This is a genomic window from Phaeobacter sp. QD34_24, from assembly GCF_028890115.1.
Lineage (GTDB): Bacteria > Pseudomonadota > Alphaproteobacteria > Rhodobacterales > Rhodobacteraceae > Phycobacter.
On the sequence record NZ_JARCJD010000010.1, the window covers coordinates 1 to 54,894 of the forward strand.

Annotated in this window: 58 protein-coding genes (1 of these 58 only partly in view); 11 read left to right on the top strand and 47 right to left on the bottom strand. The window is 63.1% G+C overall.

Annotated elements, in window-relative coordinates:
* Positions 1–136: 136 nt before the first annotated feature.
* From PXK07_RS09535 to PXK07_RS09580, 10 genes are all read right to left on the bottom strand, one after another.
* Entirely contained in the window at positions 137–955 is an 819-nt protein-coding gene (locus PXK07_RS09535; protein ID WP_274848001.1) for a DUF2189 domain-containing protein, read from the bottom strand.
* Positions 956–1,294: 339 nt separating this feature from the next.
* Positions 1,295–2,080, bottom strand: a complete 786-nt coding sequence (locus PXK07_RS09540) for a creatininase family protein (protein WP_274848002.1) — start codon at positions 2,078–2,080, stop codon at positions 1,295–1,297.
* Positions 2,081–2,995, bottom strand: a complete 915-nt coding sequence (locus PXK07_RS09545) for an isopenicillin N synthase family dioxygenase (protein WP_274848003.1) — start codon at positions 2,993–2,995, stop codon at positions 2,081–2,083.
* An 18-nt stretch (positions 2,996–3,013) separates the two neighbouring features.
* Positions 3,014–3,613, bottom strand: a complete 600-nt coding sequence (locus tag PXK07_RS09550) for an NAD(P)H-dependent oxidoreductase (protein ID WP_274848004.1) — start codon at positions 3,611–3,613, stop codon at positions 3,014–3,016.
* Positions 3,613–4,191, bottom strand: coding sequence for an NAD(P)H-dependent oxidoreductase (locus PXK07_RS09555; protein WP_274848005.1), 579 nt, complete (start codon positions 4,189–4,191; stop codon positions 3,613–3,615). The genes PXK07_RS09550 and PXK07_RS09555 overlap by 1 nt, the downstream gene beginning before the upstream one ends.
* Positions 4,191–5,615, bottom strand: a complete 1,425-nt coding sequence (locus tag PXK07_RS09560; protein WP_274848006.1) for an FAD-binding oxidoreductase — start codon at positions 5,613–5,615, stop codon at positions 4,191–4,193. Before PXK07_RS09560 ends, PXK07_RS09555 begins: the two co-directional genes overlap by 1 nt.
* Before the next feature lies 1 nt (position 5,616).
* Positions 5,617–6,891 (bottom strand): cytosine deaminase, encoded by a 1,275-nt coding sequence (locus PXK07_RS09565; RefSeq protein WP_274848007.1) that lies wholly within the window; start codon positions 6,889–6,891, stop codon positions 5,617–5,619.
* Between the two features lie 3 nt (positions 6,892–6,894).
* Complete coding sequence (locus PXK07_RS09570) at positions 6,895–7,773, bottom strand: ABC transporter permease (RefSeq protein ID WP_274848008.1); 879 nt, start codon at positions 7,771–7,773, stop codon at positions 6,895–6,897.
* Entirely contained in the window at positions 7,770–8,555 is a 786-nt protein-coding gene (locus PXK07_RS09575; RefSeq protein ID WP_274848009.1) for an ABC transporter ATP-binding protein, read from the bottom strand. Before PXK07_RS09575 ends, PXK07_RS09570 begins: the two co-directional genes overlap by 4 nt.
* 55 nt (positions 8,556–8,610) lie before the next feature.
* On the bottom strand, positions 8,611–9,606 hold the full coding sequence (locus tag PXK07_RS09580; protein ID WP_274848010.1) for an ABC transporter substrate-binding protein: 996 nt from the start codon (positions 9,604–9,606) through the stop codon (positions 8,611–8,613).
* Positions 9,607–9,706: 100 nt separating this feature from the next.
* Here PXK07_RS09580 and PXK07_RS09585 point away from each other — a divergent pair, with 100 nt between their 5' ends.
* Entirely contained in the window at positions 9,707–10,096 is a 390-nt protein-coding gene (locus PXK07_RS09585; protein WP_274848011.1) for a RidA family protein, read from the top strand.
* A gap of 35 nt (positions 10,097–10,131) precedes the next feature.
* Here the strand turns inward: PXK07_RS09585 and PXK07_RS09590 are convergent, their stop codons facing one another.
* The 11 genes from PXK07_RS09590 to PXK07_RS09640 form a co-directional block, all read right to left on the bottom strand.
* Positions 10,132–11,121: an isopenicillin N synthase family dioxygenase gene (locus PXK07_RS09590; protein WP_274848012.1), complete on the bottom strand. Its 990-nt coding sequence runs from the start codon at positions 11,119–11,121 to the stop codon at positions 10,132–10,134.
* 1,393 nt (positions 11,122–12,514) lie between these two features.
* Positions 12,515–13,036, bottom strand: a complete 522-nt coding sequence (locus PXK07_RS09595) for a DUF2478 domain-containing protein (RefSeq protein WP_274848013.1) — start codon at positions 13,034–13,036, stop codon at positions 12,515–12,517.
* 12 nt (positions 13,037–13,048) lie between these two features.
* Positions 13,049–14,326, bottom strand: coding sequence for a molybdopterin molybdotransferase MoeA (locus PXK07_RS09600; protein ID WP_274848014.1), 1,278 nt, complete (start codon positions 14,324–14,326; stop codon positions 13,049–13,051).
* Entirely contained in the window at positions 14,323–14,955 is a 633-nt protein-coding gene (locus tag PXK07_RS09605) for a carbonic anhydrase (protein ID WP_274848015.1), read from the bottom strand. The genes PXK07_RS09600 and PXK07_RS09605 overlap by 4 nt, the downstream gene beginning before the upstream one ends.
* Positions 14,945–15,514: a hemerythrin domain-containing protein gene (locus PXK07_RS09610; RefSeq protein WP_274848016.1), complete on the bottom strand. Its 570-nt coding sequence runs from the start codon at positions 15,512–15,514 to the stop codon at positions 14,945–14,947. The genes PXK07_RS09605 and PXK07_RS09610 overlap by 11 nt, the downstream gene beginning before the upstream one ends.
* Positions 15,515–15,534: 20 nt before the next feature.
* The gene (locus PXK07_RS09615) at positions 15,535–16,329 is read right to left on the bottom strand and encodes a peptidylprolyl isomerase (RefSeq protein ID WP_274848144.1); all 795 of its coding nucleotides are present in this window, start codon (positions 16,327–16,329) and stop codon (positions 15,535–15,537) included.
* Between the two features lie 5 nt (positions 16,330–16,334).
* Positions 16,335–17,120, bottom strand: a complete 786-nt coding sequence (narI, locus tag PXK07_RS09620) for a respiratory nitrate reductase subunit gamma (RefSeq protein WP_109565322.1) — start codon at positions 17,118–17,120, stop codon at positions 16,335–16,337.
* A 1-nt stretch (position 17,121) separates the two neighbouring features.
* Positions 17,122–17,826, bottom strand: coding sequence for a nitrate reductase molybdenum cofactor assembly chaperone (narJ, locus tag PXK07_RS09625; protein ID WP_274848017.1), 705 nt, complete (start codon positions 17,824–17,826; stop codon positions 17,122–17,124).
* Positions 17,826–19,352 carry a nitrate reductase subunit beta gene (gene narH, locus PXK07_RS09630; RefSeq protein ID WP_274848018.1) on the bottom strand — a complete coding sequence of 509 codons (1,527 nt, stop codon included), beginning with the start codon at positions 19,350–19,352 and terminating at the stop codon, positions 17,826–17,828. The genes narJ and narH overlap by 1 nt, the downstream gene beginning before the upstream one ends.
* On the bottom strand, positions 19,349–23,107 hold the full coding sequence (locus tag PXK07_RS09635; RefSeq protein ID WP_274848019.1) for a nitrate reductase subunit alpha: 3,759 nt from the start codon (positions 23,105–23,107) through the stop codon (positions 19,349–19,351). The genes narH and PXK07_RS09635 overlap by 4 nt, the downstream gene beginning before the upstream one ends.
* A gap of 64 nt (positions 23,108–23,171) precedes the next feature.
* Positions 23,172–25,895, bottom strand: coding sequence for a nitrate/nitrite transporter (locus PXK07_RS09640; RefSeq protein ID WP_274848020.1), 2,724 nt, complete (start codon positions 25,893–25,895; stop codon positions 23,172–23,174).
* A 256-nt stretch (positions 25,896–26,151) separates the two neighbouring features.
* Here PXK07_RS09640 and PXK07_RS09645 point away from each other — a divergent pair, with 256 nt between their 5' ends.
* Together PXK07_RS09645 and PXK07_RS09650 are read left to right on the top strand one after the other, a co-directional pair.
* A complete protein-coding gene (locus PXK07_RS09645; RefSeq protein ID WP_274848021.1) occupies positions 26,152–26,850 on the top strand; it encodes a cyclic nucleotide-binding domain-containing protein in 699 nt (232 codons plus the stop codon).
* 11 nt (positions 26,851–26,861) lie between these two features.
* Entirely contained in the window at positions 26,862–27,173 is a 312-nt protein-coding gene (locus tag PXK07_RS09650) for a carboxymuconolactone decarboxylase family protein (RefSeq protein ID WP_274848022.1), read from the top strand.
* 3 nt (positions 27,174–27,176) lie between these two features.
* On the opposite strand, the gene PXK07_RS09655 is transcribed toward PXK07_RS09650, so the two are convergent.
* From PXK07_RS09655 to PXK07_RS09690, 8 genes are read right to left on the bottom strand one after another with little or no spacing between them, the layout of a single operon-like run.
* Positions 27,177–27,842: an NnrU family protein gene (locus PXK07_RS09655; RefSeq protein WP_274848023.1), complete on the bottom strand. Its 666-nt coding sequence runs from the start codon at positions 27,840–27,842 to the stop codon at positions 27,177–27,179.
* An 11-nt stretch (positions 27,843–27,853) separates the two neighbouring features.
* Entirely contained in the window at positions 27,854–29,059 is a 1,206-nt protein-coding gene (locus PXK07_RS09660) for an NnrS family protein (RefSeq protein ID WP_274848024.1), read from the bottom strand.
* Positions 29,060–29,079: 20 nt separating this feature from the next.
* Complete coding sequence (ubiV, locus tag PXK07_RS09665; RefSeq protein WP_274848025.1) at positions 29,080–29,991, bottom strand: ubiquinone anaerobic biosynthesis protein UbiV; 912 nt, start codon at positions 29,989–29,991, stop codon at positions 29,080–29,082.
* Between the two features lie 5 nt (positions 29,992–29,996).
* Positions 29,997–30,995 carry a ubiquinone anaerobic biosynthesis protein UbiU gene (gene ubiU, locus PXK07_RS09670; RefSeq protein WP_274848026.1) on the bottom strand — a complete coding sequence of 333 codons (999 nt, stop codon included), beginning with the start codon at positions 30,993–30,995 and terminating at the stop codon, positions 29,997–29,999.
* Positions 30,992–31,519 carry a ubiquinone anaerobic biosynthesis accessory factor UbiT gene (gene ubiT, locus PXK07_RS09675; RefSeq protein WP_274848027.1) on the bottom strand — a complete coding sequence of 176 codons (528 nt, stop codon included), beginning with the start codon at positions 31,517–31,519 and terminating at the stop codon, positions 30,992–30,994. The genes ubiU and ubiT overlap by 4 nt, the downstream gene beginning before the upstream one ends.
* On the bottom strand, positions 31,516–32,202 hold the full coding sequence (locus PXK07_RS09680; RefSeq protein WP_274848028.1) for a 5-formyltetrahydrofolate cyclo-ligase: 687 nt from the start codon (positions 32,200–32,202) through the stop codon (positions 31,516–31,518). The genes ubiT and PXK07_RS09680 overlap by 4 nt, the downstream gene beginning before the upstream one ends.
* Complete coding sequence (locus PXK07_RS09685) at positions 32,199–32,732, bottom strand: DUF2478 domain-containing protein (protein ID WP_274848029.1); 534 nt, start codon at positions 32,730–32,732, stop codon at positions 32,199–32,201. The genes PXK07_RS09680 and PXK07_RS09685 overlap by 4 nt, the downstream gene beginning before the upstream one ends.
* Positions 32,733–32,739: 7 nt before the next feature.
* A complete protein-coding gene (locus PXK07_RS09690) occupies positions 32,740–33,222 on the bottom strand; it encodes a hemerythrin domain-containing protein (protein WP_274848030.1) in 483 nt (160 codons plus the stop codon).
* A gap of 118 nt (positions 33,223–33,340) precedes the next feature.
* Here PXK07_RS09690 and PXK07_RS09695 point away from each other — a divergent pair, with 118 nt between their 5' ends.
* A complete protein-coding gene (locus PXK07_RS09695; protein ID WP_274848031.1) occupies positions 33,341–33,754 on the top strand; it encodes an RrF2 family transcriptional regulator in 414 nt (137 codons plus the stop codon).
* Here the strand turns inward: PXK07_RS09695 and PXK07_RS09700 are convergent.
* Together PXK07_RS09700 and PXK07_RS09705 are read right to left on the bottom strand one after the other, a co-directional pair.
* On the bottom strand, positions 33,733–34,092 hold the full coding sequence (locus PXK07_RS09700; protein ID WP_274848032.1) for a hypothetical protein: 360 nt from the start codon (positions 34,090–34,092) through the stop codon (positions 33,733–33,735). The genes PXK07_RS09695 and PXK07_RS09700 overlap by 22 nt on opposite strands.
* A 10-nt stretch (positions 34,093–34,102) precedes the next feature.
* Positions 34,103–34,717, bottom strand: a complete 615-nt coding sequence (locus PXK07_RS09705; RefSeq protein ID WP_274848033.1) for a TetR/AcrR family transcriptional regulator — start codon at positions 34,715–34,717, stop codon at positions 34,103–34,105.
* A 96-nt stretch (positions 34,718–34,813) separates the two neighbouring features.
* Between PXK07_RS09705 and PXK07_RS09710 the strand changes: the two genes are divergently transcribed.
* The 6 genes from PXK07_RS09710 (at position 34,814) to PXK07_RS09735 (ending at position 41,192) form a co-directional block, all read left to right on the top strand.
* A complete protein-coding gene (locus tag PXK07_RS09710; protein WP_274848034.1) occupies positions 34,814–35,311 on the top strand; it encodes a cytochrome b in 498 nt (165 codons plus the stop codon).
* Positions 35,312–35,315: 4 nt separating this feature from the next.
* The gene (locus PXK07_RS09715; RefSeq protein WP_274848035.1) at positions 35,316–36,614 is read left to right on the top strand and encodes an efflux RND transporter periplasmic adaptor subunit; all 1,299 of its coding nucleotides are present in this window, start codon (positions 35,316–35,318) and stop codon (positions 36,612–36,614) included.
* A complete protein-coding gene (locus PXK07_RS09720) occupies positions 36,611–39,688 on the top strand; it encodes an efflux RND transporter permease subunit (protein WP_274848036.1) in 3,078 nt (1,025 codons plus the stop codon). Before PXK07_RS09715 ends, PXK07_RS09720 begins: the two co-directional genes overlap by 4 nt.
* Positions 39,689–39,943: 255 nt before the next feature.
* Positions 39,944–40,213, top strand: coding sequence for a hypothetical protein (locus tag PXK07_RS09725; protein ID WP_274848037.1), 270 nt, complete (start codon positions 39,944–39,946; stop codon positions 40,211–40,213).
* 14 nt (positions 40,214–40,227) lie between these two features.
* Positions 40,228–40,446 (top strand): hypothetical protein, encoded by a 219-nt coding sequence (locus tag PXK07_RS09730; protein WP_274848038.1) that lies wholly within the window; start codon positions 40,228–40,230, stop codon positions 40,444–40,446.
* Positions 40,447–40,541: 95 nt separating this feature from the next.
* Entirely contained in the window at positions 40,542–41,192 is a 651-nt protein-coding gene (locus tag PXK07_RS09735; RefSeq protein ID WP_342455867.1) for a DUF3489 domain-containing protein, read from the top strand.
* On the opposite strand, the gene PXK07_RS09740 is transcribed toward PXK07_RS09735, so the two are convergent.
* A complete protein-coding gene (locus PXK07_RS09740; protein ID WP_274848039.1) occupies positions 41,116–41,340 on the bottom strand; it encodes a DUF7220 family protein in 225 nt (74 codons plus the stop codon). The genes PXK07_RS09735 and PXK07_RS09740 overlap by 77 nt on opposite strands.
* Before the next feature lie 269 nt (positions 41,341–41,609).
* Here PXK07_RS09740 and PXK07_RS09745 point away from each other — a divergent pair, with 269 nt between their 5' ends.
* Positions 41,610–42,491 carry a GIY-YIG nuclease family protein gene (locus PXK07_RS09745; protein ID WP_274848040.1) on the top strand — a complete coding sequence of 294 codons (882 nt, stop codon included), beginning with the start codon at positions 41,610–41,612 and terminating at the stop codon, positions 42,489–42,491.
* Between the two features lie 75 nt (positions 42,492–42,566).
* Here PXK07_RS09745 and PXK07_RS09750 read toward each other — a convergent pair whose 3' ends face one another.
* The 15 genes from PXK07_RS09750 to PXK07_RS09820 all read right to left on the bottom strand — a co-directional run.
* The gene (locus PXK07_RS09750) at positions 42,567–43,793 is read right to left on the bottom strand and encodes a DNA modification methylase (protein WP_274848041.1); all 1,227 of its coding nucleotides are present in this window, start codon (positions 43,791–43,793) and stop codon (positions 42,567–42,569) included.
* A gap of 583 nt (positions 43,794–44,376) precedes the next feature.
* The gene (locus tag PXK07_RS09755; RefSeq protein ID WP_274848042.1) at positions 44,377–44,958 is read right to left on the bottom strand and encodes a GIY-YIG nuclease family protein; all 582 of its coding nucleotides are present in this window, start codon (positions 44,956–44,958) and stop codon (positions 44,377–44,379) included.
* A gap of 116 nt (positions 44,959–45,074) precedes the next feature.
* Positions 45,075–45,500 (bottom strand): DUF6362 family protein, encoded by a 426-nt coding sequence (locus PXK07_RS09760; RefSeq protein ID WP_274848043.1) that lies wholly within the window; start codon positions 45,498–45,500, stop codon positions 45,075–45,077.
* On the bottom strand, positions 45,493–45,693 hold the full coding sequence (locus tag PXK07_RS09765) for a hypothetical protein (protein WP_274848044.1): 201 nt from the start codon (positions 45,691–45,693) through the stop codon (positions 45,493–45,495). Before PXK07_RS09765 ends, PXK07_RS09760 begins: the two co-directional genes overlap by 8 nt.
* Positions 45,690–46,178 carry a crossover junction endodeoxyribonuclease RuvC gene (locus PXK07_RS09770; protein ID WP_274848045.1) on the bottom strand — a complete coding sequence of 163 codons (489 nt, stop codon included), beginning with the start codon at positions 46,176–46,178 and terminating at the stop codon, positions 45,690–45,692. The genes PXK07_RS09765 and PXK07_RS09770 overlap by 4 nt, the downstream gene beginning before the upstream one ends.
* A gap of 348 nt (positions 46,179–46,526) precedes the next feature.
* Positions 46,527–48,851: a PriCT-2 domain-containing protein gene (locus PXK07_RS09775; RefSeq protein WP_274848046.1), complete on the bottom strand. Its 2,325-nt coding sequence runs from the start codon at positions 48,849–48,851 to the stop codon at positions 46,527–46,529.
* The gene (locus PXK07_RS09780) at positions 48,851–49,075 is read right to left on the bottom strand and encodes a DUF6511 domain-containing protein (RefSeq protein WP_274848047.1); all 225 of its coding nucleotides are present in this window, start codon (positions 49,073–49,075) and stop codon (positions 48,851–48,853) included. Before PXK07_RS09780 ends, PXK07_RS09775 begins: the two co-directional genes overlap by 1 nt.
* Positions 49,072–50,811 carry a DEAD/DEAH box helicase gene (locus PXK07_RS09785; RefSeq protein ID WP_274848048.1) on the bottom strand — a complete coding sequence of 580 codons (1,740 nt, stop codon included), beginning with the start codon at positions 50,809–50,811 and terminating at the stop codon, positions 49,072–49,074. The genes PXK07_RS09780 and PXK07_RS09785 overlap by 4 nt, the downstream gene beginning before the upstream one ends.
* A complete protein-coding gene (locus PXK07_RS09790; protein WP_274848049.1) occupies positions 50,805–51,047 on the bottom strand; it encodes an HNH endonuclease in 243 nt (80 codons plus the stop codon). The genes PXK07_RS09785 and PXK07_RS09790 overlap by 7 nt, the downstream gene beginning before the upstream one ends.
* Before the next feature lie 359 nt (positions 51,048–51,406).
* Positions 51,407–52,348 (bottom strand): hypothetical protein, encoded by a 942-nt coding sequence (locus PXK07_RS09795; protein WP_274848050.1) that lies wholly within the window; start codon positions 52,346–52,348, stop codon positions 51,407–51,409.
* Positions 52,348–52,710 (bottom strand): hypothetical protein, encoded by a 363-nt coding sequence (locus PXK07_RS09800; protein WP_274848051.1) that lies wholly within the window; start codon positions 52,708–52,710, stop codon positions 52,348–52,350. Before PXK07_RS09800 ends, PXK07_RS09795 begins: the two co-directional genes overlap by 1 nt.
* A 64-nt stretch (positions 52,711–52,774) precedes the next feature.
* Complete coding sequence (locus PXK07_RS09805; RefSeq protein WP_274848052.1) at positions 52,775–53,275, bottom strand: DUF669 domain-containing protein; 501 nt, start codon at positions 53,273–53,275, stop codon at positions 52,775–52,777.
* A gap of 21 nt (positions 53,276–53,296) precedes the next feature.
* Complete coding sequence (locus tag PXK07_RS09810) at positions 53,297–54,043, bottom strand: ATP-binding protein (RefSeq protein WP_274848053.1); 747 nt, start codon at positions 54,041–54,043, stop codon at positions 53,297–53,299.
* Positions 54,043–54,531: a hypothetical protein gene (locus PXK07_RS09815; protein WP_274848054.1), complete on the bottom strand. Its 489-nt coding sequence runs from the start codon at positions 54,529–54,531 to the stop codon at positions 54,043–54,045. Before PXK07_RS09815 ends, PXK07_RS09810 begins: the two co-directional genes overlap by 1 nt.
* A gap of 22 nt (positions 54,532–54,553) precedes the next feature.
* Positions 54,554–54,894 carry the 3' portion of a hypothetical protein gene (locus PXK07_RS09820; protein WP_274848055.1) on the bottom strand. 25 nt of this gene lie beyond the right edge of the window, so the window shows 341 of its 366 coding nt (coding positions 26–366); its start codon lies beyond the right edge, outside the window — the gene reads right to left on this strand; its stop codon occupies positions 54,554–54,556.

Below are 54,894 nucleotides of genomic sequence, written 5' to 3' on the forward strand. Positions count from 1 at the left end.
CAAAATGCGCGCCCTTAGGATCGGCTCAACACTGCAGCCACAAGCGCCATTGCCGCGAAAGCGGCTTCGTCCAAGGGTCGAAAGCGATGCGTTGTCATCACGAACACGCGTTCGCTTCACAGCGTGATTGGACAGATCACCCCTTCGTTGTCCGCACAGCCCGCTGATAAAGATGCCATGTCGTGTGGCCCAGGATTGGCAGGGTAAAGATCAGCCCCAAAAACGCCGGAACCAGCGACAGCAGCATGGTGACCGCGATGATCGCCGCCCAGGTGAGCATGACCATCGGACTCTCCTTGACGACACGAATGGAGGTGAGCATCGCGGAAATGAAATCCATTTCCCGGTCGAGCAACATAGGCATGGCGACGACGGTCACCGAGAACAGCACTGCAGACAGAAAGGCACCGACGCAGGTGCCAATGGCAAGGAAGGTCCAGCCCTCCGGCGTGAAGAATATGGTGTTCAGGAAACCGTCCAGATCCGAGAAGGACGAATCTTGCAGCACGATCACAAGCACTGTCCGAAATTGGTAGAACCACACCCAGAAAATGAACAGGGTGACAAAGGCCATCCAGCCCATCTCGCGCTTGCGCTGGCGGGCCATGACGGTGAGGATGTCAGACCAGCCGAAGCTCACATCGTTCTGCAGTCTGCGGGACATCTCATAAAGCCCGGCGGCGGCGAAAGGCGCGATCAGCGGAAAACCCACGGAAACGGGAATGATCATCCATACCTTTCCGAGCCAGACCAGGCTCCAAACAACCAGAATCCCGAAGACCCCGTAGAACAGACCAAAGAAACCACTCATGACGGGGCGTGCCAGAAAGTCGGAAAGCCCGGCCTGAAGCGACGCCTTGATATCATGCGCCGTTACCCTGTTGACCTCAGGCATGGTCGATTGCTGCGGCGCCCGATTGTCCGGTTGCGGGGAACCTGTGGTCTTGGATGTCATCTGCACGCCTCCCAAGTCAGGCCAGCACGCTGCTCCGTTGGCCATCGAAGAGGCAATGAAAAAGGCATCCCTCTTCCACCTGTAACTTTGCATGAAGTCCGTCAGGCGGGCAAGGAGCGGACATCGCAGTAAGGCCCTGCATGCCCGGAATGATGGGTCGCACCATGGTAGACTGAAGGCATGGCACAGATTCTGAGCGGGCAGTTCGTTTAGGCGCCGCGATGCCGTTGAACTCTCTTCCCATGCGATGGCAATCGCACGGACTTCTGTCGATGGCCGGAGTGAAGACTGCCAGATCGCGGTGGCACTCGGTCTGGTGCTGGACCATGCGCCAGTGGTTTAGGACAGCGCGGCGGGGGCCGTTGGGACGGGCATTTCTCTCACCTGGCGCAACAGGTCGATAAAGCCCGCCACTTGGTGATCGCGGGTGCTGTAGCCCTTGTCGGCGGTGGCAGCGGAGGCATCACCCACGGTTCCGTCCGGGTTCAGGTCAGAGGCGATCCAGCCGCGGCTGATCGCGCCGGTGGGGGCGATGGGATCGCTTTCGGCCTGGGATTTGAAATCCCGTGCCTTGGACATGTCCACGCGGTCGCCCCACATTGCCAGCATCAAAGAGGTCTCGATATCGCCGCCATGGATGCCGAAGGCGCGTTCCGAGGGGCCATAGAGGCCTTCTGGATAGCCGAAGCTGCCCCACTGGCACTTGACGGCCAGCATCCCCGCTTGCACGCGCAATTCGCGCGACAGGATGGAGATCAGGTCAAGATTGCCGCCGTGGCTGTTGATGATGACGATCTTCTTGAAGCCCGCGCGAGCGACGGAGAGACCGATCTCGGTCCAGGCGGCCAGCGCCGTGGCTGCGGTCAGGGTCAGGGTGCCCTGCGCCCAGAGGTGTTCGTTGGACTTACCGACCGCCTGAATGGGCAGGATCCATGGGTCAAGATCCTCGGGGCAGGTGGCGCGAAAGGCGTCGAGCATGCCGCTCATGATCATCGTGTCGGTGCCCACGGGAAGGTGCGGCCCGTGCTGTTCAATGGCCGCAGTGGGCAGGATCGCAATGTCCGTCTCGGGATTGATGGCTTTGAAGTCGGGGGCGCGGCGATCGGCCCAGTCCAGCTGTCTCATTCAGGCTCCAAGGGGTTTGTAGGTCGCATCAAGGCGTGAGCGCAGGTAGTCGGCGGCGGTGATGGCGGGGTAGCGCGCCTCCCCGGTGCCGGGCAGGGCTTCGATCACGCTGTCGGGGTTGGGATCAAGGAAGAAGGCAATCGAGCGCCGCGCACGCGGCGGAGCAAGTACGCGGTGGGGCGTGGAGATATAGGTGCGGTTCGACCAGCGCATCAGGCAGTCACCGATATTGACGATGAAGGCGCCGTCAACGGCGGGCACATCCATCCAGTCTTGGCCGCGTGGTTTCACCTGTAGCCCCGGCGCGCCGTCGGTCATCAATAGCGTGATGGAGCCATAGTCGGTATGGGCACCTGCGCCGATGCCTTCGCCGCTCGGGTCGGCGGGGTAGGAGAGCATCCGCAGCGTTGCCATCGGCGCATCGAAATGGGCGTCGAAATAGTCGAGCGGCAGGCCAAGATCGGCGGCAAAGGCGCGATGGAGCGCGATGCCCATGGATTGCACCGCGTCGAAATAGGCGAGCGCGGTGGCTTTGAACCCGGGCAGATCGGGCCAGATATTGACCCCGCGAAATGGCTCGCCCGCCAGCACGCGGGGATCATCGGGGGCAAGGTCGAAGCCGACATTGAAGGCCTGTTTCTGGTCGATTTGCCCCGAGGTCTCGTCCAGGCTTTCGGTGCCCATGGCGGCCCAGCCGCGGTTGTGGGGGTTGTTCGAGATGGCCAGCGGGCGCTTCTGCGCGTCGGGAAGGGCAAAGAAGGCGTCGGCCTGCTGGAACATCTGCGCGATCAGCTCCGCTGCCACGGGGTGGTTTTCGATGACAAAGAACCCGTGGTCGCGACAGGTCCTGCCGAGTTTGGCGGCAAAGCTCTCGGGGCTTTGGAGGAACTCGCCCCAGTCAAGGATCGGAACCATGCTGTGTCCTTTCAATGCTTAGGCGCGCAACAGGCGGTCGACCTTGGCGCCGACCCGCTTGAGGTGCCTGGCGCGACTCTCAGGGGTGGAGCTGTCCATGCGGTAGTGGGCGGCAAAGGCGGTGCGGCAGGTTCTGGCGCAGATCAGCCTCAGCCCGCGCAACAATGTGCGCCGCCCCGGCGCGCCGATGAACCAGGTCAAATGCCGACTGGCGCCGCAGGTTGTGAAGACGCCAAGGCGGGTGATGTGGGTGAGGGCGGGGCGGATGTCACCGCCTTCCGGGGGCGGCAGGTGGAAGGCCACGCCTGAGACCAGCACGCGGTCGAGCCAGCCTTTCAGCATCGCCGGCAGCCCATACCACCATGTCGGGTAGACAAAGATCAGCGTGTCGCACCATTTGAGCGCCTCGCAATGCTCCTCGACGCCTTTCTGATTGAGGTACTCATCCTCTATGAACTCCAGCCCCTGGGCGCTCAGGCGTGGATCGAACCCGCTTGCATAAAGGTCGATGAGGCGCGCCTCGGCACCTGCCGCCTTGATGCGCTCCATCACCAGATCGCGGATCGCGGCGTTGTAGCTCTGGGTGCGGGGATGGGCGTAGACGACGAGGACCCGCATCAAAACGCCTCCATCTCGCGGCGCACGTGCTCAAGGTGCGCGGTCAGTTGCGGCTCTGTGTTGTTGTTCATATCGTAAAGCGCGATGTAGCGTTTCCTGGGCATCCCGCAGGCATACCAGACGTGGCGGGTGACGCATTTTCGCGGCGGATCACCATTGAGAAACGCGCGAAACCGCGTGCCGCCGTAGGTGGTGCATGCGGCGAGTTTCTTGATGTTGGTAAGGCCGGGGCGGACACCTCCATGGGCCAGTTTGAAGCTGACCCCGGGCAGGAAGACCCTGTCGAGAAAGCCCTTGAGAATGGCGGGGTAACCGAAGTTCCAGACGGGGAAGACCATGACCATCGCCTCCGCGGCCTGAAGCCTTTCGACATAGGGGCGGACAGGCTCGATGTTGCTCGGCTCGTCGTGATATTCGCGCCGCTCGATTTCCGAGAGCACGGGGTAGAACCCTTCGGCATTGAGATCGAGATCATCGACCTCGTGGCCCTGGGCCGTCAGCGTATCGACCACCACCCGATGCACCGCAGCATTATAGCTGTCGGGGACGGGGTGGGCGAAGAGGACGAGAACGCGCATCACGCGTCCTCCGTGGGCAAGGGCGTCATGCCCGGATAGGCGTAGATGTCCTTGAAATCGAAATCGGGGGTCTCAAACGAGATCATCTTGCCAGGGTTCAATAGCCCTTTTGGATCGGCCTCTTTCTTGAAGGACAGTTGGCGTTCGTCGGAGTGTTGGCGCCCGCCCTCTTCCAGCGTGTAGCGGTGCGGGTTGAAGATCAGCGCGCCCGCCTCCTCGTGGATGCGGATGATCTCGTCAAGGCGCTCTTCCGTGGTGAACTTGACCATCGTCAGGCCCGCGAAGGCGACCTTGCCGTTCATGCGGATGGCCTCGAGGTGCTGGATCAGCTCATCGCCGAACGCGGCGCGGATCTTCTCGATCAGTTCCTTGTGGTCGGGGAAGCCGTAGCGCACTTGCAGATAGGTGATCTCGGGGTTCACCTTAAGCGCGCGCAGGGTGGTGTGGTTCCAGCCGTACTCAAACGCAACGCCAGGGCTGCGGGGCCAGTCGTTGTCGTCGGAGCGGTAGATCAGGCTGAGGTCGTCGCGGCGGCCAAGGTAGGTGATCAGCGCATCCATCGCATGGGGGGCGACCATCAGCCCGACCATGTGATCGTCCTCTTCCACATAGGCTTCCATGCGTTTGAAATAGGCCTTCGCCGTTGGCGCCTCGAAGACGGAGGCGAGTTTCAGCAGGATGCCGTCCTCATTGGCGAGGTCTTCGGCGCAGGTCATGGCCGCACCGAAGTCTTTGGTTGTGATGAAGCAATGCACCCAGTCGTAGGCGGGCGCGAGCGGCAGCTCGAGCTCGGTGATGATGCCGTTGGTGCCGTAGCCGTGGGAGACGCGGGCCAGTTCCTCGCCGCGAAACTCGAGGATGCGGGGCTCTTCCTCCATGGTCACAACGCGCAGACGGATGATGTTGCCGAGGTCGCGAAGCTGGCCCCAAGTGACGGAGCCGACCCCGCCCGAGCCGCCCGCGACGAAGCCGCCAACGGTGGCCGTGGCCCATGTCGAGGGCATCATGCGAGACTCGTATCCACAGGCTTCGATGCAATGGGCGTCGAGATCCTTGAGCACACAGCCCGGTTCGACAATGACCCGCCCCGGCTCGCAGGAGATGACCTTGTTCATATGGACCAGATGCATCACGCAGCCGCCGCGTATGGGCATGGCCTGGCCGTAGTTGCCCGTGCCTGCACCACGGGTGGTGACCGGCACGTTGTGGGCGTAGCAGGTCTTGAGCACCTCGATCACCTCGGCCTCGGATTTCGGGCGCACGACGAAGTCGGCCACGAGGTGATCCATGCGGGTCTTGAGCACGGGGGAGTACCAGAAGAAATCGCGCGAGGCGCGTTTGATCGCGTTCTCGTTTTCCTCGATGTCGAGGTGGGCAAGGGCGGCTTTGGCGGCGGCGATGTCGGGGGTGGGAAGGGTCGTCATGTCAGGCCTCAAAAAGGTGGTCGAGTTCAGCGTAGTCGGGCAGGGTGCGATCGATCTGGACCCCGTCACGCAGCACGATGCGGTCGGATTGCGGGCGGGCCATCAGCTCGGTCCAGGTGCGGGCGCGGGCGATGACAAGATCAGCAGGGGCGCCCGGGATGATCTGCCCCACGTCGAGGCCCATGGCAGCTGCAGGGGTCGCGGTGAAGGCATTGAACCAGTCGGTATCGGAGTGATCGAGATGGGCAATGCGGGTCGCCTCGCGCATCACTTCCAGCATGTCGAGATCGCCATAGGCGTAGAAGGGATCGCGGGTGTTGTCGGAGGCAAAGCTCACGGGGATGCCCCGGGCCTTCATCTCGTGGACGAGGGTGACGCCGCGCCCGCGTGGGGTACGGCCCGTATTGCGGTCTTGCAGATACATGTTGCACATCGGTAGGCTGACCACGTCCAGCCCCGCTTCGGCGACCTTGTCGAGCGTGTCAAGCGCGCGGGCCTCCGCTTGGGTCGAGAGCGAGCAGAGGTGGCCAACCTGCACCCGGCCCGAATAGCCCGTGGCCAGTTTCGCATCGCAAATGTCGCGCAGGGTCTCGAAACTGGGGTCCATCGTCTCATCAACGTGGAAGTCGGTGTCGAGGCCACGCTCGGCGGCGATTTCGAAGAAGCGGCGCAAAAAGGCATCAAGCCCGTCCATGGGCAGCGTGACCATGCCCAGCACGCCGCCATGTTCAGCCACCAGATCGGCGGTGCGCAGGAAGCGGCCGTCGATATCGGTGACGATGGAGGTGGAGAGCGACGATCCTTGCAGCGTGATTTTCCCCGCCCATTTCTCGCGCAGTTCAGACAGCACCGGCCAGGAAATCTCGTCCTGCGGCGGGATGCAATCGAGGTGGGTCCGGATCGCCTTGGTGCCATGAGCATAGGCGCAGCGCAGGGAGAAATCGGCGCGGGTAAAGACGTCCTCGGCCTTCCAGTTGGCGTGATCCTCGGCGACCGTGTCCTTTGCGCCCCAGAAGGTGCCGTCCGGATTGGAGGCGCGCGGCAGGATGTGGCCCTTGTCGAGGTGGGTGTGGGCATCGACGAAGGCGGGCATGACGAATGCGCCCTTCATGTCGATGATTTCGATGCCCTCGGGCACGGTGCCGATGGCGGCGATCTTGCCGTCCTGCACGGTGATCGACGTGCGGGTCAGATCGCCCTCTTGGCCAAGCGCGCAGGTGGGGAGGGTCACGTTTTGGAGCGTGAATTCGCCCGTGGGAAGTGTCTTGAAGTCCATGGGTTAGTCTCGTTTGAGGGCGCTTTCGTGCCAGCGGAAAAGGAGGAGATGGGAGATCAGGCTCATCAGGCCGAAGATCACGACCCCCATGACGGAGATCAGGATCAGCGCCCCATAGAGCCGTCCGAAGTTGAAGCGGTAGGAGGCTTCGAGCAGGGTGGAGGCAAGGCCCAGACCCGTGCCAGAACGGCCGATGACGAACTCGGCGACCACCGCCCCGATCAGCGCCAGCCCGCCCGCGATCTTCAGCCCGCCGAGGAAGTAGGGCAGGGCGGAAGGGGCTGCGAGAAAGCGCAGGCGCTGCCAGCGGGTCGCGCCATAGATCGAGAAGAGGTCTTCGAGATTATGGTCGGTCGATTTCAGCCCGATGGTCGTGTTCGACAGGATCGGGAAGAAGGCGACGATCCAGGCGCAGAGCAGGGCCGCAAGAAAGGCACTGTCGACGTAGATCTGCAACAGCGGCGCAATGGCGACCACGGGGGTGACCTGCAGGATCACCGCGTAGGGAAACATCGCCATCTCGACCCAGCGGGACTGGGTGAAGGCCACGGCAATGGAAAGCCCGCCGAACACGGCGAGCAGGAGCGCAAGCAGCGTGAGCCGCCCCGTGGTGACCATTGCAGGCCAGAGCAGCGCCCAATCCTCGACCAGCGTCTTGGCGATCAGCAGCGGCGAGGGAAGGATGTAATGAGGGATTTCGGCGAGGGTCACATAGGCCTGCCAGCCGCCGATGAAGGCGACCATGACGAGCGAGGGCAACAGCCAGCGGGCAATGGCGGCCACCTTGGCGCGGCGGGCCCGGCGTTCTTCGTCAAGATCGATGGCGGGTTTGGCAGAGCTGTCTGGGGCGGTGGTATCGGGGAGGGTGTCTGTCGCGCTCATGCGGCGACCTCCATGGCAAAATGCAGCGCATCCGAAGCCTCGCGCGCATAGGCGGTGTATTCCGGCGAGGTGCGGAACGCTTCGGTGCGCGGGTAGGGGGCGGCGACCTCAAGCTCGCGGATGACACGGCCCGGGCGTGCGGCCATGACCACGATGCGGTCCGACAGAAAGACGGATTCAAAGACGGAGTGGGTGACGAAAACAACCGTGCAGCCCACGGCATCGCGGAGCGCCAGGAGGTCGTTGTTGAGCTTGTGGCGGCTGATCTCGTCAAGCGCCGCGAAAGGCTCGTCCATCAGGATCAGGCGCGGTTTGGTGACCATTGCGCGGGCGATGGAGACGCGCATCTTCATGCCGCCCGACAGTTCGCGCGGATAGGCGTTTTGGAATTTCTCGAGACCGACGAGCTTGAGCGCGGCCAGCACCTCGTCCTTCACCTGCCCATAGGTCTTGCCGCGCAGGCGGTAGGGCAGCCAGACATTGTCCTTGATCCGGGCCCAGGGCATCAGGGTCGGCTCTTGGAAGACGACACCGAGGTCGCCCTCGCCTTGTCCGCCCTGCCAGGTGATGGAGCCGGAGGTCGGGTGCATCAGCCCCGCGATCAGGCGCAGCGCTGTGGACTTGCCACAGCCCGAGGGGCCGAGGAGGGAGATGAAATCGCCCTGATTGACGGTGAGATTCATGTCGTTGAGCGCGATGACATTGCCGCGGAAGGTCTTGTTGATGTGCGTCATCTTCAGTAGCTCGGGGCGCTCGCCCAGAGGGGCACGTTTGAGGGGCATTGGTGGTCTCCGAAAACGGGGGGCGCAGCGCGCGCCCCCTTGGTGGTGGGGCGGCTTACTTCACAAGATCCATGCCGAGGCCCTTGCCGACGAAGGCGGTGGTGTAGCCCGCCGAGTAGTCCAGGCCCGCCTCGAAGACGCCTGCCTCCACGAGCTTGGCGTAGAAATCGTCGACCTTCGCGTCGGTGATCACGCCGATGCCCATAGTCTCCGCGTCGCCCGAAATGAGGATGCCTTCGGACTTCATCTTGTCGATCGCGTAGTCGATCTTGTCCTGGGTCATCTCGGGGTTGTCGGCCATGATCATCTCGTTGGCCGCCGCGTTGTCGCCATAGAGGTAGTTGTACCAGCCCAGGATCGAGCCCTCGACGAAGCACTTCACCTCTTCGGGCTTTTCATCAACGGTGGCGGCCATGGTTTCGATGGTGGTCGAATAGGTCGAATAGCCCGCATCCGCGATCAGGAAGACATCGGGGGTGAAGCCGCCTTCTTTCTCGATGAGGTAGGGTTCGGAGGAGAGATAGCCCTGCATCGCCATGTTCTCGTCGGCAAGGAAAGGCGCGGGGTTGAAGGTATAGGGTTCGCGTTGCTCGGCGGTGAAGCCATAGGCGGCCATCATCCACTGGTAGAAGCCCTGGAAGCCGTTGTCGCCGATCAACAGGGTCAGATCCTTGAGGTCCTCGAAGGTTTCCGCCTTGCCCGGATGGGTGATGAGCACCTGAGGGATCTTCTGGAACGAGGCGGCAACGGCGACGATCGGGATACCTTCCTTGGCGGCGTTGAAGACGCCTGTGAGGTCGGAGCCCATGTGATAGTCAAGCTTGCCCGCCAGGAGCAGCGCGCGGTTGTTGACCTGCGGGCCGCCCTGCACGATCGACACGTCCAGGCCGCAGGCCGCGTAGGTGCCGTCGGCGGCAGCCTGATAAAAGCCGCCGTGTTCGGCCTGGGCCAGCCAGTTGGAACCGAAGGTTACCGGGGTGCCCTCGGCAAGTGCGCCCGTGGCGGCGGTGGCAAGCGCCGTGGCGGCGGTCAGTGCAGTGGTCAGTTTCATGTGCGTCGTCTCCTTGTTGAACGTTTTGGTTTTTTTGGTCTTATTGGTGGGAACACGGGGGCGGTGGTGCGCCCGCAGTCCTCACAGATGGGAAGATGAGATGATCAAGAGCGTGACCCCGGGCGATATGGCGCCGCCCTTTGCCCGCTATGCCCATGGCGTGGTCGATGTGCGTGCGGGGGTGCTGATGACCTCGGGGCAGTTGGCGCTTGATCTTGACGGCACGATCCCCGAAGGGGCAGAGGCACAGGCCGCGTTGATCTTCGCCAACCTCGAGAAAATCCTGACAGAGGGCGGCACCGACAAGGCGCATGTGCTGAAGCTCCACGCCTATGTCACCGATCGCGCCCATATGGCGGGCTACATGGTCGCGCGGGATGCCTGGCTCGCGGATATTCCGCATCTGCCCGCCTCGACGCTGATGATCGTGAGCGGCTTTACCCGCCCCGAATTCGTGGTCGAGATCGAGGTCACGGCCAGCATGCCCTAGGCCCAGGGCCCGGCAGGAGATCGCAGCCACCCGCATCACGTCTTGCTGAAGTTGGCGCCAAGGCGCATCTGGATGTAGTCGTGGCCGGTGATCGGCGCGTAGAGATTTTCGGGGCCTTGCAGGACCGTATCCATATTGGCCTGCGCGAAATAGGCGATGGAGTAGCGCGGCCCGAGGCTTTCGCCCTCTTGCGGCATGCGCACGCGGTGCAGGTTGGAGAGCAGCTTGTCGTCGGTCCAGCGCATCAGCATGTCGCCGATGTTGCAGGTGATGACGCCACCCACGGGCGGCACATCGGTCCAGCCCAGGGCGCGCCCCTCGCTGTCCTTGCCGGGGCAGACCTGCAGGCCGCCCTGGCCCTGTTTCTGGTGCAAAAGGGTGAGGCAGTCAAAATCGGTATGGGCGCCCGCCCGCCAGAATTTGAAGTCCTCCGGGCTGGCGTCCTCCATGCCGAGGTAGTGGATCAGGCGCAGGGTGGATTGATACTGCGGCGACAGCGGGTCATGGCCGTCGGTGAACGTGTCGGGGGCAAAGCCGAGCTTGTCGCCGAAGCATGACAGAACCCGCATCGCCAGCGCCCAGTTCATCCGCTCGAAGGCGAGCATGGTCGGTTTGAAATCAGGCACCTGCGCGCCCGAGGGCCAGAGCCCCGCCATGCGGGGCAGGGTGATCTGATAGCTTTCCTTCTGGTCGGCGGTGCCCGTCGAGGGGCGCACCTGCGCCTTGAACTCCCAGCCCGCATTGGTGCCGGGTTTGAGGGGGAAGGCGGATTTGCTCTCGGCGTCGAGGTCGAAGAAGGCCGCGGAGCGCGCGAAGGCGTCATCGATCAGCGACTGCGGGATGCCGTGGCCCGTAAGTTGGAAGAAGCCGATGTCGGTGGCCGCATCCCACAGCTCGGCGGTGATCTGGTCGCGGCGTGCGTGGAAATCGGACATGTCGATTTGCGGGATATCCCGCTCGATGACGGTTCCGAGCCCACCAATGCGGCTCTCTTTTTGCAACTCTTTCAAAGGCGTCGTGCCCATTACATACCCTCCTTGTCCGCACGCGGCTTCTGGCGTGAGGTTGAAAAAGGGAGCAATGACCTGCGCATGGGGCGCTGCCTGCTTCTACTCCGGTTTGTCGTCGTGGCTGCCCAAATGGGCAGACCTGTGGATGTCGGGGAGGCGCGCCGTTTTGGTGATGTCCCGCCCCTGGCAGAGCGCGTGGCAGAGTGCGTGATTATGCGTGTCTCACACAGGACGTATGCGTTTCCCTCGTCCCTTCACGCTAGACTGAAGAAATTCTAGCTGTCCTCTTCGCACATGCAGAAAAGACGCTGCGCAGCAGCAATCTGCCCGCAAAGCGAGCGAAAATTCTTTCGGATGGCAATAATTCAGGCCGAGTTCGGATGGTTGTGCGGGCCAGATCAGCGCGGTCAGCCGGGGCCCAGGCGATGCAGACGTGCCGACTCGCCCCCCTGCGTGCGCCCCCATGGGCGGCACCTTGCATGGCCTTGGGACCTCCCCTGTCGTGCAATGCGACAAGCGGAAGCAAAGAGGACGCCGTGTTGCAGCGATGTTCAATTGGACGAAGCTCGGGTATCGGCCGAGTGCGCTTTGCCATCCGGTGCAGCCTGGGAAAACGCCGCAGGATTATGGGATAGTGGGCGCCCTCTGGATAGAATTGCAGCTGAACTGACCCGTATCCAATTCCTCGAGGGGCCTTGCCATGCCACTTTCCGAAATCCTGGTTCGCATTGTTGCGCTTTTCACCGGCACAAAAGACACCGTCCGATGTGCCACGCCCCTCGTAAGAAAGAGCGCTGGCGCCTCACGTGAAACCGTCGAGCAACAGCGGCCCAATCCTGACGAATTGGATGAAGTTCAGAGCAGCGCAGAGAGCACATCAGGCCCAGCGGAAGCTCCGAATCGGAGAGACAATATCAACTAAGCTCGTCCGGCGAGCCCCTGTTTGGTGTGAGAATGTCCAGAGTCAGTGCGCCTGAGGACGATCTGGCGCTTGTCGCCCAAGATAGCATCCAAGCGCAAATCAGTTGGCGAGTATTTTGGCGAGTAGGGTGCTGAAATCGCCAATTTTTCCAATGATTTCAATGGTGGGTGGCGGAGGGGATGGAACCGGCGTCGAACGTTCTCTACCATCTAAGCTATTGTTATTATTGAGCCGCACAATGGATCGGGCGATCTCCCGATACTATCACGACTGGCAGCGAAACGGGTGAGCCGCTGGCGCGACAGCTTCTTCAAGACCATCAAGGTCCCGTCAGTCAACGTGGACGTGGTCACATACGTTCGCCACAAATAGTGCGGCATGTGCCCGACCCATCTCGGAAAGTGGGCAGAACAGTCCTTATTGCAGCGACCGCCGTGCACGCAATTCCCGAAGGCAAAGAAATCAGATCGGAATCATTGGGCGTGATCAGATCAGTTCGTCCGCCGAAGCTGTCACCTCGTTCACCCAAGCCATCAGCGCTGCGGGTTCGGGTGGCAGCCGGGTTGCCAGCCCATCCGCGAAGTTCTCGAAGGCCGGTCGGTTGAGCGCATTGAGTCCGACCAGTACCGGGATCTGCATCGCGACCGCCTCGGCAATCACGTTGCGGAACCCCCGCCCCTCTGCCTCGTGCTTCCCGAACTTGTTGACAATCAGCAGGTCGGCGCCGGAGGACAGGCTGGCCGCAACCATTGCGACCGCCGTTTCCAGCGCGTCCGGGTCGAGGCGGCACCCCCGCGCCTGCGGGCCACGGTCCTGGCTGATACGCAGAACGGCACCATCAGGCAAGACGCGCACATCCATGTCGCAGGGGCCGGCATCGGCGCGCTCGCTGTTGATCTGGACGGTTCCGCAGCATCTGAGGCCTCGGGCTGCGAGGTCCGCTGCCAGCCGTTCAAGTACCAGATCCGTATCGCCGCGTCCTGGCGCCATAGTGTAGGCAAGTTTCATGTCCGGGCTCCTTCAGGATTGGCAGAATGGTTGGAATTCGACCAGCGCACCGGCTGGCAGACATTCGGCATCGGCGGGCAGAAACATCAGCCCGTCTGCTCGTGAGAGCAGCCCGACACGGGCCGAATGTGTGGCATCCTCGAAACAGACGATCTCGCGACCATGGGCATCGAAACCGGCCAGCGTGGCAGGTCGGAGTTCGCAGCGCCCGGGCTTGCGGCGGATCAGGCCTGCGGTCACGACATGCCGCCGGGTCGGGGTGGGTCCCTCGCCGCTCAGGGCACGGATCAGCGCCAGTCCGAAGACTTGCCATGTGACGAAGGCCGATACTGGGTTGCCGGGCAATCCAAGCCAGTGCGCCTTGCCGATGCGCCCGACCGACACCGGCTTTCCCGGTTTGATCGCGACGCCGCTGAACAGGATTTCGCCGCCAAGTGCCGTGACGGCCGGCTTCACATGGTCTTCTTCGCCCACCGAGATACCGCCTGTGGTGATGACCAGATCGGCCCGCGCCGCCATGTCGCCCAATTGACGGACAAGGCCGGCAAGGTTGTCGGCACCATGATCCGAGGCAACGACGTCAACATCCGCAGCTGAAAGGCTTGCCGTCAACATCGGCATGTTGACGTCCCAGATCTGGGCGGCCTCACGCGCGCCACCAGCGCGGCGCACCTCGTCGCCGGTGACCAGAAGTGCCACGCGCAGCCTGCGCCGAACGCGCAGGATGCCTGCACCGGCGGCGGCACAGGCGGCGATCTCCCTCGGGCCAAGCCTTTGTCCCTTGTCGAAGACGGTCGCGCCGGTGGCCATGTCACTGCCCGCGCGGCGGATGTTCAAACCCGGCTCAGGTCGGCGCGATAGATGAATGACGTCCCTGTCACGCTGAACTTCCTCCTGCATCACGACCGCGTCCGCGCCATCCGGGATTGGTGCGCCCGTGAAGATCCGAGCCGCCACGGCTCCTGCTACCGGTGTCGTCAACGCCTGCCCTGCAGGCACGCGCGCAACGACCGGCAGCACCCAGGGTCCGGCGCCAGTCAGGGCCGATGTGGCGATCGCATAGCCATCCATCGCCGCATTGTCGAAAGCCGGTGCCATGGACCGAGACCGGACCGGCTTGGCGAGAACGCGGCCAAAAGCGTGGTCAAGCGAAAGGGCCTCGGTCCGGCCGATCGGTGCTACATGCCCTGCAATCCGGGTCAGTGCCTCGTCGATGCCGATCAGCGCGTGAAGCATGTCCTGACTGTCACAGCCGCAGCCCGGTGACGTGATGGCTTGATGTATAGTCATTGTACTGCCTCCTCGGTGGATTGGGCGGCCTGGAAGTGCCCGGGACCGATGCTGCAATCGAGATCGCGCAGGCGCCCGTCCTTCAGCCCGTAAATCAGGCCGTGCACGCGGACATCGGCTCCGCGGCGCCATGCCCTCTGCAGGATCGGCGTCTCGCAGACACGCCGCACGCCCTCGACCACATTGAGTTCCGCCAGCCGGTCGCGTTGTGCTTCGAGGTCGGCTTCGCGCCCCAGATCGACCGCGTAAGCGCGGGTCAGGCGCCGGATCGGTTCGAGCCAGTGATCAGCCAGACCATGCGGCAGATCCTCGGTCGCGGCCTTGACCCCGCCGCAGCCATAGTGGCCGCAAACGATGATCTCGCGCACATGCAATGCATCGACCGCGAACTCCAGCGCCGAGAGCAGGTTCATGTCCGAGGAATGAACGATGTTGGCGACGTTGCGATGGACGAATACCTCGCCCGGATCGAGCCCCGCGACCACGTTGGCCGGAACCCGGCTGTCCGAACAGCCGATCCAGAAGAACTCGGGCGCCTGAAGCGCGGCAAGGCGGGTGAAATAGTCAGGCTCCTCGTCGTGACGTTGTTTCGACCACGCCACGTTGCGCGCCAGGAGGTCATTCAGCATCGGTCGTCTCCGGAAAATCTGGCAGCCCACGTCTTGACCGCATGTGTTTCGACAGGTTCCGCAGATCGGCCCGAGTCAACCGGACCCGGGCAATCGGCAAGAGAATTGCGTTCTCGGCAACCAAGTGGCGGCGCACGTGCCCAGCAAACCTGGCTAACACCCCGCGCTCCATGGTGGACAGATCTCCCCCCCGATCAAGGCACCCGGCCAGCATTGCACGCACGTCCGGCAGCAGACGCATCGCCTCATCCTGATCAGCCCTGATCCGGTCGATCACACCTTCGATCGCATCCTCAACCGTGCAGCGCCGGGCAAGAAGCGGGAACAGGTCCTCTGCCTCGTCGCGCAGGTGGACATTCAGTTCCTCGTTCAGAAAGCGCAGCACCGTTGCCACTTCCTGGCGATTGAGAACGGCCACCGTTGCAAGCCGGTCGATCATTGCGCAAACCTGACGCTCGCGCAGGTGGTCTTCGCTGATGAAATCCAGAGGATTAGCAAGCAGGCCCAGGCTCGTCGGCTTCTCACCGCTCCCTCGCAGCAGAGGCTCTGACGGTTGCATGACACGTCCTTTCGCGTGGTTCAGATCGGCGCAAGACTTGCGCCGGTGATGCTCGACTGGTTGGCAAGGCTTTCCACGAACGCCCTCGACGCATCGGCCCAGGCGGCTTTCTCCAGCGCCTGCGCGATCTTGGGGCGAACGGTTTCATAGGGCAGCACCTGCCCAGGCGCCGTCGCGTTCAGGCGGATAATGTGCCAGCCATGCCGCGACAGGACAGGTGCGGGCGTGATGCCCTCATCGGTCAGGGTGCGCAGCGCCGCCTCGAACTCGGGCACGGTGTCGCCCGGACCCAGCTGGCCCAGATGACCGCCGGATGCTTTGGAACCGCAATCGCTGTCGCGGGCTGCAGCGGCGAACCCCTTGGCGTCACCACCAAGCCGCGCCAGCAGGGCAACGGCCCTTGCCTCTGCCAGCCCACGCTCAGTTTCGTCGCGCGGATCGCAGGCACACAGGATATGCGAAACATCCCAGAGCGGTGCCGAACGATATCGGGCAGGGTCCTTCTCCCATTCCGCGCGCACGGCATCTTCGCCGACGGGTGCGATCTTGAGCGCCTCGTCCAGCAGGGCGCGGATCAGGGCTTCGTCGTCCGTCTCAAACCGCCCCGGCGCCAGCTCGAGCGGGTCGGCCGTCAAGCCCCGTCGCTTCGCCTCTTGCAACAGAAGTGCGCGGATGGCCAATGCTTGCGCGGCCTTGCGCCAGGCGATGCCCGGCTTGTCCTTGGGGGCTTCGTGGTTCTGGGCCTCGGCGGCGATTGCCGCCGAGGGGATGGTTTCGCCGTTCACGACGACATCGGGAAACAGGGCCACGTTCATCTGGCTCACTCCGCGGGCGTCGTGGCGGTGGGACCGCGCTTGGCTTGCACCTTGTCATAGGCGCGGCGGCGTTCCTCGAGCGGGCGATGCCGCCGCGATCGTACGATCTGGTACCCCGGCCGCGTCAGAAGGTAGCGGAACGGAGCGGCAAAGCCCGACCAGATGTGCACCAGCCGCGTGAACGGAAACAACGCCGTTATGATCAGACCCAGGAAGATGTGCAGCTTGTAGAGCCAGTGCACGTCGACCACGGTAACCCAGGCGTTGATGTTCCAGCTGACCACGCTCTGCGACCAGGTCATGAAGCGGACCATTTCCGACCCGTCCATGTGCTGCAGTGTCTGGGTGATCGTCAGCAGGCCGATGGCCAGCTGAAGCCAGATCAAAACCATGATCAGGATGTCGGGGAAGGTCGATGTCACGCGGATGCGCGGATCGACCAGGCGGCGATGGATCAGCATGGTCGATCCGATCAGGGCCGCGATGCCGGCGGGCCCACCGATCAGGACCGCCATCCATTGCTTCAGCGCATAGGGAATGCCGATGGCATCCAGGACCCAGATCGGCGTGAAGAGGCCGATAAGGTGCCCGAAGAACACGGTCAGGATGCCGACGTGGAACAGGATCGAGCCCCAGATCAGCTGCTTGCGCCGCAGGAGCTGGCTCGAGGAACTCTTCCAGGTGAAGGGGTCCCGCTCGTAGCGCACGATCGACCCCACGAGGAAGATCGTCAGCGCGACATAGGGCATGACCCCGAAGATGACGAAGTTGATGTCGAAGTCGCCGAACATGTCATGCGCTCCTGTTCAATTGTTGCGGGGTCGGTTTGTCCATCGCCGCGAGCATGTCGCGGACCTGCGGACAACCGGCGTTCGGATCGGGGCCGAAGGTGACTTCCGTTTCCTCCCAGACAGCGTCGAGCGCCTCCAGGTCGGTCGGATCATCGTCGGGCTGGGCCAGCATCTCGGCCACCGCTTCGGCGTCGGCCTGCGTGTCGGCGAGCTGGGAAAGAGCGGCGAACGCAGCGGCATATCCGCTGTCGCGCCGGACGAGCCGGGCAGCGAGAGCATCGAGGATATGCGCCGCGTCCGCCAAGGTTTCCTGCACTTCGGCGAAGGGACGCGTCGACAGGAATTCCAGCAGTACCGGCAGGTGGTCCGGCAGTTCCGAGGTGGCGGGTTCAAACCCGCCCTCCCGGTAGGTCTCGATCAGGCTGACCATGGCGCCGCCCCGGTCCCGGCTTTCGCCGTGGACGTGCTCGAAAAGATTGAGCGACAGCGTTCGCGAGCGGTCGAAGAGCATCACATAACTCTCCTGCAGATCGTAGAGGTCAGCGTCTGCGAAGCCATCGGTCAACGAGCGCAGTGCAGCCCGTGTCTCGGCGGTGATGCGGGAATCGTCGGCAAGGACGGCGCCGATGTCGGGCATCGCCTCCTGAAGTTCCCGCGAGGGATAGCTCAGGATCAGCGACAGGGCTTTCAGGGAACGGTCCAGCATCAGAAGGTCTCCTGCGGAAGGGCGAACTTTTTCTTCTTGCCGCCGAAGAGCGTCGTCTTGCCCGCCTCGCCGGTGGAACAGCCGTTGCCGTCGGTGAAGCCGCAGCCGCCGCGGATGTCGGCGCCATGCTCGTTCTGTTCGCGGTGCGCCGTGGGGATCGCGAAACGGTCCTCGTAGTCGGCGATGGCCATGATCTTGTACATGTCCTCGATCACCGGGCCCGACATGCCGACCCGGGCGGCGATCGCCTCGTCCCGCACGCCCTCCACGCTGAGCGCCCGCATGTAGAGCCGCATCGCGGACATGCGTTCGAGGGCGTGCACGATGGGTTCCTCGTCCCCCGCCGTCAGCATGTTGGCGAGGTATTTGACGGGGATGCGCAGCGACCGAACGTCGGGCATCTGGTCGCTCATCGCGATCTGTCCCGCCTGAGCGGCGTTCTGGATCGGGCTGAGCGGCGGGATGTACCACACCATCGGCAGCGTCCGGTATTCGGGGTGCAGCGGGAAGGCGACCTTCCAGTCCATCGCCATCTTCCAGACCGGGCTGACCTTGGCCGCCTCGATCCAGTCCTCGGGCACACCGTCGCGGCGGGCGGCGGCAATCACCTCGGGGTCGTTCGGATCGAGGAACACGTCGAGCTGCGCACCGTAGAGATCGGTCTCGCGCTCGGCGCTGGCCGCAGCTTCGATCTTGTCTGCGTCATAAAGGATCACACCCAGATAGCGGATGCGTCCGACGCAGGTTTCCGAGCAGACCGTGGGCTGGCCGGATTCAATGCGCGGATAGCAGAATGTGCATTTCTCGGATTTGCCGGTATCCCAGTTGTAATAGACCTTCTTGTAGGGGCAGCCCGAGATGCACATCCGCCAGCCGCGACACTTCTCCTGGTCGATCAGGACGATGCCGTCCTCCTCGCGCTTGTAGATGGCACCCGAGGGACAGGACGCCGAGCAGGTCGGGTTGAGGCAGTGCTCGCAGAGCCGAGGCAGATACATCATGAAGGTGTTTTCATACTCTCCATAGATATCCTTCTGGACCTGATCGAAGTTGTAGTCCTGAGACCGCTTCGAGAATTCGCCACCGAGGATTTCCTCCCAGTTCGGGCCCTTCTCGATCTTCTCCATCCGCTCACCCGTGATCTTCGAGCGGGGCCTCGCGGTGGGGAACGCGGTCATGTCGGGCGCCGATTTCAGGTGGTCGTAGTCGAAATCGAACGGCTCGTAGTAGTCGTCGATCTCGGGCATGGCCGGGTTGGCGAAGATGTTCGCCAGGATCCGCCATTTCGACCCCTGCTTGGGATGCAGCTTGCCCGAGGCCGAGCGCACCCAGCCGCCGTTCCAGCGCTTCTGGTTCTCCCAGTCCGTCGGATAGCCGGTGCCGGGCTTGGTCTCGACGTTGTTGAACCACGCGTATTCGACACCTTCGCGCGTCGTCCACACATTCTTGCAGGTGACCGAGCAGGTGTGACACCCGATGCATTTGTCGAGGTTCAGGACCTTGCCGATTTGCGCACGAACTCTCATTCCGCTGCCTCCACGTTCTGGGTTGCGGACCGGCTTGCGGGTTTGTCGAGCCAGTCGATCTTCTTCATTTTCCGCACGATCACGAACTCGTCGCGGTTGCTGCCCACGGTGCCGTAGTAGTTGAAGCCGTAGGACAGCTGCGCGTAGCCGCCGATCATGTGCGTGGGTTTCAGTGTGGCGCGGGTCACCGAGTTGTGGATGCCGCCGCGATTGCCCGTCTTTTCCGAGCCGGGCGTGTTCACGATCTTTTCCTGCGCGTGATACATGAACAGCGTCCCCTGCTTGATGCGCTGGGACACCACCACCCGCGCGGTCAGCGCGCCGTTGGTGTTGTAGGCCTCGACCCAGTCGTTATCGACAAGGCCCGCCTTGGCCGCGTCCACCTCGGACATCCAGACCACCGGTCCGCCCCTGTTCAGCGTCAGCATCAAGAGGTTATCGGTATAGGTGCTGTGGATGCCCCATTTCTGGTGCGGCGTTATGAAGTTCAGCACCACGTGCGGGCTGCCCTCGGCCGCGTCGTTGTTGACGGCTGCGGTGATGGCCTTGAGGTCCACCGGCGGGCGGTAGCTGACGAACCCTTCGCCGAAGGCCCGCATCCATTCATGATCCTGGTAAAGCTGTTGGCGCCCCGTGAGGGTCCGCCACGGGATCAGTTCGTGGACGTTGGTGTAGCCGGCGTTGTAGCAGACCTCCTCGCTCTCGATGCCCGACCAGGTGGGGCTGGAGATGATCTTGCGCGGCTGGGCGGCGATATCGCGGAAGCGGATCTTGGTGTGGTGCGCGCCCTCCGCAAGGTGGGCATGGTGCTGCCCCGTAGGCTTCTCCAGTTCTTCCCAGGCCTTCACGGCCACCTCGCCGTTGGTTTCGGGCGCAAGCATCAAGATCATCTCGGCCGCGTCGATGGCGGTTTCGAGTTTCGGCTGGCCCTTGGACACGCCATCGTCCAGCACGACACCATTCAGGTCGCGCAGGTGCTTGACCTCGGTCTTGGTGTCCCAGTTGATCCCCTTGCCACCGTTGCCGAGCTTCTCCAGCAGCGGCCCGACCGAGGTGAACTTTTTGTAGAGGTTCGGATAATCCCGCTCGACCGCGATGTAGTTGGGCGCCGTCTTGCCGGGGATCAGGTCACATTCGCCCTTCTTCCAGTCCTTCACATGAGCCTGCGCCAGTTCGGCGGCCGTGTCATGCAGAAGCGGCAGCTGGACGATGTCGGTTTCCACACCCAGCACCTCGGGCGCGACTTCACTGAATTTCTTCGCGATGGCCTTGAAGATCTCCCAGTCCGATTTCGATTCGTAGGCCGGGTCCACCGCCGCTTGAAGCGGGTGGATGAACGGGTGCATGTCCGAGGTGTTCAGGTCGTCCTTTTCGTACCAGGACGCCGTCGGCAGAACGATGTCGGAATAGACCGCCGTCGTGGACATGCGGAAGTCGATGCAGACCAGCAGGTCGAGCTTGCCCTTCGGCGCTTCGTCGTGCCAGCGGGCTTCCTTCGGCATCACGCCGCCTTCCTCGCCAAGGTCCTTGCCCATGACACCGTGGTCGGTGCCCAAGAGGTGCTTGAGGAAGTATTCGTGCCCCTTGCCAGACGATCCCAGAAGGTTCGAGCGCCAGACGAACAGGTTGCGCGGCCAGTTTTCCGGGGCGTCCGGATCCTGACAGGACATTTCCAGATCGCCGGATTTCAGCTGTTCGGCGACGTAGTCCTTGATCTCCTTCCCGGCCTTCTTTGCGGCTTTGGAGACTTCCAGCGGGTTGGTTTTCAACTGCGGTGCCGAGGGCAGCCAGCCCATCCGTTCCGCGCGAATGTTGTAGTCGATCAGGGAGATGTCCCAGTCACCTTCGGGTGCGGTCGGCGACAGGATTTCACCAGCGCGCAGCGTCTCATAGCGCCACTGGTCGGTGTGCGCGTACCAGCACGAGGTCGAGTTCATGTGCCGCGGCGGTCGGTTCCAGTCGAGCGCGAAGGCCAGCGGCTGCCAGCCGGTCTGCGGGCGCAGCTTTTCCTGACCCACGTAATGCGACCAGCCGCCGCCTTCCTGCCCGATGCAGCCGCACATCACCAGCATGTTGATGATGCCGCGATAGTTCATGTCCATGTGGTACCAGTGGTTCAGACCGGCCCCGAGGATGACCATGCTCTTGCCATGGGTCTTTTCGGCGTTGCCCGCGAATTCCCGCGCAACCGCGATGATCTTTTCGCGCTCCACGCCGGTGATCTTTTCGGCCCATGCGGGGGTGTAAGGGCTGTCGTCGTCGAAGTCCTTCGACACCCAGTCGCCGCCCAGGCCCCGGTCGAGGCCGTAGTTGGCGCAGAAGAGGTCGAACACGGTGGCAACCAGCGCTTCGGATCCGTCGGCCAGTTTCACGCGTCGCGCCGGAATGTTCCGGGTCAGCAACTCGGGGTGGTCGCACTTGACGAAATCGCCCGTGGCAGCACCGCCGAAATACGGGAAATCGACGCCCACGACCTCATCATGATCCTCGTCGAGGATCTGGCTGAGGCGCAGCTTTGCCTCTGCCCCTTTCGCCCGCTCTTCGAGGTTCCACTTGCCCTCTTCACCCCAGCGGAAGCCGATGGACCCGTTGGGTGCCACGATCTGGCCAGACGTCTCGTCATAGGCGACGGTCTTCCAGTCGGGGTTGTTCTTCTCACCCAGCTTGCCGTCGAAATCGTCGGCCCGCAGCATCCGGCCCGGCACGAGGTGGCCGTCCTTTTCATCCAGCCGCACCAGCATCGGCATGTCGGTATACTTGCGGGCGTAGTCCTCGAAATACTCGGCCTGCCGGTCGAGGTGGAATTCGCGCAGGATCACATGGCCCATGGCCATCGCCAGCGCCGCGTCGGTGCCCGCTTGCGGGTTCAGCCAGATGTCGCCGAACTTGGCGGCTTCCGAATAGTCGGGGCTGACCACGGCCGACTTCGTGCCACGATAGCGCACCTCGGTGTAGAAATGGGCGTCGGGTGTGCGGGTCTGCGGCACGTTCGAGCCCCAAAGCATCAAGAAGCCCGCGTTGTACCAGTCAGCCGATTCCGGCACGTCGGTCTGTTCGCCCCAGGTCTGGGGAGAAGCGGGCGGCAGGTCGCAGTACCAGTCGTAGAACGACATGCAGGTGCCGCCCAGAAGCGACAGGTAGCGCGAACCCGCGGCGTAGCTGACCATCGACATGGCCGGGATCGGCGAGAAACCGAAGACGCGGTCGGGCCCGTAGGTCTTCGCGGTATAGGCGTTGGCAGCGGCGATGATCTCGGTCGCTTCGTCCCAGCTTGCCCGCACGAAGCCGCCCTTGCCGCGGGTCTTGTTGATCGCGTTGCGCAGGGCGGGATCGCCCTGGATCGCGGCCCAGGCGGCCACCGGCGTCATGGTCTCGCGCATCTTCCGCCACGCCCGCATAAGAGCGCCACGGATCAGCGGGTTCTTCACGCGGTTGGCGGAATAGAGATACCAGCTGTAGGACGCTCCCCGCGCGCATCCGCGCGGTTCGTGGTTGGGCAGGCCCGCGCGGGTGCGCGGATAGTCGGTCTGCTGGGTCTCCCAGGTGACGATGCCGGACTTGACATAGATCTTCCACGAACACGACCCGGTGCAGTTCACCCCATGCGTCGAGCGGACGATCTTGTCGTGTCGCCAGCGGTTCCGGTAGGTGTCCTCCCAGTCGCGGTTCTCGCGGGTGGTCTGACCCCAACCGTCGGAGAATTGCTCCAGTTCCTTGCTCTGGAAGAAGTTCAGTTTGTCGAGCAGATGGCTCATTGGGCTGTCCTTTCGGGTGTCTGGGTCCGGGCGGCGAGCGCCGCCGCCCGGGAAATCAACTGGATCATTCAGCGGGCTGGGCTGCGGTGCCCTGCGGCGTGCGGCCATGTTCGATGTCGTGGAGAAGGCCGCCGGGGCGCGTGTAGACCACCCAGGTGATGACGACGCAGATCACGTAGAAGATCAGGAAACCCCACAGCGCCCCAACGGCAGATCCGGTCATCGCGATGGATGTCCCGTAGGCCTTGGGGATGAAGAAGGCGCCGTAGGCCGCGATCGCCGAAGTGAAGGCCACGATCGCGCCGGACTCCATCGCGATCTGCCGCTTGCGCTCTTCAGTACCCAAGTGCGGCATCAGGCGCGGAATTTCGCGGCCCATGATGACCGGGATCATCTGGAAGGTGGAGGCATTGCCCACACCGGTCAGGAAGAACAGGGCCATGAAGCAGGCGAAGAAGCCGACGAAGGAGCCGAGTCCGAGGAAGGAGATCACGCCGAAGGTGGCCACGATCATCAGCGCGAAGGTCCAGAAGGTCACTCGCCCACCGCCGAACTTGTCCGAGATCCACCCGGTTCCGGCGCGGCTCAGCGCACCGACCAGCGGTCCAAGGAACACGTAGTTCAGGGCGTTCACATCCGGGAAGGCCAGCCGCGTCAGCAGCGGGAAACCGGCCGAATACCCGATGAAGCTGCCGAAGGTGCCAGTGTAGAGAATGCACATCAGCCAGTTCTGCTTGCGTCCGAAGATCACCGCCTGGTCGGCAAAGCTGGCGCGCGCATCGGCGATGTCGTTCATGCCCAGCCAGGCGGCGATGGTCGCTGCGAGGATGAAGGGCACCCAGACGAAGCCGGCGTTCTGCATCCAAAGCTGCCCACCGTCCGACAGGGTCACGGGCTCGCCGCCGATGGCCCCGAAGACACCCGCCGTGATGACGATGGGCACGAGGAACTGCATCACCGACACGCCCAGATTGCCCAGCCCGGCATTCAGCGCCAGTGCGTTGCCCTTTTCGGCCTTCGGGAAGAAGTAGCCGATATTGGCCATCGACGAGGCGAAGTTGCCGCCGCCGAAGCCGCAAAGCAGCGCCAGCACGAGGAAGATCAGGTAAGGCGTCTCGGGGTTCTGCACCGCGTATCCGATGCCCATCGCGGGCAGCAGAAGCGAGGCTGTCGACAGCGTCGTCCAGAGCCGCCCGCCGAAGATCGGCACCATGAAGCTGTAGAAGATGCGCAGCGTCGCGCCCGACAGGCCTGGCAAGGCCGCCAGCCAGAACAACTGGCCGGGGGTGAAGTCGAACCCGATGGCGGGCAAGCGCGCGACGACCACCGACCACACCATCCAGACCGAGAAGGCCAGCAGAAGCGCGGGGATCGAGATCCACAGGTTGCGGCGTGCAACGGCACGGCCCTTTTCGGCCCAGAATTGTTGGTCCTCCGGCCGCCAATCCTCCAGCACGCGCGGCATGGCGGTGCGTTCGGGATGGTGAATATCCTGCATCTCGGGCAGCTGCGGCAGCTGGTCGAGCACTTCACCATGAGCAGCGCGCTCCATCGCGCGGATCGACAGGTGCATCCAGGTCAGAGCGATGGCGACCAGTCCGAAGAGCAGCGCAAAGCATGACGTATAGATGCCCGTGAGATCGAGGAGTGCGCCGAAGGCGATCGGCAGGACGAACCCGCCAAGGCCCCCGATCATGCCGACAAGCCCGCCGACAGCGCCCACGTGTTTCGGGTAGTAGACAGGGATGTGCTTGAAGACGGCCGCCTTGCCGAGGCTCATGAAAAAGCCAAGAGCGAAGAGCGTGACGATGAAGGGCCACAGACCCATCTGAGTTGAGAAGGCGATGGCGCCGTCCTTACCCTGGATGACGTAGTCCGTGGGCGGATAGCTCAGCATGAACAGGAACAGCAGCGAAAAGCCGAAGGTCCAGTACATGACCCTGCGCGCGCCAAACTTGTCCGACAGCACGCCGCCATAGGCGCGGAACAGCGAGGCCGAGAGGCTGAAGGAAGCCGCCGCCATGCCCGCGAAGCGCACGTCGATGCCGTAGACGTCGATCAGGTAGTGCGGCATCCAGAGCGCAAGTGCCACGAAGGCACCGAAGACGAAGAAGTAGTAGAGGGAGAAGCGCCAGACCTGGAGGTTCTTCAGCGGCGCGAACTGCTTCGCCAGCGACGGTGCCTTGGTGCCGGTCTTGCGGCGTTCGACCAGTTCGGGGTCGTCCTTGGCCAGAAGGAAGAACAAAACGCCGATGATGGCGAGCCCCGCCGCCCAGACATAGGCCACACCGTGCCAGCCATAGGCGACCATGACGAAGGGCGCGACGAACTTGGTGACCGCTGCGCCGACGTTGCCCGCGCCGAAGATACCCAGCGCCGTGCCCTGGTGTCCCGCGTCATACCAGCGGCTGACATAGGCCACGCCGATGATGAACGACCCGCCCGCGAGGCCGATGCCAAGAGCAGCAATCAGATACATGATATAGCTGTCGGCCAGCGTCAGCGCCCATGTGGCCAGCGCCGTCAGGATCATCTGGCTCGAAAACACCAGCCGCCCGCCGTACTTCTCGGTCCAGACGCCGAGAAACAGGCGGGTGACCGATCCGGTCAGGATCGGGGTGGCGACCAGCAGGCCGAACTGGGTGTCGTTCAGGCCAAGCTCGGCCTTGATGGCGACACCGATGATGGAAAAGATCGTCCAGACCGCGAAACAGGCGGTAAAGGCGATCGTGCTCAGGCTCAGGGCGCGCGTTTGATCGGCGCGTGAGGCTGTTGCAACGGTCTGCATGGCGGGTCTCCGGCAAAATAAGTCATTCACCCCTGCGAGGGGATCAGTGCCAGACCTGACGCTGCAGCGACGCTCGTGACTTGATCTAGATCACAAAACCGGGAAAAAGATAACGAAATAAATGGCTTACAGAAATATGTCATCCGGTGCGCGGGCGCAGATCAAGGCTACGGTCGCGAGGGTCAACCGAAGGGTTGACATATATCAATTGATTTGATGACATTTGTTAAGGGAAAAAAGTTGAAGGGGGAGCGACATGCCCGATTCCGAATACCGGGATATTCGAAAACTCGATCTCTTTGCGCAGATGGCAGATGATAATTTCACATCCTTGATGCGGGGCGCCTATGTGCAGAATTTCCCTGCACAGATCGAATTGATCACTGAAGGAGAACCGAGCGATTTTCTTCATATCGTCGTTTCGGGCTCGGTCGATCTGTTTTCGACTTGGAATGGCCGAGACACCAGCATGGCGACTGTCCGCCCGATCTCGACCTTCATTCTTGCCGCGACCATCAAGGATGCGCCCTACCTGATGTCGGCCCGCACGCTCGAGAAAAGCCGGATCGCGCTGATCCCCAGTCAGGACGTGCGCGCGATCTTTGATGCCGACGGCAACTTTGCCCGTGCGATCGTCACGGAACTGGCGCAGTGCTATCGCTCGGTCATCAAGGCGCAGAAGGATCTGAAACTCAGAACCTCGCTCGAGCGGCTCGCGAACTACCTGCTCAGGCAACAAAGGCACGCCGGCGGCGGGGCCGCGTTCGAACTGGATTTCGAGAAGCGGCGCCTGGCCTCCGTGCTGGGGATGACCCCTGAAAATCTCAGCCGCGCCTTCAAGGGCCTGCAGCCCTACGGCGTTACCGTGACCGGCACCCGCATCGCCATCGACAACCAGGCGGACCTTGAGCGCTTTGCGAAACCAAATCCACTGATTGATGACTTTTCAACCTGAGGGACTGACAGATGACCAAATCCATGCCCGGCGCCGCCGGAGATCTCGCTGAGGAACACCCCGATGTCTGGAAGGCCTATGCTGCTTTGGGCAAGGCAACAGCCGAATGCGGCCCCCTGACGGATCGCGAGAAGCGCCTCGTCAAGCTCGCCCTCGCGATTGGCGCGGGCTCCGAAGGCGCGGTCCATTCCCACACCCGGCGCGCCAGATCGGAGGGGATTGAGGCTGAGGCGATCATGCAGGTGGCGATGCTGGCCATCGGCCCGCTTGGCCTGCCTCGTGCCGTCGCCGCGAAGACCTGGATCGAAGACATCAAGGATTGACGTTCAGGGAAGCGGGCTGACTCCAAAAAGAAATGGATGCGCCCAGAGCAGCGCCCCGTAAAGCGCAATGCCTGCCGCAAGCCGCAGGAGAGTGCCCCCCGACGGGGACGCCGAGACGAGCGGCGCGTCCGCCACGCGATCACGCATCCGTTGCCACTCTGGCCCCATCTCACGGCGTTTGCGCCGGTCGATCAGTCGGCCTCCCAGCAGCGCGAAGGCGGCGAAGGTGCCGAACAGGATAACGTGGGCCAGATCTCCATTGGGCACGGCATGGGCCGCCGCCCAAAGCGCCAACGCAAGAAGCAGCGGATGACGGGACAAGCGGACGATGCCCGGCCGCGCCGGGTCGAACTGGTCGTTGCGGGCACCCCCGAACGAGAACGGGTTGGGCCGGCCGATTGAGAGCGCAAGGATCAGACAGACCGGCCCCATGACTGTCAGTGGAACATGGACCTGCCATGGCGCCCAGTCCCAAAGGGTCACATGCGGTGCGCGACCCGCCGCCCCGATCAACCAGGAAAGCACCGCCAGCGACAAGGCGGAATAGGCCAGTGTGAAGCCGGAAGCGCCTAGTCGGGCCTGAAGCCGAGGCCGCAACGGCGGGCGCACGGGCAAGGAATGCGACAGGAAGAACACGACATAGGCCAAGGCGAACTCGAACCATCCCATCGGTGCGCGCCTCAGATCCGCTTGGCGGCGGGCAGACGTAGCAAAAGCCCGCCGTAAATGACCGCAAAGCTGCCGAAGGCGACGATCCACGACAGCCCGGACACCGTGTGCAACGGGCTGGAAAATTCGGGCCATACACCGCCCGCGACCCGCGCGAATACGGACAGTATCAGGGCCAGATAGATCACGACGGTCCCTGCTCCCGCCTTCAGGTCCTGCCCGGTATGACCAAGCGTGGCGCGTGTCATCACGGCCAGTGTCATCAAGCCGATTGCCCCCGCCATCCAGAAATGCTGCGCGCTCGCCATTCCGAAGGATCCGGGAGCCAAGATTTCTGCGGCCAATGCGAGAGCCCCGAGCGGCACGAAGGTATAGCCTGCGTGCAACACAGTCACCAGCGGCTCGGCGAAGGTGTGGTGCCCGGCCCAACGGGCCAATCGCAGGGCGTGCAACACGCCTGCCAGCGCAAGCGCGAACCCGGTCAGCGTCCCCAGAGGCAGCGCAACCCAGAGCAAAAGGGCCACCAGAAGAGCCGCGAGCGCCCCCTTGTCGAAGGACTGCATCGGCGCCACGGGCAGGACGGCGCTGCGCCGTTTCACAAGCCAGTTGCGGGTGAAGGAGGGCACGATCCGCCCGCCGATCACTGAAATCATCAAGATGCCTGCGCCGAGGCCCAGCCGCAGGCCATAGCCCTGTGCGGCGTACTCGCCTCGCGCAGCCTCCCAATGAAACTGCGCGTTGCCTAGGGCAAAGACGACCAGCATCCCCAGCACGATCAGATTGCGCCAGTTCCGACCCGCCACGATCTCGCGCCCGATGACCGTGGCCAGCATGACCGGGAAGGCCAGGTCGACCGCCGCCACCAGCAGCGCCGGCAACCCCTCCGAGAAGATCACCGCAACGCGCCCCGCAAACCACAGCGCCGCAAGTCCGCCCAGCGGCCAGCCGACGATCGGCAGGCGCCCCGTCCAGTTTGGCACCGCAGTCAGTAGAAAGCCTGCGACGACAGCGCCGAGATACCCGTAGAGGAACTCGTGCGCGTGCCATGACACGGGGTCGAAGGCTGTGGGCAACATCAGGTGCCCTAACAGCATCGGCACCCAAAGCACCATCGCCAGCGCAGCCCAGATCGCCGCGCCGAAGAAGAACGGGCGGAACCCGTAGGTCAGGATCGCGGGTCCGGTCCAGGCGCGCATTTGTTCGGCGGTCGAGGTCATTTCTGGCGTCCTTTGCGCGCTCAGGTCGGCGCGGCGGCGGCAATGCGGCGGTAGCCTGCCGTGCCATGATAGAAACCGTTACTCAGGCCCGCATCCCCGCTCAACATCGCAAGGCGAGAATCGGCTTCGCCAGTCGGCATGCGCCCATCGAGCACATCGCGGAACACCTGCGTCACCGCGACCATGTCCACCGTCTGTGGCGTCAGCCGCAGGTGCGTCACGCCATCGGCAACCAGACGGGCAGCCTCGGGGAGCAGGTCGATATAGCTTTCCGAAAGGGTCTGGATGCCGTTCACCCGCAGGATCGGCCTGTCGTCGCGGGTGCGGAGCGGCATGCCGTCGGGGTCTTCTTCACAGACGAACTGGCAATTGTCCTTGGTGCGGCCGTGCGCGCGGGCGTGATAGCATCGCGCCGACACCGCCAGAGAGGCGCGGCCGTAGACCTGCACCTCGACGCCGAGCCCCAGCGCGCCCGCGTTCCGCGCCGCGGCGGCGATGGCCGGGGCCGGCATCTCGGCCGGTAGGCAGACATGGGTCGCGCCCTTCCCGGCCATCCAGGCGATGGTCGCCTCGTTATAGGCGTTCATGAAGGGGCCGATCCGGTGTGGGCGTTTGCCGCGCGCAAAGAGGCCAGCGGCATTGTTGATCTCGATCTCGGGCGCCTCCATCGCGGCCAGATCCTCGGTTGCCTTGCGTTCGCGCTTCAGCATGACCTCGGCCAGCGTCGACAGGATCACGGTCTTGCCTGCGCGTTCCAGTCGCTCGATCGTGGCGGGCAGGTCTGCCTCGTGGAAGGGCGCGCGCTTGGAGCAGATCACCTCGCCCAGATAAACCTCATCCACGGGCGCCTCGTCGGCGATGCGCGCATAGAAGTCACGCCTGGCGTCTGCGGGCCAGTGATAGGCGATGGGGCCGAGCGTCAGTTTCGTCATGGTCTTCACCGCCATTTCTTTGTCTCGAAGGCGCCCTGGGTCTGTTTCTGCCCCTCGGTCAGGGCGATCAGGTCGGCGATGTTTGCGTCGCGTCCCGCCTTGATGTCGTCTACCGCTGCGCGGAACGCGCGCACAACGCCGCGGACATAGCTCTTCGACCGCTGACGCCCTTCGATCTTGAAGGCATGTACGCCCGCCTCGATCAATTCTGGCAGGAGCCGCGACAGATTCAGGCTGACGGGTTCCTCGAAGGCGTAGTAGCCCTCGGGGCGATGGGGCGCGGTGTAGCGGCCCTTGCAGATGGTGGGATAGCCGGCCTTTTCCTCGGGCCCGAAACGGTCGATGGTGAAACCCGCCAGCTGCGAGGACATCGACCCGTCGGCGTCGCGCACATATTCCACATCTGAGGCAGGCGAGCACACGCCGTCCATGTTCGTGGATTGACCCGTCAAGTAGTTGGTCAGGCTGCAGCGCCCCTCGACCATCAGCCCGTGATTGCCGAAGATAAAGGTCTCGATCTCGCAGGGAATTTCGCGGCGGATCTCGCGGATCTCGGGAATTGTCAGGATGCGCGGCAGGACCACGCGCTTTATGCCGAAATTCTCGCAATAGTAGCGGATCGCCTCGGGCGATGAGGCCGCGGCCTGCACCGACAGGTGCAGCCTGATGCCCGGATACGTCCGGGCGATGTAGTCGGCAACGCCCATGTCGGCGACGATGAACGCATCCACGCCCAGCCGCGCGCCGGTGTCCGCCGCCTGCCGCCAGAGATCCACCTTGCCCGCGGGCGGATAGGTGTTCAGCGCCAGGAGCACCTTGGTGCCGCGCGTATGGGCATAGGTCACCGCCTCGGCCAGTTCATCGGGGGTGAAGTTCAGCCCCGGAAAGTTCCGCGCATTGGTCGCATCCTGGAAGCCGCAATAAACGGCATCGGCGCCCGCGTCGACGGCGGTGCGCAGTGCGGCGGGAGTGCCCGCGGGGCAGATCAGTTCGGCAAGGCTCATGCGTATTCCTGCGGTTTGGTGGCATCCGGATAGGCCCGCCGCAAACGTGCGAGAACCGCCCGTCCGGCTGGCCCGAACATCGCCGACGTCTCTTCGGCCAGCGAGCCGTCCATGTCGTCGAGCGCGTTCCGAAGTCGCACGACGGCCTCGGTGTCCCCGCTCACCTCCAGATCGCGCGAGAAGAAGGCCGCGTCGCCATCCTGCTCGGCGTCGATCAGTTCCAGAAGCAGCAGGAACCGCCCGCGGATCGTGGCCCCGGCCTGTGGCGTCGCATCGCGCGGCACGGCGCGGAAGACCAGCGCCTGCGGGTCGGGGCGCAGATGCAGCGCAAAGGGCAGCTCCACGGGATCGATCAGGAAATCGGTCGCCTGGTGCGGACCGAGCCGCGCGAAGAGCGACGGGTGCCGCGCCGCGACCCGACGGACAACGCGCGTCAGGACCGGTTGCAGCACAAGGCAGGCAAGCCGCGCGATCGCGCCTTCGCCGGGCCGCAACCGGGCAGTTGGTTCGCTCGTTGTGATCATGATGGGTCCTTTCGCTCCCCCGATACGCCCGTCTCGGTCACGATCCTGTCGAGGGGAATGTCATGGGGCTGCGGGTAGATTGTGGTCAGTCGGGCTGCCGCCAGCGCGATGCCGATGGTGACGGGCCGCGGCGAGAGCGCGGCCAGTGTCCGGTCGTAATAGCCGCCACCCCAGCCGAGCCGATAACAACCCGCGTCCCAGCCGAGGCAGGGCGCGAGCGCGATGTCGGGCACCAAAACCTCCGCCTCGGGCGGCGGAACGGGGATGTGCCAATGACCGCGCAGCATGCGCATGCCCGGCGTCCATCGTCGAAACACGACCGGCGCTGCGGGGGTCTCCACCACCGGCAGCGCGATACAGACGCCCGCCGCGTGAAGATCGGACAGGATCGGGCGCAGATCCGGTTCTCCTCGGATCGGCCAGTAGCCGGCAAGCACAGTCGCCCGGAGGGTCCCGCGCGCGGCAAGGACTGTTTCGAGATGACCGCAGATGGAATTACTCGCCTGCGCCCGTCCTGTCTGGCCCAGCCCCTCCCTAAGGCCGGCCAGTCTTATCCGCTCGGCCCGGCGCCAGCGCGCGACATCGCGCGCCTGCTGCGCATCCGTGCCCAGCGGATCGAAATAGGTCGGGTCGACCTCGGCCGCCATGCAGGGCGGTGAGGCATAGCTGCCCTGTCCCTTCATGGCACCGCGCCCTCCTCGGCCACGGCTACGACAGCGGCGTTGCACCAGTCCATGACGGCAGCCTCGGTCGGTGCGAGAATCGTCGCCATGCCATCGGCATAGCGGTCGAACGCGGCCCTGTGGGTTTCGGAGAGGCCTGTCAGGACAGGAACGCCGCGGGCCAGCGCCTCGGCGATCAGCGCGCGGAAGCCGCGCCCCTCTGCCTCGCTCAGGCCGAACTTGTTGAGGATCACGAGGTCCGCCCAGCCGGTCCGAAGCCGCGACATCGCCAGCCCGACGGCCTCCTCGAAGGCGCCCGCATCCATCCGGCAGGCGGTGGCGCCGGGTCCGAGATCCTGCGTGATGCGCCAGCGCGGCCCGTTGGGGAGAAGCCAGAGATCGCAGTAGCAAGATCCCGATCCGGCATCGGGCGAGGCCGCGCGCAACGCACCCACCAGCCGGACGCCGTCCCGCGTTAGCCGGTCAGCCACCGCGTGCAGAAGACGATCCGTCCCGCCGCGTCCCTCGACTGTCACTCCCGCAAGCCGCATCTTCGCCTCAAGCTTGCTCGAATCGCGGGAACAGCACGTCATTCTCCAACGCGATATGGGCAGCAAGGTCGTCGAACAGCGCCGACAGGCCGCCATAGAGCGAGCGCCAGGAGCCGCAGGCGTGCTCAGGCGGCGTCAAGTCGCAGGTGAGCCGCCGGATCAGCGCGATGTTCTCGGCGTGGTCGTCATGGTCGGCCCGCATCACCGCGATCGGGTGCTCGATGCCCGGCCCGCCGCCCGCGCGCATGGCCGGAAACAGAATCATCTCCTCCTTCATCATGTGATCCTCCATCTCGCCGGCGAGCGTCCGGACGGCGGCGGCGAGCCCCGTGGGCGCGTCGGGATCGTCCGCGTGCACCCGCTCGACCCGGTCGGCCAATGGCATGAGCGAGGCGAGATCCTCCCGGTGCATCTCGTGATAGCGTGTCAGGATATGGTCGATCAGCGCGCCGGTGTCCTGCGGGACATCCGCTTCGGGGAGGTCTTTCATCGCGGGTCCTTTCCCTCGTGCGTCGCGCGGTCCTTGCGCGGGCCGCAGCGAATTGGTACTTAGGGTGCGCATACCACCCTTGAATGCGCACTTCAACTACCAAATCAGGAGCGTGATCTTGCGCCTCACCTCTTTCACCGATTACGGCCTGCGCGTTCTGATGCGGATGGCGGGCGCACCCGACCGGGCCTTCACCACGTCGGAACTCGCCGATGAATTCCGCGTCTCCCGCAACCATCTGGCCAAGGTGATCTCAGCGCTTGCCGCGGCAGGTCTTCTGGAGACCCGGCGTGGCGGCGGGGGTGGCGCCATGCTGGCACGCGCGCCCGAGGACATCCGCCTGGGCAATGTGGTGGCGGCTCTCGAAGCCGATCAGGCTCTGGTGGAGTGCTTCGCCGCCGGCACCAACAGCTGCACCTTGACGCCGCAATGCCGGTTGAAAGCGCGGCTGGCTCATGCAGAGGCGGCCTTTGTCGCCGATCTAAACCGCAGCACCCTGGCCGATTGCGTTTACCGACCGGAAAACGCCTGACGCGCCGCCCACGCAATCCAGCCCCAGACCGCGCTGCGCAGGGCCATGGCGTACACGGTACGCATCTCGAAAACTCCACCCTGCGCCACATGCAAACCGAACGCTGCGAAAATCAGCAGCGTTGCGGCGAAGATCACGAACGATAGTGGCCAGGCCCATCGCCGCCCCTGCCACAGGCCGAGACCCGCGACGACATAGGCGAGCCCGGCCAGCGTGTTGAACCACAGCACGAAGGGTACGACTGCCCCCATGTCAGCTGATCCGAGCAATGTTCGGCCACCAGAGAAAATGGTCAGCACGCCAAAGGCAATCGCAACACCGCCCGCTATGCGGAGCATCAGACTGGTTCTAGGCATCGCAAGCGCCCTCCTTAGCGCGTAGAAGTTCCGTCTGCACGTCAAACAGCCGCAACCCCTCAGGCACGAGCGCAAAGCCCCGGGCGCCGAGCGTCCAGCGGATGGCGACACCTTGCACCAGCGAGGTCAGCAGGATGGCGACATCCTCTGGGCTGACGTCGCGCTTCAGATCGCCCGCAGCCTGAAGATCACGGATCACGGCAACAAGGCGGCCCTGAAAAGCGCCCAGAAGCCCCCGGAACACGTCTCGCAGGGCTGGATTGTCCACCTGCAACTCGCGCGAGAACAGGATTGACGGCAGGGCAGGCGTTTCAGCAATGGCTGTCAGTTGCGCACCGATCAGCGCTTTCAGGCGCGCGTGCGGCCCGGTGGCCCCCGCCTCGGCCACAGCCCAGTAACTCTGCAACCGGTCAGCGATATCCTCGGCCACCGCCAGCCAGAGCGCGCCCTTGGTGGGGAAATGCCTGAAGATCGCAGGCTGACTGAGGCCGATGGCACGCGCAACATCTGTGGTGCTCAGCCGGTCGGGTCCGATCTCATCGGCCAGTCGCAGAACCTCGGCCACGATTTGCGCCTTTCTCTCTTCAGCACTTTGACGGCCTGACATGCGTCACCTCTTGTTAGTTATAACTCACTAACATATACTGTTGCCAACCGCAAGTTCCATCCCGAGTCGCGCGCTCAGACCGAAAGGATCCTCGCCATGCCCGCTACAAACGCCCCCACCGGCTATTCCCGCCTGCAGATCGCGCTGCATTGGCTCGTCTTCGCGTTGATCGCGCAGCAATATCTCTTCAAGGACGCGATGTCGGCTGCCTGGGACCGCATCACGGATGGGCTGGAGGCAGGATTCGACCCGCTGGTCCTTGCCCACGTTGCGGGCGGCGCGCTGGTGATGATCTTCGCGCTGTGGCGGTTGACCCTGCGCGCGCGGCGCGGGGTGCCCCCAGCGATCGAGGCCAGCAAAGTCCAGGGCATTCTCGCCAAGCTTACCCATGTGGGCCTTTACGCGCTGATGATCCTGATGCCGCTCAGCGGGTCCGTCGCGTGGTTCGGCGGGGTCGAAGCCGCAGCGCAGGGGCACAATGTGTTGAAGATTGTCCTGCTGGCTTTAGTCGCCCTGCATGTGGTCGGCGCGCTCTACCATCAGTTCGTGTTGCGTGACGGAACGCTGGCGCGGATGCGCCGTGCGCAGGACTGAGCCCATGCGTCTGGGCCCACTTCTTGCCATTCCGCCCATTGCTCTTGGTGCTGCGGTTGCGATCTGGATGGTCTCGAACGCACCTGGTCCGGCGCAGATCGAAGGGCGCGCGCCCGGCCTGCCCGTCCGGGTGACGACGGTCGCAGCGGAGGATATCCGCCCGACCGCAGCCGCCTGGGGCAATCTAAGGGCGGCCGACACCTGGGTCGCCGTGGCCGAGGTGCAGGGCGAGGTGATCTGGCGCCATCCTGATCTGGAAGCCGGACGCCTGATCCCGGCCGGAACCGAGGTGTTGCAGATAGACCCGGCCGATTACGAACTGGCGCTTGCGCAATCGCAGGCCGATCTTGCGGCACTTGCCGCCGAGAGTGCTCAACTGGCCGCCGAGGCGGCCAATACGGCCCGAATCCTTGATCTGGAACGTGCCCGCTTGGAACTGGCCGAGGCTGATCTGACGCGCATCCGGACCCTGGCCCAACAGGGTACCGTCCCGCAATCACGCTCCGACGAGGCCGAGCGCGCCACGCTTCTGGCCCGCCGCACGGTTGCGGAATTGGAGAACACCCTCGCCCTGATCCCATCCCGCGAGGCGCGGATAGCGGCACAGGTCGCGCGCAGCGAGGCCGCCATCGACCGTGCGCGCCGCGCGCTCGACCGCACAACGCTGACGACGCCGTTCGACATGCGCGTGACCGAGGTAAATGCGGAGCTGTTTCAGACCGTCAGCCCCGGTCAGGTGGTGATCCGTGCCGACGGGATCGCAGCGGCCGAAGCCGTGGCCCATCTGCCAATCGACAGCTTTCGCCGCCTGCTGGGAGATGCGCCTGAAGGCATCACCCTTGCCGACATGATGCGCGACCTGCCAGCCACGCAAATCGAGGTGACGCTCAGCCCGCTGTCGGACCCGACCCAAATCTGGACCGCCCGCGTTGTCCGGATCGAAGGCGCGCTGGATGTACGTGCGCGCACCGTGCCGGTCATCGTCAGGGTTGATGACCCCTATGAAGGCGCGGACCCGCCCCGGCGCCTGCCGCTGGTGCCCAACATGCAGGTGCAGATTGCCTTTTCGGGTGCTTCTATGTCAGGCCTCATCGCAATCCCCGAAGCGGCACTCCATGGGGGCATGGTGCGTATCGCAAGCGCCGATAACAGGCTGGAGTTGCGGCCCGTCATCGCCGGTTTTGCACAAGACGGCTCGGTCATCATCACCGATGGGCTCGCCCCCGGCGACCGCGTGGTGATCGACGACATCGCTCCGGCCATCCCCGGCATGGCGCTAACGCCGGTCGAGGTCCAGCAATGATCCGCTGGTTCACTGGCCACCCGACGGCGGGAAACCTGCTGCTTCTGTTGTTCCTTGCAGCGGGCGTCTTTGCAGCACCCGGTCTCTTGCGCGAGACATTTCCCGATTTCCGCGCGGTCGAGGCCGAGATCACCGTGACCTATAGGGGTGCTGCCGCCGAAGATGTCGAAACCGCCATCTGCGCGCCGCTCTGGGATGGCGTGCAGGGTGTCGAGGGGCTGGAAACCTTCACCTGCTCCGCTCAGACCGGCCGCGCGCGCGCCGTTGCGACCATGGCGCCCGGCAATGACGCGCTGCGCTTCGTCAATTCCTTGCGCACCGAGGTTTCGGCCATCGACACCTTCCCGGACCGCGCCGACCCGGCTGTCGTCCGTGAATTGCACCGCTCCGATCCGGTCACTTCGGTCGCCATATCGGGCGATCTACCGCTGGGCGAGTTGGATCTTTACGCCGACGCGCTGTCGGACCGACTGACCGCCCTGCCAGGTGTCGCGGGCGTCACCCGCGGAGGCCTCGGCACCCGGACACTCACCATCATCGCGGAGCGCGCCGTTCTCGACAGCCACGGGCTTACACCGTCGACGCTGGCCGCCGCCATCGCCGCGCAGAATATCGACCTGCCCGCCGGCGCGCTGGAGGGGTCGGGCGCGGACCTGACCCTGCGTTTCACCGCCGAACGCGACACGGTGACGGCGCTGGCCACAATCCCCGTGCTTGTGCTGCCGAACGGCGCGACGCTGACCTTGGGCGACGTGGCGGTGATCGAAGAACGCTTCGAGCCGCAGCAGGACCGCGCCTTTGTCGATGGCACCCCGGCCATCGTGATCGATGTGGCGAAGGCACTCGATGCCGACGCGCTGCGGGTGCTCGACGGGGTCGCCGCGTTGGTGGCCGAGGAAACCGCCCGCCTACCGGGCGCGATCACGGTGGAAGTGGTGCAGGATGTGACCTCCATCATCCGCGACCGGCTGGTGATGCTGGTACAGAACGGCGTCATCGGGCTTGTGCTGGTCGTCGTCGTGATGAGTCTGTTCTTCCGCCCCGGTTTCGCACTCTGGGCTGCGATGGGCCTGCCCGTGGCCTTTGCCGGGGCGTTTGTCTGGATGGGGCTGACCGGGCTCAGCCTGAACATGATGACGCTGGTCGCGCTTCTGATGGCGATCGGGATCGTGATGGATGATTCCATCGTGATCGCGGATTCCATCGCGGTACACGCCGGCAAAGGCGCTACGGTCGAGACCGTGGCTGCCGGGGTCGCGGCCGTGGCGCCAGGCGTGATCTCATCCTTTCTCACGACGCTTGCCGTGTTCCTGCCCCTGGCCTTCCTTGCAGGCGAACTGGGCGCCGTCCTCGAAGTTCTGCCGATTGTCCTGTTAGCCGCATTGTTTGCGTCATTGATCGAAGCCTTCCTTATCCTCCCGCACCACCTCAAGGGCGGGATGAAGGAAACCAAGCCGTCGCGCTTTCGGATCCGCTTTGATGCAGGGTTCGGCTCCTTGCGCGAAGGCATGGGCCGAATGGCCGATACCGCGATCAAGGCGCGCTGGCTGGTCGCAGGGCTGGCGATCGGGGCGCTGATCTTGACCGTTGGCGCCTTGGGCAGCGGCGTGGTCAAGCGTGAGGCGATGCCCGAAATCGACGGCGACGTGCTCGAGGCGCGGCTGATGCTGCCCGCGGGCACCCCGCTGTCGCGCACGACCGAGGCGGTCGCGCAGGTCGAGGCGGCACTGGACCGGGTCAACGCCCGCCTCACCCAAGACCAGCCCGAGGCACAACCTCTGGTGATCCGCCGCATCACCCGGCTGGGCCGTAATCTATCGGCTGGCGAGAGCGGTGCCCATGTCGCCACCGTCGCGGTAGACCTGCTGGGGGCCGAAACGCGCAGCAGCACGCTGGACGACATCGTCACGCTCTGGCGGGAGGAGATCGGGACGCTGCCCGGCGTCACCTCGCTGATTCTGACCGAGCCGGGGATCGGCCCGCAGGGCATCGCGGTCGAGCTACGCCTGAGCCACCCTGACCTCGCAACGCTGGAAGGGGCGGGCCGCGCCACTTTGGCGGAGCTTGAAACCTATGCCGGTGTGCGCAACGCGATCCTCGACCTGCGCCCCGGCGCACCGGAACTGCGGTTGAGCCTGTCGCCCGGCGCCGAGGCCCTGGGGCTGACCGCGACGGATGTGGCTGGCCAGCTTCGCGCGGCCTTCCTCGGCACGCAGCTTGCCGAAATCCGGCGCGGCGATCTGGCCTGGGATATCGAGGTGCGGCTGGCCGATGAGGACCGCGCCACCCGCGCCGACCTGACCGCCTTCGAGATCGCACTGCCCGCGGGCGGCACCGTGCCTCTCTCCAGCATCGCCGCGATCACGGAGGCCCGCGGCTGGGGCACCATCACGCGCCGTAGCGGTCTGCGCACGCTGACCGTCTCGGCCGATGTGGACGGCCGGATCGGCAATGCCGACGCGATTACCGCACGGCTTTTCGAGGGCTTCCTGCCTGATCTGGCTGCCGCCACCCCCGGCCTGACCTTCGAGATCGGCGGGCAAGCGGCCAATTCTGCGGAAACCGTCGCCTCCATCCTGCGCGGGTTCCTGATCGGGCTGGTGGGCATCTACCTTGTGCTCAGTTTCCAGTTCCGCAGCTATATCGAGCCGCTGATTGTGATGATCACCATCCCGCTGGCATTCCTCGGGGTGATCTGGGGTCATGTCCTGATGGGCTACAACATCTCCATGCCGTCTCTGGTGGGCGCGGCGTCGCTCGCGGGCATTGTGGTGAACAACGCGATCCTGCTGGTCGGCGTCATCAACACCCGCCGCGCCGAGGGACTGTCGGCAGCGCTGGCCGCAGGCGAAGCTGTGCGATCGCGGTTCCGTCCCATCTTCGTCTCGGTCTCGACGACGATCATGGGCATGGCACCCTTGCTGCTGGAATCCTCGACGCAGGCCCAGACGCTGAAGCCCCTTGTGATTTCCGTGGTGTTCGGCCTCATCGCAGCGACAGTCCTGATCCTGGTCGTGCTGCCCGCCTTCTACGCCGCGCTGGAGGACATCCGGGGCGACCGGCGCGAGGGCTGATCAAGCGGCCGGACCGCGATCCGCAGGACCGATCCTCCGCCCCCTTGTGATCGACAGCGCCTCGGACAGCCCGCGCGCAAAGAACCACTCCCCTGCGCGACAGGCCGACATGGGCAGCATACTGGCGCTCGCTCAAACCCTCCATGACGCACTCAGATTATCATTCAAAATCTTGCACTTATGTAGTTGATAAGCCTCCCCGCCAGAGCGAACGTGGTCTCACGAAACGATGCAACTCACCACGGAGCCGCCACGATGACCCGCCTGAACCCGCAGACAACGCCCCGCCACCAGCTGCGTGCCGAGAAGGCACGTCGCAACAAGGAGGCAGCCCTGAACGCCTTCATCGGCAAGAAGGCCGAGATCGACGAGATGCTCGCCCGGCTCCAGAGCCTCAGCGATGAACATTTCAACTGCCACCCCGACGAGATCAACTGGGGCCATGTCGGCACCCTTGAGCACTACGTCAGCTTGCTGAAGCGCATCACCGACAGCGCTTTCAGTGAAGGCGAGCACGCGGAATGACAGGAGCCAAGGCCATGGAAACCAGCACCATTCGCATTGCCATTCGCAAGCTGCCCGATCATTTCGACCCCAGCCGCATCACCACCGTCCTCGACGAAATAGAAAGCGCCCTGATGGACGACGGCGGCGTTTATGTCCGCGCCTACGCCGACAGCATGACGATCACCATCGAGGTGCCGACCAATCAGCTGATTGATGCAGCCGCCTGCCTGAAGGACCTCGCCTTGATCTGACATCGGGAAACCACCCCGAACTCCGGCCGCGCCGTTGCGCGGCTTGGGGTCGTAGAAGACCGCGACGGTCGCGGTCCGAACACGGAGACGACCCCATGACCAAGCTTTCCGACACCCAGACAATCATCCTGTCCCGCGCGGCCCAAAACGAGGACCGCATTGCCCTGCCACTGCCTGACAACCTGCGCGGCGGGGCCGCCGCCAAAGTTGTCAGCGCGATGCTCGCAAAAGGCTTTCTCGAAGAGGTCGAGACAGACATGCGCAACGGCGAGCCGGTCTGGCGCGAAACCGTAGACGGTCACGGCGCCACGCTGGTCGCGACCGATGCAGGGCTCGCCGCCATCGGCATTGAACCCGACAGCGCGGAAGCCAAACCGACCAAGAACGCAGCCCCCAAGACCCGCACGCCGCGCGAGGGCACCAAGCAGGCCACGCTGATCGCCATGTTGCGCGCGCCAGACGGCGCGACCATCGCGGAGATCATGGCCGCGACTGGATGGCAGTCACACACCGTGCGCGGCGCGATGTCCGGGGCGCTCAAGAAAAAGCTCGGGCTCGAAGTGACCTCGGAGAAGATTGAGGATGGGGGCGCGTGTACAAACTCCCTGCCGCCTGACGCACCGGACACCAACAATTTGCTGGCCGCCGTCCCTCTGGGGCGGCGGTTGCTCATTTGGCGCTTCGCATTCGGATCGCTTCGAACACCCGCCGCAGGGCGAAGGATCGGGCGATGCTCACCACGGTGAAGATTGCCCCCATTTTCAAGTTCTGCGCCAGCGTCGTGTGCAGCCCGAAGATCGGGAAGATCAGGATCTGCGTGATGACCGCGACGCCGTAGCCATCCGCCACGTTGGCGACGGACTCGACCAGCGACATGAGGCGCGATTGCTTCATGTCGCCACCTCATCCATCGGCCAGCAATTGAGCCGCGAGAGTTCTGAGCGCATGCGCGGCAACCAGTGGGACCACGCCGTTGCCGCAAATTCGAAGGCGGTCCACCCGGTGGGCCAGCCCATCAGCGCCTCGACGAATGCTGGGTTCAGCGTCCGGCGCGGCTCAGAGATATCGCTCCCAGCCGTCGGCGTCACCAGGACCTGGCGCCACTTGTGGATGTGGCAGTCAATGGTGCATGAACAAAGAAAAAATCAAGTGAGTTTAGGCACATGTCTCTCGGATTCGTTTACATCCTCGAAAACCCTAGTATGCCCGGGGTATTGAAGATCGGGCAAAGCGCAAAAGACCCGAACCAACGCGCCAGCGAACTCAGAACAACTGGCGTTCCGGACCCGTTCGAAGTCGTATACTTTGGTCTTTTTAAAGATTTTCAGCATTTGGAACGCGTGGTGCATGCCCACCTTGCATCCTATCGACGATCAAACGACCGGGAGTTCTTTTCTCTGCCAGTTGAGGAAGCCGTTTCAGCTATCCGAAACTGCGCAACCGGCGCACCGATCTATGAGGAGCTTCATAAGGTTGACGAAAAGCAACTACGAGAAGAACAGCGTATCGCGGCTCGAGACCGCAAAAGAGAAGAGCGCTTACTCGATGCTCAAGGAGAGCTACACAACGCAACCGAGATCTTTTTGTCATCAAAGGGGTTGCGACTAGGTAGTCAGCGCGGCCCCACAGTTGAGCGCTTAGAAGGCATAGTCCACCCGCAGAATAATATCGGCGTCTTTCGACGAAAGGCAGTCGAAATTGGCACTATGGGACTTCTCACGTCATTAGACGGCTTTCTTTGCGACCAAGGCGGCACTTGGGATGATGCACTTATCCGGGCCTCGCTGGCGGGCAAAGTTCGACCATTCACGATTCTGCAGCTCGTATTACACAGTACCACTCAAATTTCCGCTGGCGAAAAGTCATGGTCGGCGGGAATGCCCTTCATGGTTTCACTCAGAGGCGCCGATAAGACTGTATGGGACGAATTCTTGAATTCTGCTCGAAATCGAACGAAATCGCGCGGGCCGTTTGAGATGGTCTTGACCATTGATCGCGCCGCGAAGAAACCCAAGATAGATTTTTCTCTACCTAATTGCCTCTAGCATGCACCTTTCCTTCCTGGGCGAGTGCGTGAACCAGGCAGTTCGAAAGAAGGTAAAGCCAGGTCATGCATCGCCTCAGCGTGGGTTGACCGTCAGATCGGCGAAGCTCTCGCCGGTCCCGTCCAGCACGGCCTCTTGGCCGGTGAACTGCTGCCAGCGCTGCACGGCGACATCGACATAGGCCGGGTTCAATTCGATCCCGAGGCAGACCCGGCCCGTTGTTTCCGCCGCGATCAGCGTCGTGCCGGAGCCCATGAAGGGCTCGTAAACCGCTTGACCCGGGCTCGAATTATTGAGGATCGGCCGGCGCATGCATTCCACGGGCTTCTGCGTCCCGTGGACGGTCTTTTCATCCTGGTCCTTGTTCGCGATATGCCAGAGCGTTGTCTGCTTGCGGTCGCCTGCCCAGTGACCTTTGCCGGTCTTTTTGACCGCATACCACGCGGGCTCATGTTGCCAGTGATAATCACCCCGGCTCAGAACTAGCCGCTCTTTGGCCCAGACAATTTGCGAGCGGATGATGAACCCACAAGCTTCCAAGCTTTCCGCGACGGTCGCCGCATGCAGCGCGCCATGCCAGACATAGGCGACATCTCCCGGAAAGAGTGCCCAGGCGTCGCGCCAATCCGCGCGATCGTCGTTTAACACCTTGCCGGTGCGCTTGGTCTTGGCAGCGCCCATTTCGTTACGCCAACCTGGATCATATTCCACACCGTATGGTGGATCGCTGACAAGCAATAGCGGCTTTACGCCGTTCAGCACTCTCTCGACATCCGTGGCGACCGTACTGTCACCGCAAAGTAATCGATGGTTTCCCAAGATCCACAAATCGCCTGGGCGGCTGATCGGATCCTCGGGAGTTTCCGGAACCTCGTCTTCGCCGTCCAGCGGACCGGTGCCTTCCTCAAGGCTCGACATCAGTGCGTTAAGCTCATCGTCGGTAAAACCTGTCAGCCCGAGGTCGAAATCCGCCTCCAGCAGATCCGCCAGTTCGAGGTTCAAGAGGTCCTTGTCCCACTCTGCGTTCTCGCTGGAGCGGTTGTCCATGATCCGGAAGGCGCGCGCCTGGGACGCGGTCAGACCCTTGGCAACATGCACCGGCGCGGTCTTGAAGCCGAGCTTGCGGGCTGCTTCCAGCCGGGTGTGCCCGGCCAGAACCACCATCACCTCATCCACGACGATGGGCTGGCGCCACCCGAATTCCTGGATCGAGGCCGCGACCGTGGCAATGGCCTGCTCGTTGCGGCGCGGGTTGCGCGCATAGGGAATGATCTGCTCAAGTGGCAGGTCGACGACGTCCATGATGATGTCCTTGAAATGCCCACGAAGCGAAATGGGGTCAGTCCCCCATTTCGGTTCAGGCGCGTTATGTCAGACCCTCAGGCCTTTGTTTTATTGGGGCTTAGCGCAAACCGAAACGAAACGGGTGTTTTCAGGGGTGTCACTGGGAAACCCTTGCGCCTCGCCCCCCCGAATACGGTCACGAACAGGAGGGACCCGTTCAATTTCAATGGGTTACGATGTAAAAAATTTTGAGCGGAGATAGTTTTTTCGGTAAGCCGGTCACCATTTATCCCGAGAAACTCGCCAATCACACCTTACAGGAGAACGTTTTGGGCAATGTAAGTGGTGGGTAATTGCCCCTCGCGTAACCCCGCGACCATCCCATTTTTGATCAGCGCTTGGACCCTGGCTGGATTCCCGACTGGACCCCAGTGTCCTTCAGAGGATAGCCCTCGCTGTTTAGCTAAAGATCGAAGGCGCGCGTGGCTGGTTGTTCCCTCAGCGTGCAACGGCGACTTCGAAATGGACGTGGGTCTGATCGAGATCGTGGATGATGTTGTTTATTGATTCAGTCAGAGTCTCAGTAACAACACAGAAGAAATTACCATGGGTTGGTTGGCCGGTACGGCTCTCGGTAGGTCTTTTTCGGTTTGTCCCACGGTTCGACCCGGCTGGGCGGACGGCCTGGCAACAGGCATGGTGCATGCTTGGGAAGGTCATTGGTTTGCCGATACCAATCGTCATAGAGAAACTCCATCTCCGACTGGGTAAGGTTCCAGACTCCAATTGCTGAAATGGCACGATTAACCAATGCTTCCGCTTGCTCGGGCATCATATCAAACCACTCACCACGGATGTTACGTTCGGCATGTTCGCGTTTGAAGTCTGCCTCAATCTTTGAGGAAATCGCTATGCCGGGCAGCCACCAGAACCGGTGGAAAACCAACTCCTCGTAATGGCCAGCCTGAATTGTACCAAGGCGCTGTATTGGATCTTCAGATATTCCAATTTTTACCGGGGCGCCGAATACTGGAGTGATCAGGTAGACGGTGTGAAATCCATTGGAACGAACATAATCGCGGAATCCAATAGGACGCGCTTCAGCCATCGCCTCAGCCTTTCGACATTTTCTTTTGGGATTTGTCATCGCTGCAGGGTCATCCAACCGCAACTTCGCCATCATAGCCTTTCTATACCCTCCTGGAAGGAATTTGTCTTGCTTTCTGGTGTCTCACCGAAAAATGTCTCGCTTGTTCGAAAGGGGTTGACAGGGCGGCCACGACGCGACCGCCCCAACAGTTAGAGCGTCTGCTCAATCACAAATTCCATCGACCGTTTGCGTGGCAGGGTTCTGCCGTTTAATTTCCAAACGATCACAGCCAATCCAAACTCATGTCGCCGATTTGCCGTGGCTCTGCTGACCCTATGTTCCCAACAGATCCCCTTCCAGGCTTTGCGGTTGGCCCGTGCCCAGAGGATCTGGCCGATGTCCTTGTCCACCCACCGCAGCCAGAGCATCGCCTCGTCGGCCTGCGTAATCATCCGCGGTGATGGCAGAGGCTTTTTCATCCGCGGTTCCTGGCCCACCTGGTCGGCGAAGGTTGAGAGGTATTCGGGCCAAGCGCTAACATAGCCCTGTGGACGGACCGGCGGCATGGACCGCATCACGTCGGCCGCGAGATCCAGCCTGTCCGCCACCATTGCTCGTGTCCATTGATCAGCCATTACGCACCTCCCTCACCGCCGGCAGCGGCCCGTAGAGTTTTTCCCCCAGCTGACGGACGATTTCGCGCTCAGGCCAGGTCAGTCGCGGGTCGTCCAGCGACACGGCCAGTACATGCTGTTCATGCCAACCCTCCCGCTTGACCGTCTCGGGATCGCGGCGGTGGCCGCCATAGCCCTTGGGGTAGAGCCTCATGCCACACCGCCTTGGGTCTCAAGGGCCCAGTGCAGGATGGCAATTGCGTCAGCCTCGTTGTCATCTGCCGGGCTGTAACCACGGGCTCGGGCCGCTGCGATCATGGCCTCTTTGGGCGCATTGCCGTGGCCCGTAGCGTGACGTTTGATCGTGCCCACCGGCGCTCCAGCATAGGGAATTCCCCGCAACTCGGCCCAGGCGGTCAGTGACGCCATCAGCCCCCCGTAGACATGGGCAGCGTCAGTGCCCGCATGCCGCCTGACCTCTTCGAACCAGATGGCCGCAATGGGTCCGGACAGCCGGTCGAGTTCCGTCAGCCAGTTGGTGAAACGCAGGTAGCGCATACCGCCACCGTCGTAGCGACCAGGCTTGAAGCTGACAGTGCCGCTGGTGATCAGACCGTCGTAGCCACGGATTGCCCAGCCGGTGGTGGTGCCGAGATCGAGCGCCAGAATGCAGCGCGGATTTTCGTTGGATTGGGTCATCAAGACCTCCTCTTCGCTTTGGCGAGCGTGGCGAGAGGGCTGGCCGGTGAAGGCTCCGGTCTCGCCAGGCCCCGAAGGGTGGTCTGGTCATGTCAGGCGCGGGGCGAACGGGCCGCCCGGCATATTTTTCTGAGGCTTCAAAGAGCCAGAATGAAGCTTTTGCCTCGCTAACCCATTGGCGTCTCTGTATAATATATATTCTTCATATTATTATATAGTTATAGGAGGTAGTCATTCTTTTATTAAACCGCGCGCGCGTACACGCGTAAGGGATAAGGTGTCCTCTTGAAAGATTGAAGGACGTGATGGTTTCCACTTTCTCTATCATTATCAATTGCTTGAGCATAATCAAACTTCCTTCTGCATAATTTTACGCCCTGAAGCATCCCGCCAGGGGCCGCCCCAATGGGCCATGCGATAGACCATGGCCTGCCTAGTCGATGAGCCACGCATACCGGTGGTGATGTCCCCACCCTCGATCAAGGTGAGCAGGATCTCATCGCGCTCCCGGGATTTCAGCCATTGCGAGGCCCGAGTGATCTCGGACTTAGTGATCCCCTTGGCCCCTGACGCCCGGATGATCTCCTTGAGCCGCTTCAGGTGCGCCTCGGTCTCGGTATCCGCGACATGCCGCTCGACTGCCTCCATCGTGCGCTGTGCATAGTGCCGCACGAAACCGATCGCCCAGTCCGCCGCCGTGATCTCGATCTCGGGCCTGATCGGATCACGGCCCACCGCCACGATGAGCGCAAGCTTTAGGGCGTTCTCTCCAATGCGGGCGAGGATGGCCGTGAAGGCTGTGCCAGCGGCGGCGCGCAATTCCTCGGTCAGCTCGATGCTGAGCTGGCGGAACCGGGCACGCGCACCTTCGGTCATGGGTACGATCATCGGGTTCACGGCGGTGTTTTGATCGGCGGTCTTGCCCGCGAGATTGCCCTTTTGTGTGCCCCCACCCGATGCAATGAGCTGCAGCCCGTTGATCAGTGCCGGAGGGGCCTGTCGGATGCCGACAGCGATGTTTTCATCGGGGTAGTCCTCATCACTGGGCAGGATCAGGAAGCGAGCCAGCGAACCATCGACGACATTCGCCCCCTGCAGTGCGCCCCAAAAGTGCAGCGGCGTCGTGGTGCCGTAGACACAGAGGCAGGGCTGGTTGATATCGCGCCGCTCGTTCGTGCCGTCACGGTTGGCATATTCCGCCCCGAGGAAGATCCCGCCGGCCGCGGTGTAAAGCTCGGTCATGTTATCCAGGATCTCGGTGATGTGGCGCGGACTGCGCTTACGGTCGGCCGCCGCCGACAGGAACATGCCGAACTCATCAATCTGGAAGAGGATCGCGGGCTGGCGGTGCAGTGCGGTCAATAGCCCCGCGCCGGAGGCAATCTTGTTGCCACCAAGGTGATGGGCGAGCCCTGCCTCGAAGAAGGTCTCATTGATGATTTCTCGGGCGTGGTTCTTGCCTGAGCCGCTGTCCGCGATGCCAACGACATAGAGGTTCGAGCGCAGGTTACTCTCGGTCCGGTAATTCCGCCCCATCAGAGCGCCGATGGCGCAGAGGCTGGCCCCCAATGACAGGAGTGGCTGCGGGCGCCGGGCGGTGGTCAGCATGTAATCGGTCATATCGCCCACCAGGCCATCGGGGATGGCCAGAGAGAATGGCGGTGCGGCTGGAATTGCGGATGACACGGTTGCAGCCACATCCAGCCTAGCCAGCAGCCCCGCCGCCGGATGGTTCTCAGCCTCGGGCGCGCTTCCATCTAGGCGCAGATCTGGGTCAGGCTGCCAGCCGCGTTCCATGGCGAGATGGTAGATCGTGCCTGCGCCAATCCGGTCAGGCTTGAAGCTGGCCCAAGCCTTCATCGTGGTGGTGGGCCTATCCTTCGTCGCCTGCGCGGACCAATCCCTAAAAAGATCGGCCCCAGCATCGCCAAGCGCCCCTTTCAGCGCCATGCCGACCCGCATCCAGCTGTCGTAGTCGAGTTCCGCGTTTGGCAGCCAGGCAAGTGCAGCCTTGATCGCGGGTAAGGTTCCGATCTGACTATAGATGCGCTCGATGTCACCGGCTGGTGCATTGGAAGCCAGCCCACGCTGGCGCAGCGCTTCCGGCAGCAGCGCATAGGCCTCGTCGAGAAACGCCAGCGCAGCCTCAGAGGTGATTTCGGGCAGGTCGGTGATGTCGATATCCGCCAGCCCCTCTTCGGGCCACGCATAGGGCGCAGCCGTGTCCGGATGAATGGCGTAAGCCACGAACTGCTGCCCGAGGCAGAGCACCTCCAGCGGATGGCGCTTGATACCCCGGAAAGGTGCTGCCGTGCGATAGACCAGCATGCGTTTTGGCGCACGTCCAATGCGCAAAGCGGGTGTGTCACCGAGGCGCTCACGTGCCAAGCGTTCAATTTTCAGTGCCAACCCTGCGTCGTCCTGGATATCAATATCCACCGCAGCGACAGCACCACCGACGATGCCCACACCGCACTCCGGCCAGCCGGCCCAAGTGGCCACCTCGACCTCAGTAGTGCAGCGCGCAGCATGGCGGTTCCATTCAGGATAATCCGCCCAAGCTCCACGCTGGAAGCGGCCAGGCTTTTTCGTGCCCGGGCCGATCGGCAGTATGGCATAGCCATTGGTCACAAGCCGCGCGCCGAAGCGCGCCATGAAGGATGTGTTGGTCATCAGAAGGGCACCTCGGGGGTCATGGCGTCGAGGCGTGTGCGGTCCTGGCCCGCCAGCTCGCGCAAGTGGTCGCAATATCCAGTGACAACCGCATCGATGAAGCGGTCCCACTCGGTCTCAGTGAGGGTGGCAAGATCGGACTTACCGATGCTGTCGAGATACGCGCCGCCCATCTGGCCGCCGACAGTCATCGCCTGCATCTCATTCGGGGTGGGATCGATCATGCCCGTCCTCCCGTAGCAGATGTCTTGGCAGTCCCGGCTGCAGAGGTGCTTGCGGCTGGCATCGCGGCGCCGGTCCGAGACCCGGAAATTCCGGTCGAACCACCCAAACCCACGAGGTTGCCGGTGGCAGACGGCGCAGAGGCCGGGGGAACTTTGGCGCATGGGTCAAACCTGTAGCCGGAGACTTCGACATAGCGGCCCGCGGGGCGTACCGAGATCGCACTGGGGCGCATGAGCTTCGCGGCCTGCAAAATGGCCTCGTCCACGCTGAGCGGCACTGGACAGCCCGGGGCGGCGCGCTTACGCCACCACTCAGCCGCCTTCTGACGCGCATAGCCCTGATGCTCGATGCAGACCCATTCGCTGTAGGACTTGATCCCGCAGCTATAGGTGACCTTCAGCGAGGGCTGCCCTCCCAGCTTGTCGTGGCGGTTGTATGAGACGCCGTGGACAGGCAGCCATTGGACCTTTGGCGACAGGACGGGAAGTGTGGCAGCCGTTGGAGCGATTTTGACCTCCCGGGGCGGGAAGACGTAGCCGCAATCCGGGCATTCCACCGCCGAGAGCGCGATAACGCTGTCGCATTCCGGGCAGAGCTTGGTTGGGGCCTCACCACCACCGCCTTCGCCGGGCCGCCGGGGCCGCACCAAATCGATCGGTCCGTGGCGGCGGACATTGCCAGCGAAGTCGAGGACCAGGCAGTTTTCCTTGCCCGGCGCGAGGCGCGTACCACGGCCGACCATCTGCACATAGAGACCGGCAGACTTGGTGGGGCGCAGGAGCGCAATCAGATCAACGCCCGGCGCATTGAAGCCGGTGGTCAGCACGCCCATCGAGACCAGCGCGCGGATTTCTCCGCGCTTGAAGGCGGCGATGATGGCATCGCGATCCTCCTTCGGCGTATCTCCGAAGATCGTACGGCAGCTGATGCCTTGGCGGCCAAACTCTTCGGCGACATGACGCGCGTGCTCGACGCCGGAACAGAAGGCCAGCCAGGACTTCCGGTCACGACCGTGCGCGATGATTTCGGTGACAGCCGCGCGGGTAATGGCCTCCTTGTCTACGGCTGCTGCCAAGTCACGCTGGATGTAATCGCCCGCCCGGGTGCCGACCTTCGAGACATCGAGGCGCGTGGCGGGCTGTTTCGACACGAGCGGGCTGAGATAGCCGGCGTCGATAAGATCCCGCACCGGGGCCTCGAACGCGATGTCCGAGAAGAGCGCGTTCTTGCCCTCATGCAACATGCCACTATCGACCCGGAATGGTGTAGCCGTCAGGCCGATCACCTTGAGCGCCGGATTAATGCGGGTGAGGCCATCAAGGAAGCGCCGATACATCGTGCTGGAATTGCCAGGGATGAGATGCGCCTCATCGATCAGCACGAGATCGGTATGGCCGATTTCAGCGGCGCGGCGATGGATCGACTGGATGCCTGCGAAGAGAATGCGAGCTTGTGCCTCGCGCTTGCCGAGGCCTGCCGAATAGATACCAGCTGGGGCCTCGGGCCAGAGGCCGATCATCTCGGCATGGTTCTGGGCGATCAGCTCGCGGACATGGGTCACGATCAGGATGCGCTGGTCGGGCCATGCCTTTAGCACGCCCTCGATGAAGGCTGCCATGACCAAAGACTTGCCCCCGGCGGTCGGGATCACAACGCAGCAATTTCCAGATTTTTCGCCGTAGTACTTGTAGATGGCGGCAATAGCAGCCTCTTGATAGGGTCTCAAAATCAGCATTTCGGCTTCCTCCTCAGCGCGGCATGCAATGCGAGGTGCTCTCGGGCGGACAGCACTTCGAGATTGCCTGGGTCGTTGTTCTGGCGATTTTGATCTTTGTGGTGCACATGCTCGTCTGACCTCAGGGCCCGACCGAGCTTTTCTTCGGCAATCACACGATGTTCGTGGCGACCGAAGAGCTTGCGATAGGTCGATGGCTTCACTGCCGGAAAGCGGCGCAACTGCGCTGCCCGCATATGCTCACGAACCATTGTAACTGGCGCGACATAGCTTGGGTCACCGTATCGACGAATTCTCTGAGCATGTTTGCCGCAGTATCCCTTAGCGCCTTTCTCAATCGTCGCTTGACAGTCTGGGAATCGGCAGGTCTTTGGCGGGAGACGCCTTTGTTTTTGCCGCACGGAAGACATCTCGCGTGCGAGGCATCCACAGGAACGAACACTTCCCGATTTCAAGTTCCCTGTAGTGGCACGATGTTCCGCCCCACAATCGCACCGGCAAAGCCAGGAAATTTCGCCCTTTCCACCTCGAAGGCCACTGTCGGCGGCAATAGTGAGCCGACCAAATCGCTGACCAATACGAATACTTGCGGCTCTCATGGCGCGGCCTCCTTGTTGCGGGCGTCGTTTGCCCAGGTCGAGCCATCGGCCATGCGGTAGGTGACGACATCGTCGCCCGCGTCGATGACATCGCCCGGAACGAGATCGGGGATGAAGAGATGGCGGATGCAGGCTGCGCGCTGTTCGAGCGCTGTCAGCATCCGGTCATGACGGGCACAGTGCCAACCGCCTTCAATTGGGGTGGAATACAAACAGGACCGGCAGGTCAACGCCGCCCCACCGCCCTCGTGGCAGGCGGCATGGTGATCGCAGAACCGGCATTCGAACCAGGCCGGGTCCTCGCTGATCCGCGCTGGCGGATGCTGGGCGAAGATGATCCGGCCTGCCTTTTCCAGAAGACGCTCGGCCATGGCGCTGTCGGCCTCGATGCGCTCGATATGCAGCGCGTCGGTGTCCTTACAGACCGCAACGTAGAGGGCACGGGTTATGCCCGTCAGATGCATGTAGATCTGCATCTGCGCGGCATGCTGGGGCTTGGCCTGCACCACGCCTTTGGCGGTCAGCTCAGTGAAACTCTTGACCCCATGGGTCTTGAACTCCAGCACATGCCAGATCTTTGGGGCCTCGAGGATGCCGATGGCAACGCCATCGAGCGATCCGCCGAAATGGCCACCATGGGCTTCGACGCGGAACTGTCGGCCGGTTTCGGGATCGACCTCGAGCACGGTCGCGCCAGTAGCGCGCAGATTGCGCACGAGGCGATCCTCTTCCAACTGCCCCGTCTCGAAGAGGCGCAGCAGGCGGCCGGAATGGCGCGCGGGCGTGATCCAGCGGAAATCATACCAGAGCGCGCGGGCGCAGGATTTGCCGATGATCGAGGCGCCGAGGTGATCGCGGAACCCATCGCCCTGGCGGGCCTCATAATCAGCGTAGATCGCCGTCAGCGTCGGCGTGGGGGCTTGAGGTAGCTCGGCCATCACAAACCCTCCCCTTCACTGCGGGCCTGTGCCTCGGCTAAAATGCCGCTCCAGGTCTCCGGGTCATGGCGTTCGCGCAGGATGCCGATCAGGGCGTCCTTGAGCTTTTCTCGGCGACGGCGGCCGGTGCCTTGGGCCAGAAGTTCTGCCCTCTCGCGGCTGAGGTGGCGGAGCGCCGTGCGGGCCCGGTGGAACCAGTCCGGGTCGATGGGTTTATGACCCCGCTGACGCGCCATATCGGCCGTCGCGATCTGCGTGCGGATCTTGGCAATGGCATCGTCGAGTTCGATCAACCGGCGCTTGTCATCGGGCAAGCCGGGGCTGGTCGCAGCCTCAAGGGCCGCGTTGGTCATGTTAGTCATGGGAGTGTCCTCAGATGGGGTTAGGCGCTGCCCCTTCAGTCAGAGCGCAGGGCAGCGCGAAAGCTCAGCCCTTCTTGTTCCAGGGTGCGGAGGCCATTTTGGGCGGCACCGCAGATCCAGCCGGGTCAGAGGCAGGCGTCGCCGGGCGGGTAGCCGAGGCTACGCCCTTTTCGGGCGGCAGATAGGCAATCGCATTGCTCTCGCCGTAGCCATTCTTCGGCGGGCGGATCTTCACTTGGATCGTCATCGGGATCAGGTGCAGTTCTTCGCTGTCGCTGACATGCATCCGGCCCGTGGCATGGCAGATGGCCGACAGCGTGCGCTGTGCGATTTCCACCGTGGTCGGGTTCGGGTTCACCAGGTTCAGCTGGTCGAAGATCTTCCGGCCCTTCTCCTCACCCTCGAGAATGTCGATCATCAGCCAAAGGAACTGGCCCATGCCATTCTTGGTGACGCGCATCTCGCTCTCGACGATCTGGGCGCGATATTTGCCGGCGGGCAGCAGCTCGTAGGCGGTGGTGGGCTCGACGCTGGTGGCGTCAAAAGAGGTGTCGAAACGTGCCATGGTCTTATCCTTTCAAGGCAATCATTCAGGTTGGGGCATGGCTGCGAGGAACTCTGACCACTCAAGCGGCAGGGTGTCCGGCAGGCCGTAACGGTTCTTGGCGAGGAAGGCGGGGCGCTCTTCGGTGTGCATGACGCGGGCACCGGACCCGAGCGCCCGGGTTACCTTCTTGTTGAAGCCGACATCGGATTTTGCGACCGAGATCTGGTAGTTGGCGAAGAGCACGACATCTGAATGCTCCTGCAGCAGCGCCGAGGCGCGTGTCTGCAGCTTGATCACATAGCGGTCGTAGGGCTCGTGCTCGGGGCTGTCGAAACGCTTGATGTCGGTATGGGCGATCTGGATGACCACCATGCCTTTCTGGTCCCGAAGCGCGTTCAGCTTGTCGAGATATTCCCGCCAGACATTCAACGCTTCAGCAAAGCCCTTGCCAAAGCCTGGCGCCTCGATGGACGCCCAGCCGTTACGCTTGCAGGTCTCAGCCCAAATGAGTGGCTCCAGCCAATCGATACTGTCGATCACCACGGTGCCGAAATCGTGGTCCTCGTTCAGCAGTGCATCAAGGGCTTCAGCCACCTCCGCATAGCTCGTCGCCAACGGAAAATGCGGAACTTGCAACTTGCCGAGCCCATCCTCGGTCATGATGAACACCGGCCGGTCGGCAGCCGCGGCGAAGGTGGATTTGCCCACTCCGGCCACGCCATGGATCAGAATGCGCGGCGGTGTCAGTGCCGATGTCGTGCGCAGGGATGCGAGAGAAATCGCCATCAGTTTGCCCCCTCGTTCAGCACCAGACGAAACTTCGGCTTCCCCGTGCGGACTGTGCGCGCGGGCTCAAACCCCTTGCGCCAGTTTTCTGGCAGAGCGCCGAATTTACGTTCGGACACGGTCAGCTTCGTGTCGATGAAGTCAGACGGGTCTTCGCCGGCCGAAGCGATGTTCCCAGCGATCTCGGCCAGTTTGGTCTGGTCCCAGTCAATACGCTTGGGCAAGTCCGCTATGACGGTGACGCCGTTATCCTCAAACCGGATGGTACCTGTGTCTTTGCCTACGTGCCCGCGACACTCAGAGGCTCGCGCCGCATAGCGGACCTCTAGGGCCAGCGCGAAGCGCTCGGTCACCGCCTTCATGCGACCCATAGCGACATCGATTTCTGCTTGGACGGCTGCAAGCAGGGTTGGCGGCATGAGAGCCAGTTCTGTGACTGGCATATTGAGCATGTCATCCACGCTCGGGATATTCTCGGGGAAAGCCATAGTGGGCTCCTTTCAATAGGGATCAAAATTCGGCGATCAAAGGCACCATTGGGGTTGATTGAGGCTGGGTTGGTTTGGGCCGTGCGATCGCAAGGTAGGCAAAGCGGTCAGTTCCCAGGCGTGCCTGAACGAGATGCACCAGCCCCTGCTCTGCAGCGCGAAAGGCGGCATCAGCGAGCATGCGCAAAGAGCGTCGTTCCTGCGCGGAAAGCCCGCCAAACTCCGTCTCGGCATCGACGGCAAGAAAGCCCAGGTGGTAAATCTGAGAGTCTCCCGGTGCAGCCTGGGCAAGCCATGCAAGAAATGTAAGCTCGGTCAGGGCGGGGGTCCGGGCCCTCATCGAACCGGCCTGCGGAGAAAATT

Bases quoted from the DNA above. Each gene is read 5' to 3' on its own strand.
- PXK07_RS09760 (WP_274848043.1), bottom strand. From the start codon at position 45,500: ATGGCTGATCAATGGACACGAGCAATGGTGGCGGACAGGCTGGATCTC.
- PXK07_RS09715 (WP_274848035.1), top strand. From the start codon at position 35,316: ATGCGTCTGGGCCCACTTCTTGCCATTCCGCCCATTGCTCTTGGTGCT.
- ubiT (WP_274848027.1), bottom strand. From the start codon at position 31,519: ATGATCACAACGAGCGAACCAACTGCCCGGTTGCGGCCCGGCGAAGGC.
- PXK07_RS09800 (WP_274848051.1), bottom strand. From the start codon at position 52,710: ATGACTAACATGACCAACGCGGCCCTTGAGGCTGCGACCAGCCCCGGC.
- narI (WP_109565322.1), bottom strand. From the start codon at position 17,120: ATGTTCGGCGACTTCGACATCAACTTCGTCATCTTCGGGGTCATGCCC.
- PXK07_RS09570 (WP_274848008.1), bottom strand. From the start codon at position 7,773: ATGAGCGCGACAGACACCCTCCCCGATACCACCGCCCCAGACAGCTCT.
- PXK07_RS09540 (WP_274848002.1), bottom strand. From the start codon at position 2,080: ATGAGACAGCTGGACTGGGCCGATCGCCGCGCCCCCGACTTCAAAGCC.
- PXK07_RS09590 (WP_274848012.1), bottom strand. From the start codon at position 11,121: ATGGGCACGACGCCTTTGAAAGAGTTGCAAAAAGAGAGCCGCATTGGT.
- PXK07_RS09720 (WP_274848036.1), top strand. From the start codon at position 36,611: ATGATCCGCTGGTTCACTGGCCACCCGACGGCGGGAAACCTGCTGCTT.
- PXK07_RS09560 (WP_274848006.1), bottom strand. From the start codon at position 5,615: ATGACGACCCTTCCCACCCCCGACATCGCCGCCGCCAAAGCCGCCCTT.
- PXK07_RS09810 (WP_274848053.1), bottom strand. From the start codon at position 54,043: ATGGCGATTTCTCTCGCATCCCTGCGCACGACATCGGCACTGACACCG.
- PXK07_RS09690 (WP_274848030.1), bottom strand. From the start codon at position 33,222: ATGAAAGACCTCCCCGAAGCGGATGTCCCGCAGGACACCGGCGCGCTG.
- PXK07_RS09740 (WP_274848039.1), bottom strand. From the start codon at position 41,340: ATGAAGCAATCGCGCCTCATGTCGCTGGTCGAGTCCGTCGCCAACGTG.
- PXK07_RS09780 (WP_274848047.1), bottom strand. From the start codon at position 49,075: ATGATCGATCCCACCCCGAATGAGATGCAGGCGATGACTGTCGGCGGC.
- PXK07_RS09765 (WP_274848044.1), bottom strand. From the start codon at position 45,693: ATGAGGCTCTACCCCAAGGGCTATGGCGGCCACCGCCGCGATCCCGAG.
- PXK07_RS09795 (WP_274848050.1), bottom strand. From the start codon at position 52,348: ATGGCCGAGCTACCTCAAGCCCCCACGCCGACGCTGACGGCGATCTAC.
- PXK07_RS09685 (WP_274848029.1), bottom strand. From the start codon at position 32,732: ATGCGGCTTGCGGGAGTGACAGTCGAGGGACGCGGCGGGACGGATCGT.
- PXK07_RS09775 (WP_274848046.1), bottom strand. From the start codon at position 48,851: ATGACCAACACATCCTTCATGGCGCGCTTCGGCGCGCGGCTTGTGACC.
- PXK07_RS09680 (WP_274848028.1), bottom strand. From the start codon at position 32,202: ATGAAGGGACAGGGCAGCTATGCCTCACCGCCCTGCATGGCGGCCGAG.
- PXK07_RS09640 (WP_274848020.1), bottom strand. From the start codon at position 25,895: ATGCAGACCGTTGCAACAGCCTCACGCGCCGATCAAACGCGCGCCCTG.
- PXK07_RS09705 (WP_274848033.1), bottom strand. From the start codon at position 34,717: ATGTCAGGCCGTCAAAGTGCTGAAGAGAGAAAGGCGCAAATCGTGGCC.
- PXK07_RS09580 (WP_274848010.1), bottom strand. From the start codon at position 9,606: ATGAAACTGACCACTGCACTGACCGCCGCCACGGCGCTTGCCACCGCC.
- PXK07_RS09585 (WP_274848011.1), top strand. From the start codon at position 9,707: ATGATCAAGAGCGTGACCCCGGGCGATATGGCGCCGCCCTTTGCCCGC.
- PXK07_RS09605 (WP_274848015.1), bottom strand. From the start codon at position 14,955: ATGCTGAATGACCTCCTGGCGCGCAACGTGGCGTGGTCGAAACAACGT.
- PXK07_RS09735 (WP_342455867.1), top strand. From the start codon at position 40,542: ATGACCAAGCTTTCCGACACCCAGACAATCATCCTGTCCCGCGCGGCC.
- PXK07_RS09610 (WP_274848016.1), bottom strand. From the start codon at position 15,514: ATGCAACCGTCAGAGCCTCTGCTGCGAGGGAGCGGTGAGAAGCCGACG.
- PXK07_RS09815 (WP_274848054.1), bottom strand. From the start codon at position 54,531: ATGGCTTTCCCCGAGAATATCCCGAGCGTGGATGACATGCTCAATATG.
- PXK07_RS09545 (WP_274848003.1), bottom strand. From the start codon at position 2,995: ATGGTTCCGATCCTTGACTGGGGCGAGTTCCTCCAAAGCCCCGAGAGC.
- PXK07_RS09655 (WP_274848023.1), bottom strand. From the start codon at position 27,842: ATGGGATGGTTCGAGTTCGCCTTGGCCTATGTCGTGTTCTTCCTGTCG.
- PXK07_RS09645 (WP_274848021.1), top strand. From the start codon at position 26,152: ATGCCCGATTCCGAATACCGGGATATTCGAAAACTCGATCTCTTTGCG.
- PXK07_RS09615 (WP_274848144.1), bottom strand. From the start codon at position 16,329: ATGAACGTGGCCCTGTTTCCCGATGTCGTCGTGAACGGCGAAACCATC.
- PXK07_RS09745 (WP_274848040.1), top strand. From the start codon at position 41,610: ATGTCTCTCGGATTCGTTTACATCCTCGAAAACCCTAGTATGCCCGGG.
- PXK07_RS09730 (WP_274848038.1), top strand. From the start codon at position 40,228: ATGGAAACCAGCACCATTCGCATTGCCATTCGCAAGCTGCCCGATCAT.
- PXK07_RS09635 (WP_274848019.1), bottom strand. From the start codon at position 23,107: ATGAGCCATCTGCTCGACAAACTGAACTTCTTCCAGAGCAAGGAACTG.
- PXK07_RS09595 (WP_274848013.1), bottom strand. From the start codon at position 13,036: ATGAAACTTGCCTACACTATGGCGCCAGGACGCGGCGATACGGATCTG.
- PXK07_RS09785 (WP_274848048.1), bottom strand. From the start codon at position 50,811: ATGCTGATTTTGAGACCCTATCAAGAGGCTGCTATTGCCGCCATCTAC.
- PXK07_RS09710 (WP_274848034.1), top strand. From the start codon at position 34,814: ATGCCCGCTACAAACGCCCCCACCGGCTATTCCCGCCTGCAGATCGCG.
- PXK07_RS09550 (WP_274848004.1), bottom strand. From the start codon at position 3,613: ATGCGGGTCCTCGTCGTCTACGCCCATCCCCGCACCCAGAGCTACAAC.
- PXK07_RS09755 (WP_274848042.1), bottom strand. From the start codon at position 44,958: ATGATGGCGAAGTTGCGGTTGGATGACCCTGCAGCGATGACAAATCCC.
- PXK07_RS09555 (WP_274848005.1), bottom strand. From the start codon at position 4,191: ATGCGCGTTCTCGTCCTCTTCGCCCACCCCGTCCCCGACAGCTATAAT.
- PXK07_RS09805 (WP_274848052.1), bottom strand. From the start codon at position 53,275: ATGGCACGTTTCGACACCTCTTTTGACGCCACCAGCGTCGAGCCCACC.
- PXK07_RS09650 (WP_274848022.1), top strand. From the start codon at position 26,862: ATGACCAAATCCATGCCCGGCGCCGCCGGAGATCTCGCTGAGGAACAC.
- PXK07_RS09790 (WP_274848049.1), bottom strand. From the start codon at position 51,047: ATGCGGGCAGCGCAGTTGCGCCGCTTTCCGGCAGTGAAGCCATCGACC.
- PXK07_RS09535 (WP_274848001.1), bottom strand. From the start codon at position 955: ATGACATCCAAGACCACAGGTTCCCCGCAACCGGACAATCGGGCGCCG.
- PXK07_RS09770 (WP_274848045.1), bottom strand. From the start codon at position 46,178: ATGACCCAATCCAACGAAAATCCGCGCTGCATTCTGGCGCTCGATCTC.
- narJ (WP_274848017.1), bottom strand. From the start codon at position 17,826: ATGCTGGACCGTTCCCTGAAAGCCCTGTCGCTGATCCTGAGCTATCCC.
- PXK07_RS09725 (WP_274848037.1), top strand. From the start codon at position 39,944: ATGACCCGCCTGAACCCGCAGACAACGCCCCGCCACCAGCTGCGTGCC.
- PXK07_RS09750 (WP_274848041.1), bottom strand. From the start codon at position 43,793: ATGGACGTCGTCGACCTGCCACTTGAGCAGATCATTCCCTATGCGCGC.
- ubiU (WP_274848026.1), bottom strand. From the start codon at position 30,995: ATGAGCCTTGCCGAACTGATCTGCCCCGCGGGCACTCCCGCCGCACTG.
- PXK07_RS09660 (WP_274848024.1), bottom strand. From the start codon at position 29,059: ATGACCTCGACCGCCGAACAAATGCGCGCCTGGACCGGACCCGCGATC.
- narH (WP_274848018.1), bottom strand. From the start codon at position 19,352: ATGAGAGTTCGTGCGCAAATCGGCAAGGTCCTGAACCTCGACAAATGC.
- ubiV (WP_274848025.1), bottom strand. From the start codon at position 29,991: ATGACGAAACTGACGCTCGGCCCCATCGCCTATCACTGGCCCGCAGAC.
- PXK07_RS09700 (WP_274848032.1), bottom strand. From the start codon at position 34,092: ATGCTCCGCATAGCGGGCGGTGTTGCGATTGCCTTTGGCGTGCTGACC.
- PXK07_RS09565 (WP_274848007.1), bottom strand. From the start codon at position 6,891: ATGGACTTCAAGACACTTCCCACGGGCGAATTCACGCTCCAAAACGTG.
- PXK07_RS09600 (WP_274848014.1), bottom strand. From the start codon at position 14,326: ATGACTATACATCAAGCCATCACGTCACCGGGCTGCGGCTGTGACAGT.
- PXK07_RS09575 (WP_274848009.1), bottom strand. From the start codon at position 8,555: ATGCCCCTCAAACGTGCCCCTCTGGGCGAGCGCCCCGAGCTACTGAAG.